The organism is Novosphingobium sp. 11B, assembly GCF_054589055.1.
Genome location: NZ_BAAILP010000014.1, coordinates 1 through 44,378 on the forward strand (window position 1 = coordinate 1; position 44,378 = coordinate 44,378).

Sequence of the window (44,378 nt, forward strand, 5' to 3'; positions counted from 1 at the left end):
GCAGGCTGGGACCGCTTTCGTCATATCGCGAGGTCTCGGCAAGGCTGCGGCGAAACTACACCGGCCCGTCGATAGGGCGCTTCATGGCCATAGCGGTCCCAGCCTTCGCTGGGATGACGGTAAATGTATCCTCCCCGTTGCGAAGCAATGGGGAGGGGGGCCGCCGACGCAGTCGGTGGTGGAGGGGAAAAGCCCCCTCCGTCAGTCGCTCCACGACCGCCATCTCCCCATTGCTTTGCGACAGGGAGGATGCTTAAGCCGAAGCGGGTAGCCGTTCGCGCCAGCTTTCCGGCGCCAGCGTCAGCAGGGCGCGGCGCAGCGGGGTCCAGAACACCGACAACGCGAGCAGCACCGCACCGACGAACAGCGTGGAGATCGCCAGGTTCATCTCGATCGTACCGGCATTGCGCAGCAGGCCGTTCAATGCCGCCAGCACGTAGATCAGCGCCGACACCAGCAGAGCCCGCCGGTCCACCAGCAGCGCGACCAGCGCAAACGCCACATAGGTGACGAGCACCCCTGCGGCATGGCCCGGAGTCACGTCGTCGCCGTTCAGCACGCCCAGCCAGTAGAACAGCGAATGCGCGATCAGCGGCGCGGCGAGCAGGTGGAGCCAGAACGCGATGTCCGCGCGCTGGGTCCGCCGAGCCCGGTCGGACAAGTCCCAGCGCATGGCGAAGGCGAAGACCGCCAGCCCGCACAGGAAGGCGGCGGGCGCGAGGACCGGGTTGGCCGCCAATGCCTGCCCGGTGGCCCAGGCGATCGCCGAAAGCAGGAGCAGCACGACGGCGCCGGTTCCGGCCGCAATCGTGATCGCCACGTGGAAACGCAGCCAGTGGAGCAGCGCCCCGACCCCGGCCGCTACGGCGGCGCTCAGCATGATGGCTGCGTCCTGCCAGGGATAGCGCTCCATCCGGTGCCAGACGTGCCGCTCGCCATTGAACTCGTAATAGACCGGCACCCGATGCTCGGGCAGGGCCTCCGCGACGAGCGCTCCGGCAAAAAGCCCGAGGCCGACGACGAACGAGGCGAGCACGATGATCGAGGGCAGGGCCATGCGGCGCTTGCGCGTGAAGATCTCGGCCATGAGCCAGTTGGCGATGGCGACGAGCAGGCCGGCCATCCACCAGCGCTGATCGTTGGCGCCCGCCGCGTAAACGCCGGAGAAGATCACCAGCAGGCAGGCGATGCCCACGAAGATGTCGTTGAAACTGGTGACGAGGCGAATGTTTTCCTCGTCCGCCATCGGCACCACGCGTGTCGTAGCCACATGGGCGCGCAAGGCGTCCGCCGCCTCGGCGCTGATGGCTCCGGCACTGACGGCGGATTGCAGATCGTCTTCGGAATACAAGGCGTTCCCCTTAAGCGGCTGCGAAGCTGCCCGCGTGGGCAGGCACCGTCAATCGCAATTGCCTCCGCTTGTTAAGGCGCCCGCATCAGCATCGACAACGCATGATGTGCCTGGTCCATGCCGGTCTCGAACGGATGGTCGCCTGACCGGTCGGCGATGCGCGGCCATGCGGCGGCGACGTCCTCAGCGCTGCGGGCGGCTTCCGGGAGGAGTACGCCATCGTTCATGGTGATCCATGCGCCCTGAAACACGCCGCCACCGGCCGCGAGGATGGTGTCGGTTGGCGCCTCGGGAGAGACAAGGAACACGGCGGCGGGCACGACATTACCGGGCTCGAACGCCTTGTAGGCTTCCTCGGGGAAGATGTCGGCGGTCATGCGGGTGCCGGCGGTCGGCACAATGGTATTGACGCGGATGCCGTACTTCGCGCCTTCCAGCCGGAGCGTTCGGGCGAGGCCGAGCACGCCCGCCTTGGCCGCGCCGTAATTCGCCTGTCCGAAATTGCCGCCAAGCCCGGTCGAGGACGTGGTCATCAAGACGCGGCCGTAGGTCTGCTCGCGCATCGTCTCCCATACAGCCTTCGTCGCGAAGGCGCTGCCGAGGAGGTGGACACGCACGACCAACTCGAAATCGGCGGGGTCCATCTTGGCGAACGTGCGGTCGCGCAGGATGCCGGCGTTGTTGATTAGGACATGGATGCCGCCCCAGGCTTCCTTCGCGCGGGCGGCCATCGCTTCCATCTGCGCGTAGTCGGAGACGTCGCCGCCATCGGCCATGGCCTCACCGCCGATCTCGCGGATTTCCTCGACGACCTGCAGCGCCGCGTCGGACTGGCCCGATCCGTCCCGCGCCGCGCCAAGGTCGTTGACCATGACTTTGGCCCCGCGCCGTGCCAGTTCGAGCGCATAGGCGCGGCCGAGCCCGGTGCCTGCTCCGGTAACTATGGCGACCTGATCGGTGAAGGAAATGGATGCTGCGCTGCTCATCGCCGAGTGATGGCAGGTCGTAGCGGCCCATTCAACGGCGCGTTCAACCTTGCCCCGGCGGCTGCGAAGGGTCATAGGCGCATCCAACGAATCTGCCCGCTATCCTGCGAAAGGCCCGCCAGATGAAAGTCCGCGTCCACGTCAGCCTCAAGCCCGGTGTCCTCGACCCTCAGGGTCGCGCGATCCACCACTCGCTGGAGGGCCTCGGCTTTTCCGGCGTCAACGACGTGCGCGCCGGCCGCCTGTTCGAGCTGGACGTTGCCGAGAGCGTCACCGACGAGGCGATCGACGACATGTGCCGCAAGCTCCTCGCCAACATGGTGATCGAGAACTACCGCATCGAGAAGGTGGCCGCCTGATGGCCTTCACCTCCGCCGTCATCACCTTCCCGGGCTCGAACTGCGACCGCGACATGGCGACGGCGCTGGAGAAGGTTTCTGGCACCGCGCCTCACCGTGTCTGGCACGGCGACAGCGAACTGCCCGAGGGTCTGGACTTCATCGCCGTTCCGGGCGGCTTCTCCTACGGCGACTATCTGCGCTGCGGCGCGATCGCCTCGCGTTCGCCGATCATGCAGGCGGTGATCGCGGCGGCGGACAAGGGCGTGCCGGTGCTCGGCGTGTGCAACGGCTTCCAGGTGCTGACCGAAAGCGGGTTGCTGCCGGGCGCGCTGCTGCGCAATGCCGGGCTGAACTTCGTGTGCCGTGAAGTCGGGCTCGAGGTCGTGAACGCGCAGTCGCTGTTCACCAATGCCTACGAAGCGGGGCAGGTCGTGCGCATTCCGGTGGCGCATCATGACGGCAACTACTTCGCCGACGATGAGACGCTGAACCGCCTCGAGGGCGAGGGCCGCGTTGCCTTCCGCTATGCCGAGGAGGTCAACGGATCGGCGCGTTCGATCGCGGGCGTGCTCAATGATGCGGGCAACGTGCTGGGCATGATGCCCCACCCTGAGCGCGCGATCGAGACCACGCATGGCGGTACGGACGGGCGCGGCCTGTTCGAAAGCGCGATTCGCGGGCTGGTCGGCGCCTGAACCTGCCTTAGGGTAGCGTTAGGTGCCGTTGAGTGCCGTGAGGTGCACTCATGCGGCGACCTCTCGGGTTTCGCCGCCAAGCCATTGACGCACAACGAGATACCGCCCGTGCAGGGCGCCTCGATCGTGCACGCCGAAGCCGAGGAGGGTGCCTTCGTGCCCCTCTGCGGCCGGAAGCCATTTCACCTGCTCCAATCCGAGCCGAACGCCCTCGCGGGTAAAATCGCTCGCCCGCGCCAGCCCTTCGGCGACGAGGCGGCCGATGTCGTGGCCCTTGGCTACGGCGAGCGCCTGACGGCAAGGCGCGTCGATCCGGTCCATCACCGCCCGCAGCGTGGTGTTCGCGTCGGAGTGCATGTCGATATAGAGCCAGCCGTTGCAGGCACGGGCGAAATCACCGTGATACCCGCGCAATCCTGCGGTGTTCATGATGCGCGGCCCGTCCCATCCGGCGCGGTCGAGGGCTTTCGAGACGGGCGGCGCCGAGAGCCCCAGACCAAGGTAGACGACGCCGTCGGGCGCGGCTTCCAGCAACCTCGCCACGGCATCGTCGACATCGTCGGCTAGCGGCGAGATGCCCTCCTTCGCCGCGATTTCGATGCCGAGGACGCGCGCCTCGCCGCCGAGATGCTTGAGATGGCGCGTCCCGATCGGCGAGAGATCGTAGATCACCGCGAGGCGCGTGCGCCCGAGGCTTGCCATCTGGCGCGCGATGACGAGCGATTCGTCCTCGTGGCTGCCCACCTGGTGCTGGAACATCCACCGGCCACGTGCGCGCTCGGCCCCGGCCCAGTTGATCGTGGGGATGCGCAACTGTTCGGCAAGCGGGGTGGCGACAAGCGCATTGTCGCCGATCGCCGGGCCGACGATCAGGCTGACGCCGGCCTCGGCGAGTTGCCGGTAGGCATGCTCGAGCGCCTCGGCCGTCCCTGAGGGCAGACCGAGGGCATAAGCGTGGACGAATTCGACTTCGGCGTCGAGGCGGCCAGCCTCGCGCAGGGCGTCGATCTCGCGCTCGATCCAGCCGGTGATATCGCCGGGGACGGGCACGCCGTCTTCCGGCCCGGATGGGTCGTCCCCGGTGAAATCAGCCATGTCATTGAGAATGCCGACTTTCACGCTCGCAGCCATCGATTCCTCCGGCGGGGCGGAGCACCCCTGTCGGCCCTGACAATGAGCCAGCCGGGAAAAGGCTGCACAGCACCTCGCGGGAATCGTGCGTCAGGTGCGAGCGCCCCGCCGGAACAGGGGCTGGAGACATTCGGCATAACTGGGGTCGCGCTCCGCAAGGCCCAGCAGGCCACCGCCGTCGAACGGCCGTCGCAGCTTGAAGTCGTAAGTGACGACGCGTTTTGAGAAGCGCCAGCGCCCGTCCGCGCAGCGCTGGTAGTTGTCGATGTAGCGCACCGCCATGAAGTCCTCCTCGCGCCCGCCTTCGCGGGTCGGGATAAGGTGGTAGGCCAGCGCGTAGACCTCGCCGCTTGCCGCGTCGCCGTCCACCGCGATCAGGTGGTTGCATACGTGATGGCCCGAATAGGGCATGTGCGGGAAGGCACGGGCGATGAAGGCGCAGTAATCCTCTGCCGAGCCGTCGAAGCTGTCGCCGTGGGTGTCGGTGGCGTCGCCGGCGTAGAGGTCGCGCAGGAGGTCCATGTCCTGCCGGTCGATCGCGCGGCAGTAGAGCAGCACCAGGTCGCGGATCGCGTCCTTGTCGAGAAGGGTCTGCAGGGCGGTCTCATCGATCATCGTGTCTCTCCGCGTCAGAGCAGGGCGCCGCCGTCCACGGGGTAGACCTGCCCGGTAATGAAGCTGGCCCGCGCCGAGGCCAGAAAAGTCACCATCGCCGCCATTTCCTCAGGCGTCGCAAAGGGACGGCCGACGAACGTGCGGCGTTGGCGCAGCGCGCGGTCCTCTTCGCTGACGCTGGCGGTGCCTTTCGAGAACAGGCCGGTTTCGGGGTTGAAGCGGCTGCCGCTGCTGAGGCTGGCCGGGTCGGTCGGGATCGTGGCGTAAGGCGCGACGGCATTGACGCGAATCCCGTGGGCGCCGACTTCCTTGGCGAGCACCATGGTGAAGCTGTGCACCGCCCCCTTGGCGGCCGAATAGACCGGCAGCATGTAGTCGCCCACCAGTGCGGCGGTTGAACCGACGTTGACGATCGCCCCGGCCTTGCGGGTGATCATGCCGGGCAACACGGCATGGGTCATGCGCAGCACGGTGCCGAAGTTGAGGTCGATGTCCGCCATCCATTTCGCCGGATCGGAATCGACGAAGAGGCCTTGGTCGACGTTGCCGCCGACGTTGTTCACCAGCACCGAGATTGGGCCGAGCGCTTCGGCGGCCTCAGCACTATCGCGGGAGAGACAGGGTCCAGCATGTCGGCGGCGACGAACACCGCCTCGGGTGCGCCGCGCGCCTTGCAGTCGGTGACCAGCCTTGCGCCTGCCTCGTGGTCTCTGCCGACGAGGACGGGAAGGGCGCCCTCGGCTGCGAGGTCCAGCGCGACGGCGCGGCCGATGTTCGCGGTCGCGCCGGTGACGATCGCGACCTTGCCTTGCAGTTGAAGTTCCATCGCCCGCTCCCGGAGTTTTTCCGAGAGCTAGGGCCGCCCTACCTCAAGGGCAAACCGCGCCGGCGATGATGATCCGCGATCAGCGGCGCGAACTGCGAACGCAGCGCATTTCGCCATCGCTGCCGTTGTCCTCGACCTTGCGCAAGTACGTGTCCTTCAGCCGGTGCAGCTTGAGGCCCTTGAGCTTGCCGCCGGTCATCGTCACGTAGTCGCCGGTCAGCAGGTAGCTGCCGCGAATGCCGCCCGCCTTGTAAGCCGAGGCATTGACCACGCGGAACTCGTAGTCCGGCAAAGGCTTGCCGACGAGGCCGCCCGCGTCGCCCGCCATCTCGCAGCTGTAAGTGCCGATGGGCAGGGTGGAGATCAGTCCGCCGCTCACCGGAGGCGGGGCAGGCTCTGCGGAGGCGCAGCCGGCGACGAGAGCCAACAGCACAACGGGAAGGGAGGCACGCTTCATGGCATTCGGGTAGCATCGGCGCGAAGCAATTGCCATGCCTCGCGACCTCGTCTAAGGGCGCATCCTTTCGAGGGTCGCGCCTGCTGTGGCCCCGCGATTCAGCTCTTTCCCATCCTGAAGGCCAGAACCATGAAGATCAGTGGCGTCGATATCCGTCCCGGTAACATCCTTGAATACGAAAAGGGCATCTGGAAGGTCGCGAAGACGCAGCACACGCAGCCCGGCAAGGGCGGCGCCTTCATGCAGGTCGAGATGAAGAACCTGATCGATGGCCGCAAGACCAACGTGCGCTTCCGCAGCGCCGACACCGTCGAGCGCGTCCGCCTGGACACCAAGGACTTCCAGTTCCTCTACGCCGAGGGCGACGACCTGGTGTTCATGGATACCGAGAACTACGACCAGATCTCGCTTCCCGCCGATCTGCTGGGCGATGCTGCCGCGTTCCTTCAGGACGGCATGCAGGTGAGCCTGGAAATGTGGGAAGAGCGCCCGATTTCGGTCCAGCTCCCCGAGCAGGTCGAAGCCACCATCGTCGAAGCCGACGCCGTGGTGAAGGGCCAGACCGCCTCGTCCAGCTACAAGCCCGCCGTGCTCGACAACGGCGTGCGCGTGATGGTGCCGCCGCACATCGAAAGCGGTACGCGCATCATCGTGGACGTCTATGAAAAGACTTACGTGAAGAAGGCAGACTGAATGAACAAGCTCGTCCTGACCGTCGCGACCGCCGCCCTGGCGATCGCGGGAACTTCCTCCGTTGCCTACGCCGCTGCCCCCAAGGCCGCTGCAAAGAGCGCCGCCAAGCCTGCCGCTGCGGCACCCGCAGGCGGCGACTCGCAGGCGCAGCACGCGATGCTCTACCTCAAGGTGCTCATCAGCGGGTTGCAGTCGGACAAGATCGAGGAACCGGTCAAGGGCGCGCTCGTCGGCTGCATCTACGACAATTCGCTCGGCAAGATCACCGAATCGATGGACAAGGTGATCGCCGAGAATTCGGGCAAGATCAGCCGCGACAATCCCAGCGAACTGCTGAGCGTCATGGCACAGATCTGCGGCTACAAGCCGACTGCGCCTGCCGCCGGCGCGGCCCCCGCCAAACCCGCGCCGCAAGGCCGCTGACAATCGGGGCCGAACTCGGCCCACAGGAGTGAAGTACAGTCATGGCCGCCATTTCCGGTCTCATCCGCGTCATCGAGAAGGCCGCCCGCAAGGCCGGCAACCGCCTGCGTCGCGACTTCGGCGAAATCGAGCACCTGCAGGTCAGCCGCAAGGGCCCTGCGGACTTCGTGTCGAAGGCCGACCAGGCTTCCGAGCGCACCATCTGGGACGAACTGCGCGCCGCGCGGCCGGACTGGGGCTATCTGTTCGAGGAAGCCGGCGAGATCGAGGGCGACCCGACCAAGCCGCGCTTCATCGTCGATCCGCTCGACGGCACGACCAACTTCCTTCACGGCATTCCGCACTTCGCGATCTCGATCGCGGTGCAGGAGCCGCGTCTGGACGGGAAGGGCTGGGGTGAGGTCACCGCCGGCCTGATCTACAACCCGGTCACCGACGAAAGCTACTGGGCGGAGAAGGCACGCGGTGCGTGGCTGCACGACCGCCGCCTGCGCGTCTCCTCGCGCCGTCATCTCGACGAGAGCCTGATCGCGACCGGCATTCCCTTCGCGGGGCACGGCGATCACGGCGTGTGGACCAAGATCTACCACGGCCTCGCGCCGCAGGTGGCGGGCATTCGCCGCTTCGGATCGGCCGCGCTCGATCTCGCCTGGGTCGCCTCGGGCCGCTACGAGGGATTCTGGGAATCGGACCTCAAGCCGTGGGATACCGCAGCGGGTTGTCTGCTCGTGCGTGAGGCCGGTGGTTTCGTGTCGGACTGGAAGGGTCGTTCGAACCCGATCTGCGACACCGAGATCCTCGCGGGTAACGACGTGCTGCACTCGCGCCTGCACAAGATCGTCGCGACCGCCCTCAAGGCATGATTTCATCACCCTCTGAGGCACGTTTCGGCGTGTCTCAGAGGGTGATTCTCTGAACTGAAACGAAACCGTCGCGGAATTTTCCGCAAACGGGTGTAAAACGCTGAGACATGGAACGCCATGTCCCTCGCCGTTGCGCCCTTGCGCTGCTTTTTGCGGCGGCGCCTTCGCCTGCATTTGCCGAGCAGCCGGTGCCTCTGGCGAAGCAGCGGCAATTCGACCTGACCGCCGTGCCGACGATAAACGCGCGCACGTCGCTGCGATCGCAGGCGGTGGGCGAGATCGAGCTGCTCAAGCCCGAGAAGACGCGGCTGAAGCTGACATATCAGACCGACGATGATGGTCCGCGTTTCGAGATCGGGACGCTCGGATCGCGCAAGGGGGCGATGAAATCGCGTCTTCTCCACGTCGCGATGGACTGGATCTTCTGAACGGGCTTGAACCCTGACGAAGTGCCGTCTAAGCGTCGCGCCTCGTTTCCGTGCCCCTGTGGCGGAATGGTAGACGCGAACGACTCAAAATCGTTTGTCGAAAGGCGTGCCCGTTCGAGTCGGGCCAGGGGCACCACTTCCTTCGATCGTCCTCAGAACAATGAGGCGATGACGAGGACCAGCAACAGCGCGACGACGATGGCCGCTACCCATTGCACCAGCGGGTAGGCTGCGATCAGCCGCGTCAGCGCCCAGGCGGCCACGGCGCCGAGCACGGTTCCTGCGATCATGCCGCCAAGGACGCCCCACTCGCCCATCATCCACAGCAGTACGAGCGCGAAGACGCCGACCGGGAAGAATCCCGCCAATGCTCGGGCGAGTGTGGGGGGCAAGGTGCGCCAGTTCATCGAGCGCCGCGTGGGAATGCCGTCAGCCATGGCCGCAGAGTAATCCTGCTACGCCCCCGCCGCCAGCCGGAGCGTCGCGCGAATCGGGCGGTACGGCTAGTTCAGGCCCTGCAGCCAGTCAGCGATCATCGCGCGCCCCGCCGCAACCGCGCCGGGGCCGAGTTCGTCGTGTCGCTGGCGGAGTGCCTGAGGGCAGCCTCCCGCCTCGACGACGGCTTCGGGCCACTGGTCGATCCAGGCGTCGAAGCGCGGGTCCTCGCCCATTTCGGCATGGAACTGCAACGCCAGCTGATTGCGGCCCCTGCGGAACGCCTGATGCTCGTAAAGCGAGGTCGAGGCCAGGAATTCCGCGCCCTCCGGCTTGGTGAACGTGTCGCCGTGCCAGTGCAGCACCGGCACTTCGCGCACATGGCGCAGCGGGCTGTCGGCGGCGTGCTCGTGAACCTGAACGGGGTGGAAGCCGACTTCCTTCGCCGGGCCGGGAAACACCCTGGCGCCGAGCGCGCTGGCCATCATCTGCGCGCCGAAGCACACGCCCAGCGTCGGACGGTCCGCCTCCAGTCGCATAGCAAGGCGGCGTAGCTGGCAGCCGATCCAGGGATGACGGTCCTGCTCGTAGACGCCCATCGGCCCGCCCATCATGATGAGCAGGTCCGGCTCGCGCAGATCGAGGGTTGAGAATTCCGGGTCGGTGACGTCGATCCGGCTGACTTCGTAGCCGGCGTCCTCGATGGGTTTGCGATAGCCTGCGACCCCTTCGTGGGGAACGTGGCGGATGATGAGCGCGGTCTTCACGGGCCTACTGTGTCACAAGTGATGTTAACGGGCGACATCGAACTCCGGCTGGAGAGATGCGGATTCCGATGCCGCCCGATGGGGTCATTGCAGAAGCATCACAGGCCGAGGCGGGACCAGAAGTCGCCCGCGCTGCGGATCGTGGCCGCGCCGCCTCCCGGCGGCGAATCGGCGCCGCCGCGCCACGAGGGGTGCGGTAGGCGTGCGTCGGTGCTGGGCCGGGCACGCAGGACTTGCGAGGTGATGCGGGGGATCGAGTTGAACATTTCGTATCTCCATCGGGAGGCACGAAGCCCGGCGTTGTCGCCTTGCGGTTTCGTGCGCTTTAGCGGTTGGTGACGCGGAGCAAGCTGACAGCCATCAAATGCCGCGGAAGAACAGGCGAACCCTGCGCTTCGAGGTTCAATCTATTCATTTGGTAGAGAATGTCGATACGGAGTTTCTATCGGGCCTATGAGAAAAACTTCACGCCGATTGCGGAGCTGGCGGGGCTGACGTAGCTTTCGCTCATGCGCGCCGTTCTCCTTGCATCCGCCTGCGCTCTTGCGAGCGTTTCCCTGCCTGCAATGGCAGAGCCCGTTGCCGATACAGTGGCGCGTGACCTGCCGGGGCTGATGGAGACTTATCGCGATCTACACGCCAATCCCGAACTCAGCTTTCAGGAAGTGCGCAGTGCCAAGATCATGGCCGATGCCGCGCGCAAGGCGGGTTTCACGGTCACCGAGAAAGTCGGGCGCACCGGCGTAGTCGCGGTCCTGAAGAACGGGCCGGGGCCGACCGTCCTCATCCGCGCGGACATGGACGGGCTGCCGGTTGTCGAGCAGACCGGGCTGCCCTTCGCGTCAACCAGGCGCGGCACGTCCACGGCGGGCGTGGAAAGCGGCATCATGCATGCTTGCGGCCACGACACGCATATGACCGCCTGGATCGAGACGGCGCGTCTCATGGCCGCGCGCAAGGCGGAGTGGTCGGGCACGCTGGTCATGATCGGCCAGCCGGCCGAGGAGATGGGGCTGGGCGCGCTGGAGATGCTCAAGGACGGGCTCTACACGCGCTTTCCCAAGCCGGATTACACGCTGGCCTTCCACGATACGCCTGAGCTTGCCGCCGGTGTCGTCGGCGCGGCGAAAGGCTGGGCGCTCGCCAATGTGGACAGCGTGGACATGCTGGTGCGCGGGGTCGGCGGGCACGGCGCCTACCCACAGACCACGCGCGACCCGATCGTGCTGGCCAGCGCGATCGTGATGAAGCTGCAGACGCTGGTGAGCCGCGAGACCAATCCGCTCGATCCCGTGGTGGTGACGGTCGGCTCTTTCCACGCCGGGACCAAGCACAACATCATTTCCGATCAGGCGAAGCTGGAACTGACGGTCCGCAGCTATTCCGACGAGACGCGCCAGCGGCTGCTCGACGGCATCGCCCGCGTCGCGCGCGGGGAGGCGATCGCATCGGGCCTGCCGGACGACCTGATGCCGCAGATCCAGATCAAGGAGCCACACACCCGCGCGACCTGGAACACGCCCGAGTTCGCCGAGGAGGCCGTCGTCGACCTCAAGGGGAAAATGGGTGCGGACAACGTGGTGATCACCCCTTCGGCGATGGGCGGTGAGGATTTCGGCGAGTTTCGCCGGGCGGATGAAGCGCGCATCAAATCGGTGATCTTCTGGGTCGGCGGTGCCGATCCCGCCAAGCTGGCGGCAGCCAAGGCCGGTGGTCCGTCGATGCCCTCGCTGCACAGTCCGTTCTGGGCGCCGCAGGCCGACAAGGTCATCGCCTCGGGCGCACACGCCCTCACGCTGACGGCGCTGCGCCTTATGGCGAAGCAGGGGATGTAAGGTGCTCCGACAGCGCAGTGTTCCAGGTTTTCGGCAAAAATGCTGATTTTATTGGCACACCTGTCAAGGTAACCGACATTTTACGCCTTTAGCCTAGGCCATCGTTCGAGTGCCGGAATTCGGCCACGAAGGATGGCGCAAGCGACGATGATTCGTCTGTTCAAACACTATATCCCGCATGCCGTGGTGCTGCTCTGGCTGGTCGATGTGCTATTGCTGGCGGCGGCCAACGAGACGTCCTGGCGGCTGCGCGCCCAGCAGATCGGCATCGACCCGGCGCCGCTCGCGGATCGCCTTATAGCGCACGGTGCCTTTGCTGCGGTGATTTCGCTCTCGATGGTGGCGGTGGGCGTCTACGGTGCCGACGCGCTGCGATCGATGCGCTTCGCGGCGGCGCGGTTGCTGGTGGCGATTTCGCTCGGCGTCATTGCGCTGTCCTTCGTGGACTTTCTTGTCGGCGGGCAGAATTTCTGGCGCTCGACGCTGGCCTATTCGATGGCCTTCGCGATCGTGCTGATGATCTTCAACCGGCTGCTGCTGGGCGGTTTCCTCGGCACCAGCGCGTTTCGCCGCCGGGTGCTCGTGCTCGGTGCGGGCGAGCGCGCGCAGCGCCTGCGGGTGCTGGGAGAGCGTCCCGAGAGCGGCTTCGTCATCGTCGGCTATGTCGCAATGAGCGAAAGCGTGCCGGTGGTCGAGGAGGCCATCTCCCGCTCGGCCATCAACAACCTGACCCGCTACGTCGAGAACCTCGGCGTCAGCGAAGTGGTGCTGGCGCTGGAGGAGCGGCGCAACGCGCTGCCATTGAAGGACCTGCTGCGCATCAAGACGGCGGGCGTCCACGTCAACGAGTTCTCCAGCTTTCTGGAGCGCGAGACCGGCCGCGTCGATCTCGACACCGTCAACCCGAGCTGGCTGATCTTCTCCGATGGTTTTTCGTCCGGCCGGGCGATTTCCAGCGCGGCCAAGCGCGTGTTCGACATCGCCGTCAGCCTGCTGTTGCTGGCGGTTACCGCGCCGGTCATCCTGATCTTCGCGCTCCTGGTGAAAGTCGATAGCCGGGGACCGGCCTTCTATCGCCAGCCGCGCGTCGGCCTGTTCGGCCAGCATTTCGACGTCATCAAGCTGCGTTCCATGCGCACCGATGCCGAGGCTGCGGGCGCGCAGTGGGCATCGAAGGACGACCCGCGCGTGACCCGCATCGGCAAGTTCATTCGCAAGGTCCGCATCGACGAACTCCCGCAGGCCTGGACCGTCCTTAAGGGCGAAATGAGCTTCGTCGGCCCGCGCCCCGAGCGCCCGGAGTTCGTCGCCGATCTCGAGGACCAGTTACGCTACTATGCGGAGCGGCACATGGTGAAGCCGGGCATCACCGGCTGGGCGCAGATCAACTACCCTTATGGCGCCTCGATCGAGGATTCGCGCAACAAGCTCGAATACGACCTCTATTATGCCAAGAACTATACGCCTTTCCTCGACTTCCTGATCATCCTCCAGACCTTGCGCGTGGTGCTCTGGAGCGAGGGCGCGCGATGATGAAGGCCTCCGCCGTCTGGGCGACGATGGGCGTCGGGCTCGACCTGACGGGGGCCATCGCGCTGGCGAGCATCGCAATCTGGCTGTTCTCCCGCCGCGACCGGTTCGGGGCTGCGGGCACGGCCATGGTCGTCGCGCTGCTTTTTACCGGCTTGTGGAGCCTGGCGTGCGCTTTCGGCATCGGTACGCCGGAAGTGACGTTCCTGCCTGCGCTTTCGGAAAGCGCCCGCAACCTCGCTTGGCTGGTGGTGGTCTATCGCCTGTTCGCGAGCGACGGGCGCGATGCCAGCGTGGCGCCGATCCGGCCGGTGATCTTCGCGCTCGGCGCGGTCGAGATCATTCATCTCGTCGTCAATTCGAGCCTCTCGCGGCTGGAAATCGACAGCGACGTTCTCAGCTTCGCGTTCCAGTTCAACGTGATGTTCCGGCTGCTGGTGACCGTTGGCGGTCTCGTTCTCGCGCACAATCTCTATGCGGGGGCGCCGCGCGAATCGCGGGGGGCCTTGCGTTGGCCCGCGATGGGGCTGGCGGTGCTCTGGGCCTTCGACCTCAACCTTTACACCATCGCCTATCTCGCGGGTAACTGGCCTTACGAGATCGCCGCAATTCGAGGCCTCGCCGCGATCGCCGTCGCCGTCTGCATCGCAATCGGCGGGGCGAAGAACCGTGACGACCTGCGCCTGCGCCCATCGCGCGCGGTGACGTTCCAGACCTTCTCGCTGATGGTCATCGGTGTCTATCTCGTGGCCATGGTGGCGGTTGCGCAGTGGCTGTCCTACGCGGGCGGCAACTTCGCGCGGCTGGTCGAACTGGCTTTCCTGACGCTCGGCAGCGCCTTCGCCCTGGTCGTGCTGCCCTCGCGGCGGGTGCGGTCGTGGTTCAAGGTCATCCTCGCCAAGCATTTCTTCCAGCACCGCTACGACTATCGCGAGGAATGGCTGCGCTTCACCCGCACCATCGGCTCCGACCAGAGCGCGGCCCTCGGCGAGCGCGTCGTCCAGTCGATGGCCGATGTCTTTGAGAGCCCGGCGGGCCTGCTCCTTACCCCCGGTGAGCACGGCGAACTGACCCTTGCCGCCCGTTGGAACTGGCGCGAGATCGAGGTGCCCGCAGTCGCGATCCCGGTGCAGGACATCGCCCATTTCGAGCGCACCGGCTATATCGCCGATCTCGACGATGTGCGCGCGGGTCGTGAGAGCGGAACCACGATCCCGAACTGGCTGATCGACCACCCGCGCGCCTGGGCGCTGATCCCGCTTGTTCACTACGACCGCCTCGTCGGCATGGTGGTGCTGGCCCGGCCGCAACTGGCGCGCAAGTTCGACTGGGAGGACTTCGACCTCCTGCGCGTCATCGGCCAGCAGGTAGCAAGCTATCTCTCGGAGAATGCCAGCCAGCTCGCGCTCGCCGAATCCGCGCGGTTCGAGGACTTCAACCGTCGCATCGCCTTCGTGATGCACGACATCAAGAACCTCGCCAGCCAGTTCAGCCTGCTGGCGCGCAATGCCGAACTTCACGCGGAAAAACCCGCCTTCCGTGCCGACATGCTGGTGACGCTGCGCAATTCCTCGGACAAGCTGAATGCCCTGCTGGCGCGGCTCTCGCGCTACGGTTCGGGCGGCGTGGACCGGGTCGAGCAGGTGGCCGCGACCGAGGTGCTCGGGCTGGTCATGGAACGCTTCAAGGACAGCCCGCAGGTCGTCCTCGCCGAATCGCGCGACATCATTGTCACCGCCAGTCGGCATTCGCTGGAGCAGGTGCTCGTCCACCTCGTCCAGAATGCCGTCGATGCCAGCGAGCCGGAGAGCCCGGTGTTCCTGTCGCTCGTGGTCGAAGGGATCAACGCCCGCTTCGAGGTGCTCGACAGCGGCACCGGCATGAGCGCCGACTTCGTGCGCAACCGCCTGTTCAAGCCCTTCGTCTCGACCAAGTCGGGCGGCTTCGGCATCGGCGCCTTCGAGGCGCGCGAGCTGGTGCGCGCGATGCGCGGCCGTCTCGACGTCGAATCGCGCGAGGGGCTGGGCTCTCGCTTCACGGTGCGCCTGCCGCTGGCGGCGGCGACCGACATCTATCCGAACTACGCCGAGAAGGTGGCCTGATGACTGAATCTCTGCCCAAGCTGCTCATCGTCGAGGACGACGCCGGGCTTCAGGCACAGCTCAAGTGGGCCTACGAGGATTTCGAGGTCTTCGTCGCCGGGGACCGCGCCAGCGCTATCGCGCTGCTGCGTTCGGAGATGCCGGACGTGGTGACGCTCGACCTCGGCCTGCCGCCGGACCCGGACGGCACCACCGAGGGTTTTGCGATCCTCGACGAGATCATGGCGCTCAAGCCCGACACCAAGGTCGTCGTCGCATCGGGCCACGGGGCGCGGGAAAGCGCGCTGCAGGCGATCGCGCGCGGGGCCTACGACTTCTACCAGAAGCCGGTCGACATCGATGCGCTCGGTCACATCGTGCGCCGCGCGCTCCACCTGCACCGGCTCGAGGAAGAGAACCGCCGCCTCGCCGGCAAGGTGGAGAAGGACGAGAAAGTCCTCGGCCGGATGATCACCGCCGCGCCGGAAATGGTTAAAGTGGCACGCACCATAGAGCGCGTGGCGAACACCAGCGTCTCGGTGATGTTGCTGGGCGCGAGCGGCACCGGCAAGGAACTGCTGGCGCGCGGGCTCCACGAGGCCAGCGGCCGCGCCAAGCGCGAGTTCGTGGCGATCAACTGCGCGGCGATCCCGGAGAACCTGCTCGAAAGCGAGCTGTTCGGGCACGAGAAGGGCGCCTTCACCGGCGCCGTGAAGACCACGCCGGGCAAGATCGAGCAGGCGGCGGGAGGCACCCTGTTCCTCGACGAAGTGGGCGACATTCCGCTGCAGCTGCAGGTCAAGCTGCTGCGCTTCCTGCAGGAGCGCGTGATCGAGCGTGTCGGCAGTCGCCAGTCGATCCCGGTCGATACCCGCGTCGTCTGCGCCACGCACCAGAACCTCGAGGGGATGATCGCCGAAGGGCGGTTCCGCGAAGACCTGTTCTATCGCCTCGCCGAGATCGTCGTGCGCATCCCCGGCCTCGCCGAGCGGCCGGGCGATCCGACACTGCTGGCGAAGGCATTCCTGACCCGCTACGCCAAGGAGATGAACCCGCGCGTGCGGGGCTTTTCCGCCGATGCGCTGGCGGCGATCGATGCCTGGGGCTGGCCCGGCAACGTGCGCGAGCTGGAGAACCGGGTGAAGCGCGCGGTGATCATGGCGGATGAAAAGCTGGTCTGCGCCGGCGACCTCGACTTGGCCGGTCCCGATGAGCAGGTGGCGACGGCGCTGAACCTCAAGACCGCGCGCGAGGCGGCGGACCGCAAGGTCATCCGCCATGCTCTCGCCCGCAGCGAGGGCAACATTTCCAGCACTGCCAAGATGCTCGGGATCAGCCGGCCGACGCTGTACGACCTGCTCAAGCAGTACGACTTGCAGCCGTCCTGATCTTCGATGCGCGGGGGGCGTTTCCGGAGATTGGTCACGTGGGGCGCGGCGGTGATACCGCCGCTGCTGGTGCTGGCCGTGTGCTTCTCGCTGGTGCTGACGACCGCGACGCCGATAGCCGTCGGCGAGATTTCCCGCGCCGACAAGCTCATCGGGCAAGGCCGCAAGGCCATCGCCCGGGGTGACGGCATCGACGCGGAAATGAAGCTTCGCGCGGCGCTCGAACAGGGAGCCGCACCGCCGGAGGTCAACGCCTATATGGGCGAGGCATTGCTCGCGCAGAGCCGCCGCGACCGCGCGCGGCCCTATCTTGCCCGCGGCGAGTTCACCGAGGCCAGCGCCGCCGAGGGCTGGCGCGCACTGGGGCTGCTGGAGCGGCTCGACGGCAACCTTCCGGCTTCCGGACGTGCCTACGACCGGGCACTGGCGATCACCCCGAACGATGCCGGGCTGTGGGTCGAGGTCGGGCGCCTGCGCTATGCGGGCGGTGAGCACCTGCTGGCGATCGAGGCGGCCGACCGCGCGCTTGAGTTTGATGGCAATAACGTGCGCGCGCTGGAATTCCGGGGTCAGCTGGTGCGCGATCGTTATGGCTTGCTGGCCGCGATCCCGTGGTTCGAGCGTGCGATCACGCACGATCCCAAGGACGTCTCGGTCCTGCTTGAATATGCCGCGACGCTGGGCGAACTGGGCCACGCGAGCGAGTGCCTGACGATCACCCGGCGCGTGCTCGAACTCAGTCCGAAGAACCCGCGCGCCTTCTACCTGCAGGCGGTGCTGGCGGCGAGGGCGGGCAACTACGGCCTCGCGCGCGGGCTGCTGGCGCGGACAAAGGGCAAGCTCGACGACCAGCCCGCCGTGCTCATCCTGCGCGGCATCACCGAGATCGCTGCCGACAACCCGGAAGCGGCGGCCGAGGCGCTCGAAGCGGCGCTGCGGCTGCGCCCGGACAATATGCACGCCCGCGAACTGCTGCTGCGTGCGATCGTCATGGCGGGGCAGTACCGCTATGCCATCCTGCGCTTCGCCGACGACATCGCCGACGGCGACGCATCACCCTACATGCTCACCACCGTGGCGCGGGCGTGGGAAGTTCTCGGCGATCGTCAGCATGCAGGGGAGTTGCTTGATCGGGCGGCGAGGGGGCAGGGCGCTCAGCTTCGGGTACTGGGCGAGAGCGGCCGCATCGGCCAGATGTTGCATCTCGGCCAGACCGGTGAGGCGCAAGTCGCAGCGGAGGCGCTGCGCCGGTCCGACCCCGGATTCTACGACGCGCAGGCCCTCGCAGGCGACGTGCAACTGGCGATGGGGCACGCCGCCGAGGCGCAGGAGCGCTACGCGCTGGCCTCGCAGATCCGGCTGCCGGAAAGCCTCTTCGAGCGCCGGTTCGCGGCCTATGCGATGGCGCACGACCAAAAGGGCGCGCGCGAACTGGTCACCGCTTACCTCGGCCAGAACCCCACCAGCCGCCCGGCCTTGCGCGCGGCGGCGGAACTGGCGGTCGGCGCGGGCGATCTCGGGCGCGCCCGGACGATCCTGGCGTGGCTGCGCAACAATGGCGGCGAGGGCGACGTGGACCTGCGCGCAGACCTTGCCATGGCGGAGGCCGGCACCGGTGACCTTGCCGCTGCGCGGGAGAATGCGCTCGCGGCCTATCGCCTCCAGCGATCGAATCCGCTTGCGGCGCAGGCCCTGGGATACAGCTATGCGGCAAGCGGGGACTATGCCCCACAAGCGCGGGCGCTGCTCGACAAGGCGCAGGCGCTGCTTGGCAATACCGCGCCCGTCGCCGAGGCCCGTAGCCGATTGCAGGGCAGGGCGGCACGCTAGGCGCCGGGTATGCTTCCGTGCCGTATTTTCGACGGCGACTACAGCTGAGTGGGTGGGAAATGGACGTTGCCCCACCCACCCCGTTCATGCTGAGCTTGTCGAAGCATAGGGAACCTTACGCCCTGCCTCGGGGCCTTCGACAGGTTCAGGCTGAGCGGGGTGGGTGGTCTGATTGGGGTGGTGAGCGGTAGTTCATCCTCCCTGTTGCGAAGCAATGGGAAGGTGGCAGCCTGCAGGGCTGACGGAGGGGGTTCTACCCCTCCACCACCCGCTGCGCGGGCGGTCCCCCTCCCCATCGCTGCGCGACAGGGAGGATAAACCACCGCAACGGGCGAAACCGGAAAAGCTGGTTTCGCGTGGGTCACCTGACCCGGTCACTTCGGCTGGTAGGTCTGCTCGATGCCGGGGAAGCTGCGATCGCGCACTTCTGCGGCGTACTGCGCGGCTGCTTCCGAAACCACCGAGCCCATGTCGGCATACTTCTTCACGAAGCGCGGCACCCGCTCGAACATGCCGAGCATGTCTTCGGTAACCAGCACCTGCCCGTCGCACTGTGCCGAGCCGCCGATGCCGATGCTGGGACAGGCGATGGCGCGGGTGGCTTCGATGGCGATCGTCTCGACGACGCCCTCGATCACGATCGAGAACGCTCCGGCTTCGTCGAGCGCCTTGGCATCGGCGACGATCTTGGCCGCCTCGGCCTCGCTGCGGCCGCGCGCATTGTAGCCGCCGAGCACGTTCACCGCCTGCGGGGTCAGGCCGATGTGGCCCTGTACGGGGATGCCGCGCTCGTTCAGGAAGCGCACCGTTTCCGCCATCGCCGCTCCGCCTTCGAGCTTCACGCCCGCGCAGCCGGTTTCCTTCAGCAACCTCGATGCATTCGCGAAGGCCTGCTGGGGCGACTGCTCGTAAGTGCCGAAGGGCATGTCGACGATGACGGCGGCATGGTAGCTGCCACGCACGACGGCGGCGCCGTGGGCGATCATCATCTCCAATGTCACCGGCACGCTGGAGGGCAATCCGTAGATTACCTGACCGAGGCTGTCGCCGACGAGCAGGAGGTCGCAATGCGCGTCCAGCAACTGCGCCTGCCGTGCGGTGTAGGCCGTCAGCATGACGATCGGGTCTTCGGTCACGCCGTCTTTCTTGCGGCGGCGAATCGCCGGAATCGTCAGGCGCTTCATCGGCGCCGGAGTGGGGTTTGCGCGGCTGGTCGCGGTGTCGATCTGGAAGGTCGTGGACATGGGGGAGGCTTCTAGCGGCCGATCTGGTCCCCGGCAAATCTCCAGAGTGGGCCGTACGCCTGCCGTGGGCACGGGATATACCGGATTGTTGTAAGAATATTACAATGCTGGGGAATTTACCGCAGGGGGCTCTTGCCAAGCGCTTGCTTGTCGTTAGCCTCCTGGCATTCGCAATTCGGGGGTCCACATGTTCGGACGCGTAAAGCCGCTCGACGCCATTCTGGCGACGGCGGAAAAGAAATCTCTTCACCGATCACTGGGTCCTGTCCAACTGACGCTTCTGGGCGTCGGCGCCATCATCGGCACCGGTATCTTCGTGCTCACTGCTGCAGCTGCGCAGAAGGCCGGTCCCGGCATGATGTGGAGCTTCATCATCGCCGGCGCGGTCTGCGCCGTCGCGGCGCTGTGCTATTCGGAACTGGCCTCGATGGTGCCGGTTTCGGGCTCGGCCTACACGTACTCCTATGCCGTCGTCGGCGAAGTGCTGGCCTGGATGGTCGGCTGGGCGCTGATCCTTGAATACGCCGTCGCGGCTTCGGCGGTCTCCGTCGGTTGGTCCGGCTACTTCATGGGCCTGCTCAAAAGTCTGACGGGGTTCGAGCTACCGGCGATGTTGGCGGCCGGGCCGACGTGGTCGCTCACCGGCGTCGACTTCTCCAGCGGCATCATCAACGTGCCCGCCGTGGTCGTGGCACTTGCGGTGACTTTCCTGCTGATGCTGGGCACCAAGGAAAGCGCGACCTTCAATGCGGTTCTGGTCGCGATCAAGGTGGCGGCGCTGACGATGTTCGTCATCCTTGCGCTGCCGGTGCTCAATACCGAGCATTTCGCACCCTTCGCACCCAATGGCTGGTTCGGACCGGCCGGCACCAGCGGTCTCGGCATAGTCGGGGCCGCTTCCTCCATCTTCTTCGCCTATGTCGGCTTCGATGCGGTCTCAACCGCTGCAGAAGAGACGAAGAACCCACAGCGCAACGTGCCGATCGGCCTGATCGGTAGCCTCGCGCTTTGCACCGTGTTCTACCTGCTCGTCGCAGCCGGTGCGATCGGTGCCATCGGCGCCCAGCCGACCGCTCTGGGCACGCAGCCCGGCTCGGCAGAGTTCACCGCGCAGTGCGCGGCGCTCGCCGCTAAGGGCAGCCAGCCGCTGGTCTGCTCGCAGGAGGCGCTGGCGCACGTCCTGCGCTCGATCAACTACACCCGCGCGGGGGACCTCATCGGCCTCGCAGCGAACCTGGCGCTGCCTTCGGTCATCCTGATGATGCTCTACGGCCAGACCCGCATCTTCTTCGTGATGGCGCGTGACGGCCTGCTGCCGGAGAAGCTAGCGACCATCCACCCCAAGTGGAAGACGCCGCACATCGTCACCCTGATCACCGGCGTCTTCGTGGCGATCGCCGCGGCGCTGCTGCCTGTCGGCCAGTTGGCGGACATCTCTAACTCGGGCACGCTCTTCGCGTTCCTGATGGTGTCGGTCGCGGTGCTGATCCTGCGCGTGCGTGATCCGCATCGCCATCGTCCGTTCCGCACACCGCTGGTGTGGGTCGTGGCGCCGATCGCGATCATCGGTTGCGTGACGCTGTTCTTCAACCTGCCGACCGAAGCGATGCTGGTGCTGCCGATCTGGGGCGCGATCGGCCTCGTGTTCTACTTCGCCTACGGCTACCGCAAGAGCCACGTGGGCCGGGGCCTCGTCGAGGTTCACGAGGAGGATACCGACATGCCTCCGCAGCCGGTGCCGCCGATCTCCTGATCGGCGCGGCAAGCAATTATGAAGGAGGGGAGGGCGCTTTGGTGCTCTCCCCTTTTCTTATGCCCCGCTCACGCCGGTCTATCCCTAGGTTTTCCACAGCTTTGCCGACAGGCGGCAACGAAGTCCGGGTGCACGACTTGTTGGTTGCATGGTCCTTTCCCGCTTCGACCAGTTCGCCTTTGCCGTGCTGCTGGCCGCCTCGTTCGTACTGGCTGGCCTGGCCTGGCTGCATGATCATCCAGAACACGATCCCCGTGCACCATTGACGCTTGCCGAGCCCGACGGATGGGCAACCGGGCGCAAGTTCGCAGCGCTGCGGTACAGCCGGGCCGTGTGCCGGGCTTTTCTCGACAGCGCCGGGGTGAATGCGCCTGCACTGCCCGCGACAGGCAACGGGGCATGTCTCAGAGACGATCGGCAGGTTCTGGGCGCACCAGCGCGCCTTGGGACCCTATTACGTCCTCAGGGCGGCCAGGCGACGTGTGCGGTCGACGCCGGACTTGCCCGCTGGATAAGACACGGCGTGCAGCCTGCCGCAGAGGCGGTGTTCCGTCAGAAGGTGGTGCGTATCGAACATCTTGGCACCGCAAGCTGTCGCCGGATCGGCGGCGGTGAACGCGGCAACTGGAGTGAGCATGCCACCGGCAACGCCATCGATATCGCCAGCTTCGTATTGGCGGACGGAAGCCGGATAAGCGTGGCGAAGGATTGGAATGGAAAGGACGCGGCGACGTCGCGCTTCCTGCATGACGTACGGGATGCTGCCTGTCGCAGCTTCTCTACCGTGCTGTCGCCCGACTACAACGCGGCTCATGCCGATCACCTGCATCTCGATCAGGCGAAACGCGCCGGGGGATGGTCAACCTGCCGATGAGTTGGGGGACGCGAAAAGGGAAATGGTGACCCCTACGGGAATCGAACCCGTGTTTCAGCCGTGAAAGGGCCGCGTCCTAGACCGCTAGACGAAGGGGCCATCTGGCCATTTCAAACGACTTTTCCGGAAAAGTCCGGATGGTGACCCCTACGAGAATCGAACTCGTGTTTCAGCCGTGAGAGGGCCGCGTCCTAACCGCTAGACGAAGGGGCCATGAAGCCGTTTTGTTACCTCCCACCGTAACCGATGGTGACCCCTACGGGAATCGAACCCGTGTTTCAGCCGTGAAAGGGCCGCGTCCTAGACCGCTAGACGAAGGGGCCAAACCGGGTTGCGCCGGAGGCAGGACCGGCCCTCTAACGGTGGGTCCAAGGGTGGTCAACCCTTATCTGGAAACTTTTTTGAACCTTTCGTTTCAGTCGCAGAAAGCCGCGTCATCAAGGTGCAGTTCCGCCGCCGGGCGGCTGCCCCAATCGTCGATCTTCGCACGCCCGGCCAGCCACAGCTTGCGGCCTTGTGCAGCGTGCAGAAGGGCTTGGCCCATCTCGGTTTCGGCGCTGCGGAAGGCCATGGCCTTGAACCGTCCGCCGTCGGGTCCGGAAACGATCAGGCGCAAGTGGTCGGCTCCGACGACGTCCGCCTTGACGATGCGGACGGGGCCGACCGCCACGCGCGGGCCGGGCCAGCCCATGCCGTAAGGCCCGGCGCTCTCCAGCGTCTCCACGAGCGAGGGTACGAGGCCGCCGGGGGAAAGAGCCAGATCGAGCAGTACGCTGCGATTGGCGCTCGCGCGGGAGACATCGGCGGCAAGGTGTTCGTCCAGCCATTCCGACAGGGCATCCAGCTTATCCGGCGCAATGGTGAGGCCGCAGGCCATGGCGTGCCCGCCGCCGGCCTCCAGGAAGCCGGCCTCGCGCGCGGCGATGATCGCGGCGCCCAGGTCCACGCCGGGGATCGAGCGGCCGGAGCCCTTGCCGTTACCCGCATCGTCCGCCCCCAGCGCGATGACGAGAGCCGGCTTGCCGGTTTTCTCCTTGATGCGTCCCGCGACGATGCCGATGACACCCGGGTGCCAGCCGTCGCCCGCACAGACGACGACGGAGCGGTTGTGCTGCCGATCGATCTGCGCTTCGGCCATTTCCTGTACAGCCTGTTCAATAGCGCGGCGTTCGTCGTTCAGGCGGGACAACTGCGCGGCGATATCGCGTGCCTCGTCGGCATCGGTCGTGGTGAGGAGGCGAACGCCGAGGGTCGATTCGCCAACACGCCCGCCAGCATTGATGCGCGGGCCGAGCGCGAAACCGAGGTCGCTGCACGTTGGTGCCCGGCCGAGGCGGCTGGCGTCGATGAGTGCCGACATGCCGATGTTGTCGCGCTTGGCCATCACCTTGAGACCCTGTGCCACCAATGCACGGTTCAGGCCGTGAAGGGCGGCGACATCCGCTACAGTTCCGAGTGCCACGAGGTCGAGCAGGGCGAACAGGTCAGGTTCGCGGCGATTTTCGAAGAACCCGCGTTTGCGCAGCGTGCGCACGGTCGCGACGGCCAGGAGAAAAGCGACGCCGACGGCTGCGAGGTGGCCGTGGGAAGCGGCCAGGTCGTCCTCGTCGAGGCGGTTGGGGTTCACCAGCGCAGTGGCGCGGGGCAGTACGGGCGAACACTTGTGGTGGTCGACTACGATGACGTCGACACCCGCTTCGTGCGCCATGTCGAGCGCTTCGTGCGCCATCGCGCCGCAGTCCACGGTGACGATCAGGCTGGAACCTTCGCCCGCGATCCGCACCAGCGCCTCGCCGGAAGGACCATAGCCTTCGAGCAGGCGGTCCGGGATATAGTAGCGAGCGGGATGGCCGAGGGCTCGCATCAAGAGGATCAGCAGCGCCGCGCTCGTTGCGCCGTCGACGTCGTAATCACCGTATACCGTCACGGTCTCGCCCGTCAGCACCGCCTGGGCGAGCCGCTCGGCTGCCGCGTCCATGTCGCGGAATGCCGAGGGGTCGGGCAGGAAGGCGCGAAGGCTGGGATTGCGATGGCGCTCCAGATCCTCGCGAGCGACGCCGCGCGAGAGCAGGAGCTGAGTGACGATATCGTCTTCGAGACCGGCTGGGCCTCTGCCGAGGTCATCGGAGAGGTCCATATTGCCGCCGCGCCAGTGCCAGGCCTTGCCGGTCAGCGAGCGGTCGATCCCGAAGACACAGGCGGATCGTGATTCCATGAGGTCCGCGTTACCGCAGGCGTCGTTCGACGGGAAGTGGCGGGCCTATGTCGATCCCCGCATTTCGGGCCTGGGTGGCATGCAAGGCGGGCTTCGGGCTATGATGAGGAAAGGCAACAAGGGCTGTTGATTCTCTGCTCGCTATACTCTGGCACAGTCGTACCGGCGCAGCGCGCGCCATGGCCGAGGCGCTGCATCTTGGCGCGGGCGACGATGCGCGCCTGATCACCGTTTCTGATGTATCTGCCGAGGACTTGCTTGCGGCTTCCGGCTATGTCTTCGTCTGTCCGGAGAACCTGGGTTCGATGACGGGCTTGATGAAGGAGATGTTCGACCGCTGCTATTATCCGCTGCTGGGCCGGGTCGAGGGCAGGCCTTATGCCACGGCGATCGCGGCCGGGTCTGACGGCCGCGGAGCGCAGGCACAGATCGATCGTATCGTCACCGGCTGGCGCCTGCGGCGGGTCGCTGAGCCGCTCATCGTCAACCTCGGCGTGCAGACGCCCGAGGCGATACTGGCCGAAAAACATGTGCCGCAGGCGCAACTGGATGCCTGCCGCGATCTTGGCGCTGCGATGGCTGAAGGGCTGCAACTGGGGATTTTCTGAGGAAGGGCTGCACAGTGCCTAATGGACTCGACGCTACGCTGGAAATGATGCCTATTCGCCCGATGCCGCAGGGAGACGACAGCGCTGCAGGGCTCTGCCTGCTCTTCGATCATGGCGCGCGGCCCGATGCGGATGCCGTGGCGCGGCTTATGGAGGTATCGGCGGCTTCCGGCTTGCCTGCCAGCATCAGCTATCGTCCAGCGCCGGAGGCGGGATGGCTGGAACTGTTGGCCAGCGGCCTGACTTTCGACCTCGTCGGGCTCGATCCGGGTGCTGCGGGGCGGATGGTCGAGGCGCAGCAGCGGTTCGGGTTCGCTGACGATGCCGTGCCGAGCAGGGGCGAGTGCATCGAACTGGTTCCATCGGGGCACATCATCTCTGGTGCAGGTCTGCAGCCCGTTCTGCGCACGATGATGGGACTGGCGGCGAACCTCGTGCTCGATCTTCCGGTCCGCGTGGTCGGCTGGGGGCCTGCGCAGACATGGATGGAGCCCCGCTATTTCTGCCGCACGGTGCTCAACTGGCTTGGCGGCGGGGCTTTCCCGGCGCTTGGTCTGACGGCGCTGCTTACCGCCGAGGACGGCAGCCTCGTAAGCCGGGGGCTTGCCCATTTCACCGGGCAGGAAATGCAGCTTGAAGGACGTCCTGACGAAACGGCGGCCGATACCGGAAAACTTGCGGTCCGGGTGATCGACCAACTTGTCCGCCGGGGCCGCATTGCCGAGCCTCTGCGGATCGATGCCGGCGGGCAGGCGCTACTCGTCGAGCCGTCGCAGGTGGGCAAACTCGTGCTGGTATGGCGTGAGGACGAGGGCTGAGCGCACTCAGGCGATACCTCTCCTTCCGCGCCGTCAATCGAAGCGACGCACCTGGCTACGATCCCGGCCTGCAGCGTCACCACCTGCTGCCGCGGCAACTGCTTGGGCAGGCGGCGTTCGCGCGGATGCTGGAGAGCATCGGCGGGCACCGCCATCGGTTCGAGGACTTTCGCGAGAACGGGTTGCTGCTGCCTTGTGACGAGCCCGCCGCGCTACGCATGGGCCTGCCGCTGCATCGCGGGCCGCACCGGCTCTACAGCGCGCTGGTGGTCGAGCGGGTGGGGCAGATCGAGAGCAGCTGGGCGACAATGCGCGACAAGGATCCACAAGGAGCGGCAGTGCAGGCCCATATGCGGCTGGATCTGCTGCAGCGGGCGTTGCGGCGCTACCTTCTGGACGGGCAGCGGCGGCGGTTGAAACTGAACCGCCGCGATCCGTCTGGCGCGGGCGTGGACTTCACCGAGCTTGACGCGATGGTTGACGCGCTATGGGGTTCCACGCGTGCCGCCGTGGCGCCGCTCGCTCAGTCCATGCCGGTGCGGGTGCGCAGTTCGTCCTTCGCCGACTGATACTGTGCGGTAAGCACCTCCACGCGATCCGCGACGGTCTCGATCGAGCGGATGGCTCCGATCCCCTGTCCGGCGCCCCAGATGTCCTTCCAGGCCTTCGCAGCGGTATTGCCGCCCGAGCCGAAATCCATCTGGTCCTTGCTCCCTTCCGGAAGATTGTCGGGGTCCATGCCGGCCGCGACGATGGACGGGCGCAGGTAGTTCCCATGAACGCCGGTGAACAGGCTGGAATTCACGATATGGGAGGCGTGGCCATCGACGATCGCCTGCTTGTAGGCCTGATCCGCATTGGCTTCGGTCGTGGCGATCCACGGTGTGCCGATATAGGCGAAGTCTGCGCCCATAGCCTGCGCGGCAAGGATCGAGCGTCCGTTCGCGATCGCCCCTGAAAGCGCCACCGGACCATCGAACCAGCTACGTATCTCCTGCATCAGCGCGAAGGGGGACTGCGGCCCGGCATGGCCGCCCGCTCCGGCCGCGACCGCGATCAGGCCGTCCGCGCCCTTTTCCACGGCCTTGCGGGCGAACATGTCGTCGATCACGTCGTGCAGGACCATGCCGCCCCAGCCGTGCACCGCCGCGTTGACTTCCACGTTGGCGCCGAGCGAGGTGATGACCAGCGGCACCTTCCACTTCTCGAGCACTGAAAGGTCTTCCTGCAGCCGCGTGTTGGTGCGGTGGACGATGAGATTGACCGCGAAAGGCGCGGCGCAGTCCCGGGTTTCCTCGGTGATACGGTGGAGCCATTCGTCGAGCTGGCTTGCGGGCCGGGCATTGAGCGCTGGAAAGCTGCCGACGATCCCGCTGCGCACTTGTGCGATGACCAGCTCCGGATTGGAGACGATGAACATCGGCGCCGCGATCACGGGCAGGCGCAGAGATTTGGACAGCGCGGGAAGGGGCATCTCGTCTCCGTTTAATCGTTCGATTAAATCATCGCATAATCCGGTCCATCCATGGTGTCGAGTGCAGACCGCCGTACCGCCCTGGCGTTTCTGGCGGACGCAGGCGTGACGTTCGCCGGCGACTGAAATAGACACCACTGTCGATTAACAGGCGGAAGCGGAGAAGGAGCACACCATGTCGGATATCGGGGAAGCCACGTTCGATTGTTCGGACATCGACCAGTATCTCGGCACGGTCATCGACAGTTCGCCGATCCGCGAGCCGCTGGGGAACAACGACATCCGGCGCTGGGTGCAGGCCATGCACTACCCGAATCTCGCCCATTACGACCCGGCCTTCGCGGCCGCGAGCCGCTGGGGCAAGCTGGTGGCGCCGCAGAGTTTTCCGATCGTGATGGACGACAGCCACGGCACGTCGTCGTCCTGCATGGGCGGCATCGCCGAATCGCACCTGCTGTTCGGTGGCGATGAGTTCTGGCACTACGGCCCGCGCGTGTTCGGCGGCGATACCATCACCAACGAGCGCATTCCCTACGACTACAGCGTCAAGGACACCGGGTTCGGACCGACCTGCTTCCAGCGCGGTGACAACTATTACCGCAACCAGCACGGCGAACTGATCGCCAAGCAGCGTTCGACCGCCATCCGCTACCGCGCGGCGGCAGGCGGCGCGCGCGTCGATACCTCCGAGTTCAAGGAGCCGGAATGGACCGATGCCGAGATCGAGAAGCTCGAGGAGCGCAAGTTCGGCTGGATCAGGATGCTGCACGATCTGGGCCATGGCGAACGCTGGTGGGATGACGTGAATATCGGCGACCAGCTTCCGGAGCGCGTGTTCGGACCCCACACCGTTGCCAGCTTCACGACGGAATGGCGCTCGTACCTGTTCACGGTATGGGGCACCCTCGATCGCCGCACGATCGACCTGGAGGCTCTCGGCTTCACCAAGGAAATGGCGGGTCACGAGAACGATCCGGTGATGGAGCGGATCAATCCGGAACTCACTGACGGCGCGTACTACGGCCCGTCACGCGGGCACCTGTTCCCCAGGTATGCGCGCAAGATCGGCATGCCGCGCGCCTATGGCTACGGCGCCTCGATGGGGGCGTGGGTGACCGACTATCTTGCCGGCTGGGCGGGCGAATGGGGCATGGTGGTGCACTCGACCGCCAATTATCGCGGTCCTGCCCTGAGCGGCGACGTCACCATCCAGACCGCCGAAGTGGTCGACAAGATGGTAGACGAGGACGGGCGCCATCTGGTTCAGGTCAAACACCTCATGCAGAACCAGAAGGGCGTAAAGATGTGCATGGGCGTGGCCGAGATCGAACTGCCCAAGAAGAAGTGACGCGAAAGGAGGCGGCCCCGGCATGGGCCGCCTCCTCCCCCCGTCGCGTCACCGCAGCAGGGTCGCAGCGTGTCCTCCCTGGGGGAGGGCAACAGAGCGGAAGGACACGCGGACCTTCATCTCAATTGCTGGTGCTTCCTCCCAGTAATCCGCCAAGCAGTCCGGTGACGGGGGCCAGTGCGTCGCCACCCGAACCTGTCGTTCCGCCCAGCAATCCTCCGCTGACGGTTCCGGTCAGGGTGCCGCTCAAGCTGACGTTCAGCGTGCCGACGACACCGTTCACCAGCCCCGTGACGGGCGCCAGGACATCGCCCGATCCGGCCCCGCCGGTAACTCCGCCGAGCAGTCCATTGACGAGCCCGGTGACTGGCGCGAGGGCTGAACCTGCGCCGCCGCTGCCGACGCCGCCCCCGATACTCCCCACCACGGGGCCGACAGCTCCGTTCAGGGCATCGAGCACTGGCGAGGCGACGGAGTTCACCACGCCCGTCACAGGGGCCACGACCGGTGAAAGTCCGTTGGTCAGTTGCGTGACCCCGCTGCCGACCTGCTCGCCCAGCAGCGCACCGGCGATGTTGCCCACCGGCGCAAGCCCCAGCGCCACGCCGTCGGCCGTGGTCGGCAAGGTGACATCGACAACCTTGTCGGCCGACAGCACATCGGCCGTGAACAGGGTTCCGGAGACGAGTCCGGGATCTTCGGACAGTACGTTAGCACCGATGAGCGTGCCGCTCGTGCTCGGACCGGTCAGCGCATTGTTGCCCAGATCCAGACCGACGAGCGGCCCGGTGTACGTCGGCGCCGGGCCGGAGCCGCCGCCTGGCAACGCGCCGGTCAGGCCATCGACAAGACCGCCGAGCTGTCCGGAAACCGGGGCGAGCAGTCCCCCTTGGCCCAATACCGGCGCCAGCACTCCATCGACCGTGCCCAGCAATGGATTGGTCACCTGGCTGACCGTTGAGGTGACCACAGCCACGGTCGGCGACAGTCCATCCGTGACGCTGTTGACGGTGGAGCCGACCTGAGGCCCCAGCAGCGCTCCGGCAATAGCGCCCACCGGGGCCAGCGCTTCCTGGGTCGCCTGCGGTGTGGTGGGCAGCGTAACCGCTATGATCTTGCCGTCGCCGCTGAGAACATCGACGGCGAGGCCGCTGGTGGACTGCCCTGCGGTGGGCGGCGCCACGTTGACGTCGACCAGTGTGCCCGAGCCGCTCGGCCCGAGGATCGAAGTGCCGCCAATGGCTACTCCGACGGCCGAACCGGTGTAGCTGGTGGTCGTGGGGGTCGGCGTCGGGGAAGGCGTCGGGGTTGGCCCCGGGGTGGGGGTCGGTGTGGGCGTTGGTCCCGGTGTAGGTGTGGGGCTAGGGCTGGGGGTGGGCGTCACACCGGAGCCGGGATTGAAGCCGTTTCCATCGGCACAGGCGCCCAGCAGAAGAAGGGGGATCGCCGCCGCACCCATGAGGGTTTGCCGGAAGGATCGCGATGAATTGATCGACATGGTGTTGCCTCCGTAAAATGCTCCGTAGGCAGGGCGTTAGGCCTGTTGGGGACAGACGCCGCGGACAGACGGAGCCGTGTCGATCGTTTGTGCCGATGCTTGTGAAACGGCCCGATGCCCCCCGTTATGAAATCCGGGCTGCGGCTTCGGAAAATCCGGGATGCGGACCGCATATGCTTACGCAAGACCGGTTTCCTGCGGTTTTTCGAACACGCAATGCTGCGTGAAGGGCACGCAAAAGGGGGCAACGCGGTTTGCCGCCATAGCGGCTGCAACTTCCCTCCCGGTCGATGGAGATGCTTTTTTCGGATTCATGAAAAAGGCCCGACCGTTGCCGGCCGGGCCTTTTTCGAATGCGATGCCGAAAAGGGATCAGGCCGCGTTGGCGGCGCTCAGAACGGCGCGCACGCTGGCGGTGGCGACGTCCTCGTCGATGCCCACGCCCCATACGGTGCGACCGTCGGGCAGGGCGCATTCGACGTAGGCTGCGGCGCGGGCGTCCGTGCTCTTGCCCATCGAGTGCTCGGCATAGTCCTTGACGTCGAGGCTGACGCCGAAGCTCTCGGCGATGGTCGCCGTGACCGAGGAAATCAGGCCGTTGCCCTTGCCGGACACCGACTGCTCCTTGCCCTCGACGCCGATCTTGCCCGCGAAGACGCGGGTGTTGTCCGGCCCCTTGGCCTCATCCCAGTCGATCAGCTGGAAGCGCTGCTCGCCGCTCAGGCGGTAGGCCTTCTGGAACACGTCCCAGATGTCGCCCGCCTGCAGTTCGCGGCCGAGTTCGTCAGCCAGCTCCTGTACGTGCTTGGAGAAGTGAGCCTGCATCCGCTTGGGCAGCTTGAGGCCCTGGTCCTGCTCGATCACCCAGGCGAAGCCGCCCTTGCCGGACTGCGAGTTGACGCGGATCACCGCCTCGTAGCTGCGACCCAGATCGGCGGGGTCGATCGGCAGATAAGGCACCGACCAGATCTGGTCGTTGCGCTTCTCCTGCGCGGCGAAACCCTTCTTGATCGCGTCCTGGTGCGAGCCCGAGAACGCGGTGAAGACCAGTTCGCCGCCGTAAGGATGACGCTCGGCCACCTTGAGCTGGTTGCAGTATTCTACCGTCTGGATGACGTCGTCGATGTCCGAGAAGTCCAGCTCGGGGTTCACCCCTTGCGTGTACATGTTCATCGCCACCGTCACGAGGCAGCAGTTGCCGGTGCGCTCGCCATTGCCGAACAGGCAGCCCTCGACGCGGTCGGCGCCGGCCATCAGGCCAAGTTCCGCCGCCGCGACGCCGGTGCCGCGATCGTTGTGGGTGTGCAGCGAGATCACCGCCGCATCGCGATTGGGCAGGTTGCGGCAGAAGTACTCGATCTGGTCCGCGTAGATGTTCGGTGTCGCCGCCTCGACCGTCGCAGGCAGGTTGAGGATGATGGGGTTCTCGGGCGTGGGCTTCAGGATTTCCATCACCGCTTCGCAGCACTCGATCGAGAAATCGAGTTCGGCGGTCGAGAACGTCTCCGGCGAGTATTCGAAGTGCCACTTGGTCTGCGGGTACTTCGCCGCCTGATCGCGCATGATCTTCGCGCCGGTTTCCGCAATGCCGCGGATTTCATGCCGTTCCATGCCGAACACGACATTGCGCCACAGCGGCGAGACGGCGTTGTAGAGGTGGACGATGCCCGCGTGCACGCCAGCCAGGCTCTCGAACGTACGCTCGATCAGGTCCTGGCGAGACTGGGTCAGCACTTGCACCAGCACGTCCTCGGGGATGCGATCCTGATCGACGAGGCCGCGGATGAAGTCGAACTCGGTCGCGCCCGCGCTCGGGAAGCCGACCTCGATTTCCTTGAGGCCGACCTTCACCAGCAGGTCGAAGAAGCGGTTCTTCTTTTCCGCGCCCATTGGGTCGATCAGCGCCTGGTTGCCGTCACGCAGGTCGGTGGAGAGCCAGCGGGGCGCCTTGGTGATGACCTGCGAGGGCCACTGGCGGTTCGGCAGGTCGATCTGCGGGAAGGGGCGATACTTGACCGAAGGGTCTTTCAGCATGGTCATGGGGTATTCTCGCTCGGTAATTCGTCTACAGGCAATGTCGGTTCAGGTCCCCTTGAGCGCCGAGCGCGCCGCAGGCCGACGCACTACTTCACGCCCAAGGGCGGATAAGTCGCAGGGTAAGGCCGAGCAGAAGGGTCATGCCCTCGCCTATGGGCACGCGCGCGCGCCGTGTAAAGAGGCAATGCGGCGACGGCGGCGCAATTTCGCTTTCCGTCGCCGAGGTGGGCTTGCCGAATGTTGCGCCGGGATCAGGAGCAGTAGAAGCGTTTGATCGCGCCGCTCTCGTCGACATCGACGTTGAGACGTTCGGCGCGGTAATCCATCGTTACCGCCATGCCGGGTTTGATCACGCGGATCGGCTTGTCGCCGCGCTTCGACTGGATGGCCGCGATCGTCGCGTCGGTGGCCTGCTGGCCGGCGTAGCTGGCGAACTGATCGGCGCCGCAGGTCGGTTCGGCTTCCGCAGCAGCGGGCGGGGCGGCTTCAGGCGGGGTCTGCGCGGCGCAGGCGGCCAGCGTCATGGCCATGGCTACAGGGGCGATGAAGGCTTTGGGGGACATGGGTGCTCTCCTTTCCCGGCGCGCTAGCCTAGCGAAGCTGAACGAGGACGCAACGCGCTATCCGGCGCAGGCGGAGAACACCGTATGCACCTGTTCGCCGTTATGATCGTAGATCGTGAAACGGCGCTGCTTGCGGCAGGTGCGGGTATAGGCATCGACCATCGCCACCGTTGCCTCGTTGAGCGGCGAGGAGGGCAGGGGCGTCTGCGCAACCACGGTCTCCGGACGGGCGGCGAGGATACGGCGCACTTCGCGCCGTTCGTCGAGGCCGGTCCACTCGCGCCCCTCGTAGAGATGCGGCGAAAAGGCGAGCGGGCTGACCGGATCAGCGCCGATCTTCGCATAGAGGTAGTTGGGCGCGCCCCATACGAGGAGGCGCTTGTGCGGGGTCACCCTATCGATGTAGCCGGCCAGCGCCGCGGCAGCGGGCCGGGCGCGCCAGCGGTCGTGCAGGTGGAACGTGCCGGACAGGGCAAGGCTCAGCCCGATCACCGCGACAAGGCCCGGCCAGACCGGGCGGCGATGCGCGAAGTACCCGGCGCACAGGATCGCCAGCGGGGCCAGCGCTGACTGTGCGTAATGCACGTAGATGTTGGGGAACGAGAATATCAGCGCCAGCGCGACGAATGCCCAGAGTGCGATCAGCCGCGCTACGGGGCGGTGCTCCGGCTGCCGTTGCAGCGCGTGGAGCCCGATCCCGGCGAAGACCATTGGAATGCCCAGCATCCCCGCCATCGTGAAGATCCGCTGCACGCGGATGGCCGGGTCGGCATAGCCACGCGCGAAGTTCGAGGTGGCCATCGCGTTCCACAAGTCGGCGAAGTGCCCGTCCATCCAGTAGAACAGCCCGGTCGCCAGCATCGGCAGGCTACCTGCGAGTGCCAGTATCCCGGCCCTCCAGCCGATGCCGATGACGGATCGGCCGCTCCGGGCGAGCAACAGGATCGCCGTCAGTCCGAACAACGCGCCTTCCAGCGCCACCGTCTGCTTGATCGCGGTTCCCATCCCGGCGCAGAAGAATCCTGTTAGCAACCCTGCGTCGATGCGCCCTTCGTGCAAGCGATCGAAGCGCGAGAGGAGCAGCCATGCCGCAGCGATGATCAGCGTGTTGAAGAAGACTCCCGCTTCCAGATTGTCGCCCTCGAAGCGGCTGAGCAGCGCGAGGTAGGAGAGGGCCGCGAGCATCGCGCTGCCCGGCGTCGCGATCATCCGGGCGATGCGGTTGACGCCGTAGGCTCCCAGCGCCGCCGAGAGCGTGGCCACCAGTTGGTAGGCCAGCATCGTTGGCGAGACGAGAGCGATCGCCGTGAAGATGAGGTAGAGCAGCGGCCCCTTGCGATCCCAGATATCGACGTAAAGCAGGTCGCCCTTGGCCAGCCGCTCGCCGACGAGGGCATAGAACTGGTCATCGATGCCGAAATTCCACTCGCCCCATGCCGGGCAGCGGATAAGGGCGGCAAAGGCGAGCAGGCAGGCGAACTGGGCAACGCGGCTGTCGGCGACGATGCGTGCAAGGCGTCCCGCGCGTCCGGCATCCGGTGCCTCCATCGTCATGCCCGCCATCGAAATCCCCCCAAATTCACGGGGCTTCATAGTCAAGAAAGTCTTACCATTTGGCGAATCCCGGCAGCGAGCCGGTGCACTCGACGTTTCGCAAGGTGGGGCGATAAAACCCAGCTTCCAACCCCGCTCATGCTGAGCTTGTCGAAGCCTCCTGAGGCGTGGTGCTGTGCCTCCCATCCTTCGACAAGCTCAGGATGAGCGGGGTGCGTGGAGCAAACGCAAAGGGCGCCGCCGGTTTCCCGGCGACGCCCTTTGCGTTTGCCTATCCGCGAAGATCAGCCTTCGACGTGCTCGGCCAGCACGGTCAGGCCCGCGTCACCCACTTCGGCAAAACCGCCGGTGATGCGGATTTCCTCGGGCGCGCCGTTCTCGGTCTTGTAGACCTTCAGGGCGCCATCGGCGATCGTCGACATGAAGGGCGCGTGGCCCGCCAGCACGCCGAACTCGCCTTCGGTGCCGGGGACGACCACCATGTGGACGTCCTCGGAACGGACCAGCTTCGCAGGCGTGACGAGTTCGAAGTGCAGGGGCATATCAGGCGTCCGCCGCCAGCTTCTTGGCCTTCTCGACCGCTTCGTCGATGCCGCCGACCATGTAGAACGCGGCTTCCGGCAGGTGGTCGTACTCACCGTCGACGACGGCCTTGAACGACTTCACGGTGTCTTCCAGCTGGACGAACTTGCCCGAGATGCCGGTGAAGACTTCCGCGACGTGGAACGGCTGCGAGAGGAACTTCTGGATCTTGCGGGCGCGGGCGACCGTGACCTTGTCCTCTTCCGACAGCTCGTCCATGCCGAGAATGGCGATGATGTCCTGCAGCGACTTGTACTTCTGCAGGGTTTCCTGGACGCGGCGGGCAGTCTGGTAGTGCTCGGCACCGACGATGCGCGGCTCGAGAACGCGCGAGGTCGAGTCGAGCGGGTCGACGGCCGGGTAGATGCCCAGCTCCGAGATGGCGCGGTTCAGCGTGGTCGTCGCGTCAAGGTGCGCGAACGAGGCGGCCGGCGCCGGGTCGGTAAGGTCGTCCGCGGGAACGTAGATCGCCTGGACCGAGGTGATCGAACCCTTGGTGGTCGAGGTGATGCGCTCCTGCAGCGCACCCATGTCGGTCGACAGGGTCGGCTGGTAGCCCACGGCCGAAGGAATACGGCCAAGGAGAGCCGACACTTCTGCACCCGCCTGCGTGAAGCGGAAGATGTTGTCGACGAAGAACAGGACGTCCTGGCCTTCCTGGTCGCGGAAGTATTCGGCCATGGTCAGACCCGACAGGGCGACGCGGGCGCGGGCGCCCGGGGGCTCGTTCATCTGGCCGAAAACGAGGGCGACCTTGGAACCGTCCGAGGTGGCGTTGCCTTCGGCGTCCTTGGCGATGACGCCGGCGTCGAGGAACTCGTGGTAGAGGTCGTTGCCTTCACGGGTGCGTTCACCGACGCCCGCGAAGACCGAGACGCCGCCGTGGCCCTTGGCGATGTTGTTGATCAGTTCCTGGATGAGAACCGTCTTGCCCACGCCCGCGCCGCCGAACAGGCCGATCTTGCCGCCCTTGGCGTAAGGGGCGAGAAGGTCGATGACCTTGATGCCGGTGACCAGGATCGACGCTTCGGTCGACTGGTCGATGAAGGCGGGAGCCTCGGCGTGGATCGGCGAGAACATGTCCGAGCCGATCGGGCCGCGCTCGTCGATCGGGTCGCCGACGACGTTCATGATGCGGCCGAGGGTCTTGGGGCCGACCGGCACCGAGATCTGCTTGCCGGTGTTGGCGACGGCCTGACCGCGGGTCAGGCCGTCGGTGCCGTCCATCGCGATGGTGCGCACGGTGTTCTCGCCGAGGTGCTGGGCGACTTCGAGAACCAGCTTCTGGCCGTTGTTCTCGGTCTCCAGCGCGGAGAGGATGGCGGGCAGTTCGCCTTCGAAGGTCACGTCGACGACAGCGCCGATGACCTGGCTGATCTTGCCGGTAGTGGTGAGGTTGAGCACGGGTGCAGTGGCCATTTCGGTTTCCTTAGCCTGCGGTTCTTAGAGCGCTTCCGCGCCCGCGATGATTTCGACGAGTTCGGTGGTGATCGCAGCCTGGCGGGTGCGGTTGTAGACGATCGTCAGCTTCTTGATGAGGTCGCCGGCATTGCGCGTGGCGTTGTCCATCGCCGTCATCGACGCACCCTGTTCGGACGCGGCGTTCTCCAGCAGCGCGCCGAAGAGCTGGGTCTTCAGATAGCGCGGGAGCAGGGCGGCGAGGATTTCCTCCTCATCGGGCTCGTATTCGGTGACCGCGTCGGCAGTCTGGGCAACGGCCTTGGGGGCCGGGACCGGGATGATCTGCTGGTCGGTCGGTTCCTGCAGCAGCGCCGAACGGAACTTCGAGTAGAACAGGTGCGCCACGTCGAACTTGCCCGCCTCGTACATCGCGACGAGTTCGTCGGCGACGCGCTCGGCTTCGTCGTAACCGGGGTTACGCACGTCCGAGGTGTCGAACATGTGGGCGATCTGGTTCGGGTGCTCGCGGCGGATCACCGCGCGGCCCTTGCGGCCCACGAGGTAGAACAGCACGGCCTTGCCCTGCGCCTGCAGATCACGCGCCTTGGCGAGGGCCGCCTTGACGATGTTCGAGTTGAACGCGCCGCACAGGCCCTTGTCCGAGTTCGCGACGACGAGCAGGTGCACCTTGTCGCTGCCGGTTCCGGCGAGCAGCTTGGGGCTGTTATCGGAGACGGTGATCTTCGACGCCAGCGATCCCATCACTTCGGCGAGACGCGCCGCGTAAGGGCGAGCGTCTTCCGCGGCGGCCTGCGCCTTGCGCAGCTTGGCCGCGGCGACCATCTGCTTGGCCTTGGTGATCTTCTGGGTCGACTTGACCGAGTTGATGCGGCCTTTGAGTTCCTTGAGCGAAGCCACTCGTTGTTCCTCGTTGCGTCGTCCCGGATCTGGTCCGGGACCGGTGGCAGTCTTTACGCTTGGCCGTTGAGGGCTGCTTCAAGACCGCCTGCGATCCCGGCTTTCGCCGGGATGACGGTTTAACTTAAGCGAACTGCTTGGCGAAGGCGTCGAGCGCGGCCTTGGTCTTGCTCTTGGCTTCGTCGCCGAAGTCCTTGGTCGAGCGGATCAGCGCCAGCACATCGGCATGTTCCGAGTGCATGTAGCTGAGCATCTCGGCCTCGTACTCGGTGACCTTCGAGACCGGCAGGGCGTCGAGGTAGCCGTTGGTGCCGGCGAAGATCGACACGGTCTGCTCTTCGAAGGCGAGCGGCGAGAACTGCTTCTGCTTGAGCAGTTCGGTCAGGCGCGCACCGCGGTTGAGCAGCTTCTGGGTCGAGGCGTCGAGGTCCGAACCGAACTGGGCGAATGCCGCCATTTCGCGGTACTGCGCCAGTTCCAGCTTGATCGAACCGGCGACCTTCTTCATCGCCTTGGTCTGGGCTGCACCACCGACGCGCGACACCGACAGACCCACGTTGATGGCCGGACGAATGCCCTGGTAGAACAGGCCGGTTTCAAGGAAGATCTGGCCGTCGGTGATCGAGATCACATTGGTCGGGATGTAGGCCGAAACGTCGCCAGCCTGCGTCTCGATGACGGGAAGGGCGGTCAGCGAACCGGCACCGTTCTCGTCGTTGAGCTTGGCTGCGCGCTCCAGCAGGCGGCTATGGAGGTAGAACACGTCGCCGGGGTAGGCTTCGCGGCCCGGCGGGCGACGCAGAAGGAGCGACATCTGGCGGTAGGCGACGGCCTGCTTGGAAAGGTCGTCGTACACGATGACGGCGTGCATGCCGTTGTCGCGGAAGAATTCGCCCATCGCGGCGCCGGTGTAGGGCGCGAGGTACTGCAGCGGAGCCGGCTCCGAAGCGGTCGCGGCGACGACGATGGAGTATTCCATCGCGCCGTTCTCTTCGAGCTGACGCACGATCTGCGCGACGGTCGAGCGCTTCTGGCCGACGGCGACGTAGATGCAGTAGAGCTTCTTGCCCTCGTCGTCGCCCTGGTTCGCTTCCTTCTGGTTGATGAAGGTGTCGATGGCGACGGCGGTCTTGCCGGTCTGGCGGTCACCGATGATCAGCTCGCGCTGGCCACGGCCGACGGGAACGAGAGCGTCGATCGCCTTCAGGCCGGTCTGCACGGGCTCGTGCACCGACTTGCGCGGGATGATGCCCGGAGCCTTCGATTCGACGCGGGCGCGCTTGTCGGCAATGATCGGGCCCTTGCCGTCGATCGGGTTGCCGAGCGCGTCGACCACGCGGCCGAGCAGGCCCTTGCCGACGGGAACGTCGACGATGGTGCCGGTACGCTTGACGCTGTCGCCTTCCTTGATCTCGGCGTCCGAGCCGAAGATCACGACGCCGACGTTGTCGGCTTCGAGGTTGAGGGCCATGCCCTGCACGCCGTTCGAGAATTCGACCATCTCGCCGGCCTGGCAGTTGTCGAGGCCGTGGATGCGGGCGATGCCGTCACCGACCGACAGAACCGAACCGACTTCCGAAACCTGGGCTTCGGTGCCGAAGCTGGCGATCTGGTCCTTGATGACCTTCGAGATTTCTGCTGCGCGGATATCCATTGTTCTGCCTTTCTTAGCCCTTCATGGCCTGGGCGAGCGAATTGAGACGGGTGCGGATCGAGCTGTCGATGCGCTTGGAACCGATGGTGACGACGAGGCCGCCGAGCAGTTCCGGATCGACGCTGGTCTTGATCTTGACCTTGCGACCCTCACGCACTTCCAGCTTCTGGCGAAGCTGTTCGACCTGTTCGTCGGAAAGCGCGTGGGCGGATGCGACTTCGGCCGTCGCTTCGCCGCGCTGGGCGGCGGCGATGCTGGCGAAGGCGCGGATGATCTCGGGCAGGGCCGACAGGCGGCGATTGCCTGCCAGAACGCCGAGGAAGTTCTTCGTGAGCGGCGATGTGCCGAGCACGCCCGCGACCGCTTCGATCGCCTTGGCGGCGGCATCGCGGCTGATCTGCGGATTGCGAATCAGCGCGGCAAGCTCGTCGCTCTCGCGCAGGGCCTGGCCGAGGTTGTCGAGGTCGTTCTCAACGGCCGAAACCGAGCCGTTCTCGCTCGCGAGATCGAACAACGCCGAAGCGTAGCGTCCCTGCAAGCTGGCCTTGATGCCTCCGGAATTCTCCACGCCTGTCCTATCCTTACATCGCAGGTGGGTTCGGGTCGGGGACGCAACAACAGCGCGTGCTCCCCCAGCCCGCTGACGGGGCGCGCATAGCGACGATACCGTTACAACGCAAGGTGCCCCTTTGACCCTGGGGACAAAGGACAGGTAAGCCGTTTAAAAGCAAGTGGCGGGAAGCCTCCTTGCGATGCAGTGTGCAATGTCGGGCACGAATTCGCTGCGGAGTATTCCGACGACCCATCGAATCGAGGGTCTGGCCCGGCCCGTGCCGCCAGTTGTATTACGGCCGACAGCCGGAGAACTTGGGCGAAAGGATGCCTCGGTGCATGGCCGTTGATGCCGATCGGTGCTTCTTTGCAGCATTACTCTGGACGATGCAGACGGCGCAGCGATGCGGGCCATTATGCGATGGCTCGAGCTGAGACGCCGTCCTTTCGCGGCGAACCGCCGATGCGATATGTCGTTCTGGACCGCATCGCGCAGTGCGGACCCGTTGGCGGAATGTCGCTCGTCGCCGCAGGGCGGACACTTTGCCATGTTATCCGGTTCACCAGCTGCGCGGATGAAATGGGAAGTTCCAATTGCCGGGCAGCGAAAGGGCACCGACTTCCGGCTTCCGCTCGACAGTCATCGAAACTTCCGCTTCAAGCCTTGGTGCAGGAGCGGGGCCCCGTATGACAAACGCTATCGATGAAGCAGTGCAGGAACGCGGTAAACGGGGGCCGTTTCGCCGCTTTCTTGCGCATCCACTGGTGCTTCTGCCGATCGGCGTGGTTCTGGTGGCTCTTGGCGCGATCCTGCCGGGCATCGCCATCAATGCGCTTCATATCGATCGTTCCTCGCCGCTGCGGGCGCTCTCGGGCTTGCTGGTCGGGATTTGCGGACTGCTGGCTTATCATGCCTTCCAGCGCTGGATCGTGCGGGAGCCGCGCGACGGCGTCCGGCCCGGGCGCGCCGGAGGAGAACTGGCAGCGGGCGTGCTGGGCGGTGTGATCCTGTTCAGCCTTGTCGTGGGAGCGGTCGCGCTGCTTGGAGGGCTTTCGATCGTCGGGTTGCGAGGCACGGGCGACTTGTGGGTCTGGTTCGGGATCGCATTCTATAGCGGTATGGTGGAGGAGGCCGTGTTCCGCGGCGTCATCCAGCGCCAGCTCGAGGCAGTTTTCGGAACATGGGCGGCGTTGGCGGTGACGTCCGCGTTCTTCGGATTCGCCCATCTCATGAATCCCGGTGCCAGCTTGTTTGCCGCCTTCGCCATCGCTTGCGAGGCGGGGATCCTGCTGGGCGCGGCCTATCTTGTAACACGGCGGCTGTGGGCGCCGATCGGGCTGCACATGGGCTGGAACTTCACGCAGGGGTGGATCTGGTCGATCCCCGTTTCCGGGGGAGGGACGCCGCGCGGGCTGGTGGAGACACGCCTCAGCGGGCCTGAACTCCTGACCGGCGGGGCGTTCGGGCTCGAAGCCTCCGGCGTGGCGCTGGTGGTGGCGACGATCGCGGGCGTGGCCCTGCTGCGATACGCCTACCGCAAGGGGGAGTTCATGCCGCCGCGCTGGAAGCAGGGTCAGACGAACGAGTAGGGATCGATGTCGATGTTCACGCGCACCCCGCGTGGAAACTCGAGCGGATCGAGCCATTCGCGCAAGGTTTTCTGCAGTTCCGCCGAGCGGCGCGCGTTGATCAGCAGCCGGAAGCGATGGCGGCCACGCAGCAGGGAGAGCGGCGCGGGGGCAGGGCCGAGCACCAGCATGTCCGGCAGGTTCGGCGCTGTCCCGCCGATCGCGCGGGCGGCGGATAGTGCCTCGGCCTGGTCCTCCGAACTGACGATGATCGCGGCCCAGCGGCCGAAGGGCGGGGCTCCGGCATCGCGGCGGGCTTCGGTCTCGGCGGCGTAGAAGGCGTCGCGGTCGCCGTTCGCCAGGGCGGCGATGACGGCGGCTTCGGGGTGGCGGGTCTGGATGAGAACTTCGCCAGGCTTCTCGCCGCGACCGGCGCGGCCGGCTACCTGGGCGATCTGCTGGTAAGTCCTTTCACCGGCTCGCAAATCTCCGCCTTCGAGGCCGAGGTCAGCGTCGACCACGCCCACCAGCGTCAGGTCGGGGAAGTGGTAGCCCTTGGTCACCAGCTGGGTGCCGATGATGACGTCGATCGCCTTGTTTTCCGCCATCGCCACGAATTCGCCGATCGCGGTAGGCGTGTTCATGGTGTCCGATGTAACCAGCGCGGTGCGCGCTTCGGGCAGGATTTCCGCCACTTCGTCGGCGATGCGCTCCACCCCGGGGCCGCAGGCGACGAGGCAATCGCCGGTGCCGCAGTCGGGGCAGGCTTCCGGCACGGGCGTCTCGTGGCCGCAATGGTGGCAGGCTAACCTCTTGGAAAACCTGTGTTCTACTAGCCATGCCGTGCAGTTGGGGCATTGAAAGCGGTAGCCGCAGTTGCGGCACAAGGTCAGCGGCGCATAGCCCCGGCGGTTGAGGAACAGCAGCGACTGCTCGCCCTTGGCCAGCCGGTCCTTCATCGCCTCCACCAGCCTCGGCGCGATCCAGCGGCCGCGTTCGGGGGCCTCTTCGCGCAGGTCGAGGATGTTGATCGCGGGCAATGTCGCGCCGCCGAAGCGCGAGGGCAGGTCGATCTTGCGGTAGACCCCGGCTTCGGCCAGCTGCATCGATTCCAGCGCCGGGGTGGCGCTGGCCAGAACTATAGGAATTCCTTCGAATTTCGCGCGCATCACGGCCACGTCACGGGCGTTGTAGCGCACCCCGTCGTCCTGCTTGAACGAGATCTCGTGCGCCTCGTCGACCACGATCAGGCCCAGATTCGCGTAAGGCAGGAACAGCGCAGAGCGGGCACCCACGATGACCTTAGCGGCACCTAACGACACCGCACGCCACGCCCGGCGCCTCTCGCTGGACTTCAAGGAGGAGTGCCACAGCACCGGCGGCACCCCGAAGCGATGCTCGAAGCGGCGCAGGAAATTTTCGGTCAGCGCGATCTCGGGGAGCAGCACCAGCACTTGCCGCTCCATGCGTATCGCTTCGGCGACAGCCTCGAAGTAGCACTCGGTCTTGCCCGAGCCGGTGACGCCGTCGAGCAGGAAGGGGGCGAACTTCTTTGCCTTCACCGCCTCGACGAAAATGTCGGCGGCGTGCTGCTGGATGTCGTTGAGCTTCGGCTCGGCGAATTCCGGGCGGGCAGGGGGATAGGGCCGGTCGAGATCGACCGTCACCGCCTCCAGCAGTCCCGCGCCGACCATGCCGCGCAGCACGCCCTCCGATACGCTGGCGAGTTCCGCCAGCTCGCGGATCGAGCCTTGCTCCCCCTGCAGCGCATCGAGTGCGGCGGCGCGCTGGGGCGTAAGGCGGGCGGGCTCCTCGCCGGTCAGGCGGTATTCGGTGGTCGTGCCGCCGCCGCGCAGCGCCGACATGCTGCCCAGCGCCATGCGCGCCACTGACGACAGCGGGGCGCAGTAGTAATCGGCGGTCCATTCGATCAGCCGCCGCAACCGCTCCGACAGCGGCGGCGCGGGCATCACGCCGAGCAAAGGTCTCAGTTTGCTTTCAGGCACTTCCTGCGCGTTCAGGCGTTCCGGTTCCCAGACGATGCCCAGCACCTGTCGCGGACCAAGGGGGGCGACGACGATCGATCCGAATTCGATCGTCATTCCCTCCGGCACGCGATAGTCGAGGACGCCCAGCGCGGCGTTGAAGACGAGGAGTCGGACACGTTGCATCTGCGTTCATATAGGCGCGGGCAAACGGGGTCGTGAAGGAGTACGCGCAGATGAATGGGGGATCGAGCATGCAGGCAGTGGGACGACGGGCAGTTTTGGCCGGATTTCTGGCTACGGGCGTCATGGCACTACCGGGCTGCACCACGATCGGGCGGCCCAGCTATACCGATATCATCGAGAACCTGCTGATGCTTTCCAGCCAGCGCGCCTTCGCGCGGCTGACGCAGCCCGACGGTTTCTGGGACAGCCAGGTCGCCCGCATCAACATGCCGGTGCTGTTCGGCCGTCCGGGATCGGTGGCACAGAAGGTGTTCCGCTCGCCGCTGTTCAAGGAAAAGCTCCAGCGCGAACTGAACCGCATCGCCGAGGACGGCGCGCGCGTCGCGGCGCCGATCGTCTACGATGCGGTGCGCTCGCTGACGGTGACCGACGCGCTGGCTCTGCTGCGGGGCGGCGATACTTCGGCGACGACGTTCCTGCGGCAGTCGATGGGCTCCGGCCTCGTCAATGCGATGATCCCGGAACTCGACCGGGTGATGCGCATGGCCGAGGATCCGATCCTCAATACCGCGGTCAATGCGCTGACCGGCGTGAACATGGCGGACGCGGCGCATGCCCTGGCGCTCGAGGCGGACAATGCAATCTGGTACGAGATCGGCGCGCAGGAAGCGGATATCCGCGCGCATCCCGAAAGCACCAATGACGGCGCGCTGATCGCGGCGTTGAAGCTGGCCAAGGGCATTTAATCGATAAACCCCCGTCATCCCAGCGAAAGCTGGGACCGCTGGCCGAGCCAAGCCCAACCCTCGGCGGGGCTGGGTTCGAACGCGCGTTGGCCGTAACAGGCCAGCGGTCCCAGCTTTCGCTGGG

42 protein-coding genes and 4 tRNA genes are annotated in these 44,378 nt (G+C 66.0%); 20 read left to right on the forward strand and 26 right to left on the reverse strand.

Translation table 11 applies throughout. From position 1 onward, the window contains the following. Window positions 1-253: 253 nt before the first annotated feature. Window positions 254-1,351 carry a hypothetical protein gene (locus tag ACYPYD_RS01200; protein WP_459661785.1) on the reverse strand — a complete coding sequence of 366 codons (1,098 nt, stop codon included), beginning with the start codon at window positions 1,349-1,351 and terminating at the stop codon, window positions 254-256. 71 nt (window positions 1,352-1,422) lie between these two features. Continuing rightward, complete coding sequence (locus tag ACYPYD_RS01205) at window positions 1,423-2,337, reverse strand: SDR family NAD(P)-dependent oxidoreductase (protein ID WP_459661786.1); 915 nt, start codon at window positions 2,335-2,337, stop codon at window positions 1,423-1,425. Window positions 2,338-2,459: 122 nt separating this feature from the next. Between ACYPYD_RS01205 and purS the strand changes: the two genes are divergently transcribed. Together purS and purQ are read left to right on the forward strand one after the other, a co-directional pair. After that, complete coding sequence (purS, locus tag ACYPYD_RS01210; protein WP_008828408.1) at window positions 2,460-2,696, forward strand: phosphoribosylformylglycinamidine synthase subunit PurS; 237 nt, start codon at window positions 2,460-2,462, stop codon at window positions 2,694-2,696. Continuing rightward, entirely contained in the window at window positions 2,696-3,373 is a 678-nt protein-coding gene (gene purQ, locus ACYPYD_RS01215) for a phosphoribosylformylglycinamidine synthase subunit PurQ (RefSeq protein ID WP_008828407.1), read from the forward strand. Before purS ends, purQ begins: the two co-directional genes overlap by 1 nt. 48 nt (window positions 3,374-3,421) lie before the next feature. On the opposite strand, the gene ACYPYD_RS01220 is transcribed toward purQ, so the two are convergent. The 5 genes from ACYPYD_RS01220 to ACYPYD_RS01240 all read right to left on the reverse strand — a co-directional run bounded on the left by ACYPYD_RS01220 (window position 3,422) and on the right by ACYPYD_RS01240 (window position 6,402). Further along, entirely contained in the window at window positions 3,422-4,504 is a 1,083-nt protein-coding gene (locus ACYPYD_RS01220; protein ID WP_459661787.1) for an ABC transporter substrate-binding protein, read from the reverse strand. Between the two features lie 90 nt (window positions 4,505-4,594). Beyond that, the gene (locus tag ACYPYD_RS01225; protein WP_459661788.1) at window positions 4,595-5,119 is read right to left on the reverse strand and encodes a nuclear transport factor 2 family protein; all 525 of its coding nucleotides are present in this window, start codon (window positions 5,117-5,119) and stop codon (window positions 4,595-4,597) included. 14 nt (window positions 5,120-5,133) lie between these two features. Then, window positions 5,134-5,682, reverse strand: a complete 549-nt coding sequence (locus ACYPYD_RS01230) for an SDR family NAD(P)-dependent oxidoreductase (protein ID WP_459661789.1) — start codon at window positions 5,680-5,682, stop codon at window positions 5,134-5,136. Then, window positions 5,679-5,945: an SDR family NAD(P)-dependent oxidoreductase gene (locus ACYPYD_RS01235; RefSeq protein WP_459661790.1), complete on the reverse strand. Its 267-nt coding sequence runs from the start codon at window positions 5,943-5,945 to the stop codon at window positions 5,679-5,681. Before ACYPYD_RS01235 ends, ACYPYD_RS01230 begins: the two co-directional genes overlap by 4 nt. Window positions 5,946-6,024: 79 nt before the next feature. Then, a complete protein-coding gene (locus ACYPYD_RS01240) occupies window positions 6,025-6,402 on the reverse strand; it encodes a hypothetical protein (protein WP_008828402.1) in 378 nt (125 codons plus the stop codon). Between the two features lie 129 nt (window positions 6,403-6,531). Here ACYPYD_RS01240 and efp point away from each other — a divergent pair, with 129 nt between their 5' ends. From efp to ACYPYD_RS01265, 5 genes are all read left to right on the forward strand, one after another. Next, window positions 6,532-7,095 (forward strand): elongation factor P, encoded by a 564-nt coding sequence (efp, locus tag ACYPYD_RS01245; protein WP_008828401.1) that lies wholly within the window; start codon window positions 6,532-6,534, stop codon window positions 7,093-7,095. Next, on the forward strand, window positions 7,096-7,518 hold the full coding sequence (locus ACYPYD_RS01250; protein ID WP_036524335.1) for a hypothetical protein: 423 nt from the start codon (window positions 7,096-7,098) through the stop codon (window positions 7,516-7,518). Window positions 7,519-7,559: 41 nt separating this feature from the next. Then, window positions 7,560-8,381, forward strand: coding sequence for an inositol monophosphatase family protein (locus tag ACYPYD_RS01255; protein WP_008828399.1), 822 nt, complete (start codon window positions 7,560-7,562; stop codon window positions 8,379-8,381). Window positions 8,382-8,488: 107 nt separating this feature from the next. Then, on the forward strand, window positions 8,489-8,809 hold the full coding sequence (locus ACYPYD_RS01260; protein ID WP_008828398.1) for a hypothetical protein: 321 nt from the start codon (window positions 8,489-8,491) through the stop codon (window positions 8,807-8,809). A gap of 52 nt (window positions 8,810-8,861) precedes the next feature. Then, window positions 8,862-8,945, forward strand: a tRNA-Leu gene (locus tag ACYPYD_RS01265). Between the two features lie 16 nt (window positions 8,946-8,961). Here ACYPYD_RS01265 and ACYPYD_RS01270 read toward each other — a convergent pair. From ACYPYD_RS01270 to ACYPYD_RS01280, 3 genes are all read right to left on the reverse strand, one after another. Then, window positions 8,962-9,246: a hypothetical protein gene (locus ACYPYD_RS01270; protein WP_036524338.1), complete on the reverse strand. Its 285-nt coding sequence runs from the start codon at window positions 9,244-9,246 to the stop codon at window positions 8,962-8,964. Window positions 9,247-9,312: 66 nt separating this feature from the next. After that, complete coding sequence (locus tag ACYPYD_RS01275) at window positions 9,313-10,011, reverse strand: glutamine amidotransferase (protein WP_008828396.1); 699 nt, start codon at window positions 10,009-10,011, stop codon at window positions 9,313-9,315. A 98-nt stretch (window positions 10,012-10,109) separates the two neighbouring features. Then, window positions 10,110-10,277, reverse strand: a complete 168-nt coding sequence (locus ACYPYD_RS01280; RefSeq protein ID WP_211150057.1) for a hypothetical protein — start codon at window positions 10,275-10,277, stop codon at window positions 10,110-10,112. Between the two features lie 243 nt (window positions 10,278-10,520). On the opposite strand from ACYPYD_RS01280, the gene ACYPYD_RS01285 reads away from it, so the two are divergent. The 5 genes from ACYPYD_RS01285 to ACYPYD_RS01305 all read left to right on the forward strand — a co-directional run bounded on the left by ACYPYD_RS01285 (window position 10,521) and on the right by ACYPYD_RS01305 (window position 18,675). Further along, window positions 10,521-11,846 carry an amidohydrolase gene (locus ACYPYD_RS01285; RefSeq protein WP_459661791.1) on the forward strand — a complete coding sequence of 442 codons (1,326 nt, stop codon included), beginning with the start codon at window positions 10,521-10,523 and terminating at the stop codon, window positions 11,844-11,846. Between the two features lie 147 nt (window positions 11,847-11,993). Then, on the forward strand, window positions 11,994-13,379 hold the full coding sequence (locus ACYPYD_RS01290; protein WP_008828394.1) for a TIGR03013 family XrtA/PEP-CTERM system glycosyltransferase: 1,386 nt from the start codon (window positions 11,994-11,996) through the stop codon (window positions 13,377-13,379). Continuing rightward, a complete protein-coding gene (gene prsK / locus ACYPYD_RS01295) occupies window positions 13,379-15,478 on the forward strand; it encodes an XrtA/PEP-CTERM system histidine kinase PrsK (RefSeq protein WP_459661792.1) in 2,100 nt (699 codons plus the stop codon). The genes ACYPYD_RS01290 and prsK overlap by 1 nt, the downstream gene beginning before the upstream one ends. Beyond that, on the forward strand, window positions 15,478-16,845 hold the full coding sequence (gene prsR / locus ACYPYD_RS01300) for a PEP-CTERM-box response regulator transcription factor (protein WP_008828392.1): 1,368 nt from the start codon (window positions 15,478-15,480) through the stop codon (window positions 16,843-16,845). The genes prsK and prsR overlap by 1 nt, the downstream gene beginning before the upstream one ends. 6 nt (window positions 16,846-16,851) lie before the next feature. Continuing rightward, window positions 16,852-18,675: a tetratricopeptide repeat protein gene (locus ACYPYD_RS01305; protein ID WP_459661793.1), complete on the forward strand. Its 1,824-nt coding sequence runs from the start codon at window positions 16,852-16,854 to the stop codon at window positions 18,673-18,675. Between the two features lie 374 nt (window positions 18,676-19,049). Here ACYPYD_RS01305 and panB read toward each other — a convergent pair whose 3' ends face one another. Then, a complete protein-coding gene (panB, locus tag ACYPYD_RS01310; protein ID WP_459661794.1) occupies window positions 19,050-19,919 on the reverse strand; it encodes a 3-methyl-2-oxobutanoate hydroxymethyltransferase in 870 nt (289 codons plus the stop codon). A 187-nt stretch (window positions 19,920-20,106) separates the two neighbouring features. Here panB and ACYPYD_RS01315 point away from each other — a divergent pair, with 187 nt between their 5' ends. Then, window positions 20,107-21,672 carry an amino acid permease gene (locus ACYPYD_RS01315; RefSeq protein ID WP_459661795.1) on the forward strand — a complete coding sequence of 522 codons (1,566 nt, stop codon included), beginning with the start codon at window positions 20,107-20,109 and terminating at the stop codon, window positions 21,670-21,672. A 148-nt stretch (window positions 21,673-21,820) separates the two neighbouring features. Then, on the forward strand, window positions 21,821-22,546 hold the full coding sequence (locus ACYPYD_RS01320) for an extensin-like domain-containing protein (RefSeq protein ID WP_459661796.1): 726 nt from the start codon (window positions 21,821-21,823) through the stop codon (window positions 22,544-22,546). Window positions 22,547-22,569: 23 nt separating this feature from the next. Here the strand turns inward: ACYPYD_RS01320 and ACYPYD_RS01325 are convergent. The 4 genes from ACYPYD_RS01325 to recJ form a co-directional block, all read right to left on the reverse strand. Then, window positions 22,570-22,645: transfer RNA gene (locus tag ACYPYD_RS01325), tRNA-Glu, on the reverse strand. Between the two features lie 39 nt (window positions 22,646-22,684). Continuing rightward, a tRNA-Glu gene (locus ACYPYD_RS01330) sits at window positions 22,685-22,759 on the reverse strand. A gap of 34 nt (window positions 22,760-22,793) precedes the next feature. Next, window positions 22,794-22,869: transfer RNA gene (locus ACYPYD_RS01335), tRNA-Glu, on the reverse strand. 92 nt (window positions 22,870-22,961) lie between these two features. Then, window positions 22,962-24,761, reverse strand: coding sequence for a single-stranded-DNA-specific exonuclease RecJ (recJ, locus tag ACYPYD_RS01340; RefSeq protein ID WP_459661797.1), 1,800 nt, complete (start codon window positions 24,759-24,761; stop codon window positions 22,962-22,964). Between the two features lie 179 nt (window positions 24,762-24,940). Between recJ and ACYPYD_RS01345 the strand changes: the two genes are divergently transcribed. The 3 genes from ACYPYD_RS01345 (at window position 24,941) to ACYPYD_RS01355 (ending at window position 26,756) form a co-directional block, all read left to right on the forward strand. After that, window positions 24,941-25,369, forward strand: coding sequence for a flavodoxin family protein (locus tag ACYPYD_RS01345; RefSeq protein ID WP_459661798.1), 429 nt, complete (start codon window positions 24,941-24,943; stop codon window positions 25,367-25,369). A 62-nt stretch (window positions 25,370-25,431) separates the two neighbouring features. Then, on the forward strand, window positions 25,432-26,187 hold the full coding sequence (locus ACYPYD_RS01350) for a hypothetical protein (protein ID WP_459661799.1): 756 nt from the start codon (window positions 25,432-25,434) through the stop codon (window positions 26,185-26,187). Further along, the gene (locus ACYPYD_RS01355) at window positions 26,184-26,756 is read left to right on the forward strand and encodes an AHH domain-containing protein (RefSeq protein ID WP_459661808.1); all 573 of its coding nucleotides are present in this window, start codon (window positions 26,184-26,186) and stop codon (window positions 26,754-26,756) included. The genes ACYPYD_RS01350 and ACYPYD_RS01355 overlap by 4 nt, the downstream gene beginning before the upstream one ends. Here ACYPYD_RS01355 and ACYPYD_RS01360 read toward each other — a convergent pair. Continuing rightward, window positions 26,711-27,661 carry an NAD(P)H-dependent flavin oxidoreductase gene (locus tag ACYPYD_RS01360; protein WP_459661800.1) on the reverse strand — a complete coding sequence of 317 codons (951 nt, stop codon included), beginning with the start codon at window positions 27,659-27,661 and terminating at the stop codon, window positions 26,711-26,713. The genes ACYPYD_RS01355 and ACYPYD_RS01360 overlap by 46 nt on opposite strands. Window positions 27,662-27,836: 175 nt before the next feature. Here ACYPYD_RS01360 and ACYPYD_RS01365 point away from each other — a divergent pair, with 175 nt between their 5' ends. Further along, window positions 27,837-29,009 carry an FAS1-like dehydratase domain-containing protein gene (locus tag ACYPYD_RS01365; RefSeq protein WP_459661801.1) on the forward strand — a complete coding sequence of 391 codons (1,173 nt, stop codon included), beginning with the start codon at window positions 27,837-27,839 and terminating at the stop codon, window positions 29,007-29,009. A 121-nt stretch (window positions 29,010-29,130) separates the two neighbouring features. Here ACYPYD_RS01365 and ACYPYD_RS01370 read toward each other — a convergent pair whose 3' ends face one another. The 9 genes from ACYPYD_RS01370 to ACYPYD_RS01410 all read right to left on the reverse strand — a co-directional run bounded on the left by ACYPYD_RS01370 (window position 29,131) and on the right by ACYPYD_RS01410 (window position 39,784). Continuing rightward, on the reverse strand, window positions 29,131-30,507 hold the full coding sequence (locus tag ACYPYD_RS01370; protein ID WP_459661802.1) for a hypothetical protein: 1,377 nt from the start codon (window positions 30,505-30,507) through the stop codon (window positions 29,131-29,133). A 372-nt stretch (window positions 30,508-30,879) separates the two neighbouring features. Beyond that, entirely contained in the window at window positions 30,880-32,547 is a 1,668-nt protein-coding gene (gene leuA, locus ACYPYD_RS01375) for a 2-isopropylmalate synthase (protein ID WP_459661803.1), read from the reverse strand. A 248-nt stretch (window positions 32,548-32,795) separates the two neighbouring features. Then, window positions 32,796-33,107, reverse strand: coding sequence for an I78 family peptidase inhibitor (locus ACYPYD_RS01380; protein ID WP_459661804.1), 312 nt, complete (start codon window positions 33,105-33,107; stop codon window positions 32,796-32,798). Window positions 33,108-33,164: 57 nt separating this feature from the next. Beyond that, window positions 33,165-34,670 (reverse strand): hypothetical protein, encoded by a 1,506-nt coding sequence (locus tag ACYPYD_RS01385; protein WP_459661805.1) that lies wholly within the window; start codon window positions 34,668-34,670, stop codon window positions 33,165-33,167. 275 nt (window positions 34,671-34,945) lie between these two features. Beyond that, entirely contained in the window at window positions 34,946-35,203 is a 258-nt protein-coding gene (locus tag ACYPYD_RS01390; RefSeq protein ID WP_007682679.1) for an ATP synthase F1 subunit epsilon, read from the reverse strand. A 1-nt stretch (window position 35,204) separates the two neighbouring features. Beyond that, on the reverse strand, window positions 35,205-36,662 hold the full coding sequence (gene atpD / locus ACYPYD_RS01395) for a F0F1 ATP synthase subunit beta (RefSeq protein WP_008830029.1): 1,458 nt from the start codon (window positions 36,660-36,662) through the stop codon (window positions 35,205-35,207). Between the two features lie 24 nt (window positions 36,663-36,686). Then, complete coding sequence (locus ACYPYD_RS01400; protein WP_036524369.1) at window positions 36,687-37,562, reverse strand: F0F1 ATP synthase subunit gamma; 876 nt, start codon at window positions 37,560-37,562, stop codon at window positions 36,687-36,689. Between the two features lie 124 nt (window positions 37,563-37,686). Further along, window positions 37,687-39,216 (reverse strand): F0F1 ATP synthase subunit alpha, encoded by a 1,530-nt coding sequence (gene atpA / locus ACYPYD_RS01405; RefSeq protein ID WP_008830031.1) that lies wholly within the window; start codon window positions 39,214-39,216, stop codon window positions 37,687-37,689. A 13-nt stretch (window positions 39,217-39,229) separates the two neighbouring features. Further along, window positions 39,230-39,784: a F0F1 ATP synthase subunit delta gene (locus ACYPYD_RS01410; RefSeq protein ID WP_008830032.1), complete on the reverse strand. Its 555-nt coding sequence runs from the start codon at window positions 39,782-39,784 to the stop codon at window positions 39,230-39,232. 671 nt (window positions 39,785-40,455) lie between these two features. On the opposite strand from ACYPYD_RS01410, the gene ACYPYD_RS01415 reads away from it, so the two are divergent. Continuing rightward, on the forward strand, window positions 40,456-41,358 hold the full coding sequence (locus tag ACYPYD_RS01415; RefSeq protein WP_459661806.1) for a CPBP family intramembrane glutamic endopeptidase: 903 nt from the start codon (window positions 40,456-40,458) through the stop codon (window positions 41,356-41,358). Here the strand turns inward: ACYPYD_RS01415 and ACYPYD_RS01420 are convergent. Next, the gene (locus ACYPYD_RS01420) at window positions 41,343-43,508 is read right to left on the reverse strand and encodes a primosomal protein N' (RefSeq protein WP_459661807.1); all 2,166 of its coding nucleotides are present in this window, start codon (window positions 43,506-43,508) and stop codon (window positions 41,343-41,345) included. The genes ACYPYD_RS01415 and ACYPYD_RS01420 overlap by 16 nt on opposite strands. A 122-nt stretch (window positions 43,509-43,630) precedes the next feature. Here ACYPYD_RS01420 and ACYPYD_RS01425 point away from each other — a divergent pair, with 122 nt between their 5' ends. Continuing rightward, on the forward strand, window positions 43,631-44,254 hold the full coding sequence (locus ACYPYD_RS01425) for a DUF4197 domain-containing protein (RefSeq protein WP_008830035.1): 624 nt from the start codon (window positions 43,631-43,633) through the stop codon (window positions 44,252-44,254). Window positions 44,255-44,378 lie beyond the last annotated feature (124 nt).

What these genes read in the sequence shown, in the direction of transcription:
- ACYPYD_RS01205 (WP_459661786.1), bottom strand. Translation starts at nt 2,337, where the DNA reads ATGAGCAGCGCAGCATCCATTTCCTTCACCGATCAGGTCGCCATAGTT.
- purS (WP_008828408.1), top strand. Translation starts at nt 2,460, where the DNA reads ATGAAAGTCCGCGTCCACGTCAGCCTCAAGCCCGGTGTCCTCGACCCT.
- purQ (WP_008828407.1), top strand. Translation starts at nt 2,696, where the DNA reads ATGGCCTTCACCTCCGCCGTCATCACCTTCCCGGGCTCGAACTGCGAC.
- ACYPYD_RS01220 (WP_459661787.1), bottom strand. Translation starts at nt 4,504, where the DNA reads ATGGCTGCGAGCGTGAAAGTCGGCATTCTCAATGACATGGCTGATTTC.
- ACYPYD_RS01225 (WP_459661788.1), bottom strand. Translation starts at nt 5,119, where the DNA reads ATGATCGATGAGACCGCCCTGCAGACCCTTCTCGACAAGGACGCGATC.
- ACYPYD_RS01235 (WP_459661790.1), bottom strand. Translation starts at nt 5,945, where the DNA reads ATGGAACTTCAACTGCAAGGCAAGGTCGCGATCGTCACCGGCGCGACC.
- ACYPYD_RS01240 (WP_008828402.1), bottom strand. Translation starts at nt 6,402, where the DNA reads ATGAAGCGTGCCTCCCTTCCCGTTGTGCTGTTGGCTCTCGTCGCCGGC.
- efp (WP_008828401.1), top strand. Translation starts at nt 6,532, where the DNA reads ATGAAGATCAGTGGCGTCGATATCCGTCCCGGTAACATCCTTGAATAC.
- ACYPYD_RS01250 (WP_036524335.1), top strand. Translation starts at nt 7,096, where the DNA reads ATGAACAAGCTCGTCCTGACCGTCGCGACCGCCGCCCTGGCGATCGCG.
- ACYPYD_RS01255 (WP_008828399.1), top strand. Translation starts at nt 7,560, where the DNA reads ATGGCCGCCATTTCCGGTCTCATCCGCGTCATCGAGAAGGCCGCCCGC.
- ACYPYD_RS01260 (WP_008828398.1), top strand. Translation starts at nt 8,489, where the DNA reads ATGGAACGCCATGTCCCTCGCCGTTGCGCCCTTGCGCTGCTTTTTGCG.
- ACYPYD_RS01270 (WP_036524338.1), bottom strand. Translation starts at nt 9,246, where the DNA reads ATGGCTGACGGCATTCCCACGCGGCGCTCGATGAACTGGCGCACCTTG.
- ACYPYD_RS01280 (WP_211150057.1), bottom strand. Translation starts at nt 10,277, where the DNA reads ATGTTCAACTCGATCCCCCGCATCACCTCGCAAGTCCTGCGTGCCCGG.
- ACYPYD_RS01285 (WP_459661791.1), top strand. Translation starts at nt 10,521, where the DNA reads ATGCGCGCCGTTCTCCTTGCATCCGCCTGCGCTCTTGCGAGCGTTTCC.
- ACYPYD_RS01290 (WP_008828394.1), top strand. Translation starts at nt 11,994, where the DNA reads ATGATTCGTCTGTTCAAACACTATATCCCGCATGCCGTGGTGCTGCTC.
- prsK (WP_459661792.1), top strand. Translation starts at nt 13,379, where the DNA reads ATGAAGGCCTCCGCCGTCTGGGCGACGATGGGCGTCGGGCTCGACCTG.
- prsR (WP_008828392.1), top strand. Translation starts at nt 15,478, where the DNA reads ATGACTGAATCTCTGCCCAAGCTGCTCATCGTCGAGGACGACGCCGGG.
- ACYPYD_RS01305 (WP_459661793.1), top strand. Translation starts at nt 16,852, where the DNA reads ATGCGCGGGGGGCGTTTCCGGAGATTGGTCACGTGGGGCGCGGCGGTG.
- panB (WP_459661794.1), bottom strand. Translation starts at nt 19,919, where the DNA reads ATGTCCACGACCTTCCAGATCGACACCGCGACCAGCCGCGCAAACCCC.
- ACYPYD_RS01315 (WP_459661795.1), top strand. Translation starts at nt 20,107, where the DNA reads ATGTTCGGACGCGTAAAGCCGCTCGACGCCATTCTGGCGACGGCGGAA.
- ACYPYD_RS01320 (WP_459661796.1), top strand. Translation starts at nt 21,821, where the DNA reads ATGGTCCTTTCCCGCTTCGACCAGTTCGCCTTTGCCGTGCTGCTGGCC.
- recJ (WP_459661797.1), bottom strand. Translation starts at nt 24,761, where the DNA reads ATGGAATCACGATCCGCCTGTGTCTTCGGGATCGACCGCTCGCTGACC.
- ACYPYD_RS01345 (WP_459661798.1), top strand. Translation starts at nt 24,941, where the DNA reads ATGGCCGAGGCGCTGCATCTTGGCGCGGGCGACGATGCGCGCCTGATC.
- ACYPYD_RS01350 (WP_459661799.1), top strand. Translation starts at nt 25,432, where the DNA reads ATGCCGCAGGGAGACGACAGCGCTGCAGGGCTCTGCCTGCTCTTCGAT.
- ACYPYD_RS01360 (WP_459661800.1), bottom strand. Translation starts at nt 27,661, where the DNA reads ATGCCCCTTCCCGCGCTGTCCAAATCTCTGCGCCTGCCCGTGATCGCG.
- ACYPYD_RS01365 (WP_459661801.1), top strand. Translation starts at nt 27,837, where the DNA reads ATGTCGGATATCGGGGAAGCCACGTTCGATTGTTCGGACATCGACCAG.
- ACYPYD_RS01370 (WP_459661802.1), bottom strand. Translation starts at nt 30,507, where the DNA reads ATGTCGATCAATTCATCGCGATCCTTCCGGCAAACCCTCATGGGTGCG.
- leuA (WP_459661803.1), bottom strand. Translation starts at nt 32,547, where the DNA reads ATGACCATGCTGAAAGACCCTTCGGTCAAGTATCGCCCCTTCCCGCAG.
- ACYPYD_RS01380 (WP_459661804.1), bottom strand. Translation starts at nt 33,107, where the DNA reads ATGTCCCCCAAAGCCTTCATCGCCCCTGTAGCCATGGCCATGACGCTG.
- ACYPYD_RS01385 (WP_459661805.1), bottom strand. Translation starts at nt 34,670, where the DNA reads ATGGCGGGCATGACGATGGAGGCACCGGATGCCGGACGCGCGGGACGC.
- ACYPYD_RS01390 (WP_007682679.1), bottom strand. Translation starts at nt 35,203, where the DNA reads ATGCCCCTGCACTTCGAACTCGTCACGCCTGCGAAGCTGGTCCGTTCC.
- atpD (WP_008830029.1), bottom strand. Translation starts at nt 36,662, where the DNA reads ATGGCCACTGCACCCGTGCTCAACCTCACCACTACCGGCAAGATCAGC.
- atpA (WP_008830031.1), bottom strand. Translation starts at nt 39,216, where the DNA reads ATGGATATCCGCGCAGCAGAAATCTCGAAGGTCATCAAGGACCAGATC.
- ACYPYD_RS01415 (WP_459661806.1), top strand. Translation starts at nt 40,456, where the DNA reads ATGACAAACGCTATCGATGAAGCAGTGCAGGAACGCGGTAAACGGGGG.
- ACYPYD_RS01420 (WP_459661807.1), bottom strand. Translation starts at nt 43,508, where the DNA reads ATGCAACGTGTCCGACTCCTCGTCTTCAACGCCGCGCTGGGCGTCCTC.
- ACYPYD_RS01425 (WP_008830035.1), top strand. Translation starts at nt 43,631, where the DNA reads ATGGCACTACCGGGCTGCACCACGATCGGGCGGCCCAGCTATACCGAT.